This is a genomic window from Mesorhizobium sp. WSM4823 (assembly GCF_055811195.1).
This window is the reverse complement of sequence record NZ_JBVVQL010000008.1, coordinates 57,672-102,752: the sequence shown is the minus strand read 5'-3', so window position 1 is coordinate 102,752 and position 45,081 is coordinate 57,672. Positions and strand designations below refer to the sequence as shown.

Below are 45,081 nucleotides of genomic sequence, written 5' to 3'. Positions count from 1 at the left end.
CCTCCGTGTGGCGGCTGGCTTGGGCGTGGGCCCGTCCGCCCGGTTTTTTTTTTTTTTTTTTTTGGGGGGGGGGGGGGGGGCCGCCCCCCCCCCCCCCCCCCCCCAGGGCGGTTGTTAGCGACCGATCTCGCGGTTCCAGCGATCGACCCACTCATTGCGGACCAGGGCAATCTGTTCGTAAGGGGGAAAGGCCGTCTTTTCCCACGGTGTCACGCGCGGCTTCAGCTTTTCGCTGTAGACCACGTCGGTATTGGTCACGCCGTAATTCATGATCTCTGCGAATTTGGTCTGGTTGGCGGCGTCCAGAACCTCGTTGATGTAAACCCAGGCGAGCGGGTTTGCGTTCTTGGGCTTCTGAACCGCGACACCGTTCAGAGAGCCGCCTTCTGTCGGATTGATAAAGTCGATCCAGGTCGCGCCGCTATCATAATGGTTCCAGGTGCGGCCGTCGAAATAGATGCCGAGTTCGGCCTCGCCGGACGACAGATGGTTGAAGAAATCGTTGGGCCCCGCCCAGAAGACGAGATTGTCCTTCATTTTCTCCATGGCTTTGAAGAATGGATCGACATTGTCGACGCCGCCGCCAAGTGCCTTTGCCATGGCCCAGATCAGCATGATGGGCGTGACCGCATAGCTGATCGAGGGGAGGGAGGCGACGAACTCGCCCGCGGCAACGCGATCGACAAATTCAGCAAAGGACTTCGGAGGGCTTTTGACGCGTTCCTTGTGGAATGTGATCCCGCCGACGCCGTAGTCGAAGAGCGTACCCTTGCCCATGATGGAATCGGTCAGTTGCTGCGGAATCTTGGCCAAATTGGGCAGATTGGCGACGGTAAAGTCATCGACAAGGTCGGCCTTCGCAGCGGTCAATGCCAGGTCCGGCGTCATGATCAGAACATCGAGCGGCGGCTTTGCCGGATTGGCCTCAACCTGGGCCAGCCATTGCGGCGGGCCGCCGAGCGAAACATTGGCCTTGGCCTTGCTCTTCGCTTCGAACGGCGCCACGAAGCAGGTTCGTACCGCTTCTTCCCACACGCCGCCAAATGCGGTGACCGTTATTTCGCTGGATTGCGCGTTCGCAAACCGCGGCATGCCGCCGGTCATCAGGCCGGCGCCGATCGCGGCGGCACCGCTAAGAAAATTGCGTCTTTTCAAAAGGATCATAGCAGTTCTCCAAAGGGGTTGGAACGAAGGGGCATGCAGGTGGTCTGGTAAGGTTCAGAGGTTCTGCGCGATCGCCTCCAGCTTTTCGCGTGCATTGGAGATGGCTTGTTCATTGGCGGCAGCGCGGGGGAAGGTCTCGGGCAGATCGGTCAACACGGCGTCGAAAATCTCGCGTCGGCGGCGTTGGCGCGCTGCACCCGGCAAGGCGATCAGCCTCTGGTTCAGCCGGTCCATGACGGGTGCTGTGAAGATGCTTTCCCAGCGTTCGCGCTCAGGACCTTGAGCATTCGATGCATTGCTGGGTGCAAGCGTCTGGCGCAGCGTTGCGGTTTCGGCTTCATCCACGGCGCCGTCGCGGATCACCACCCCGTAATCCGCAGCTGCGCCCTCGGGACTGATGAAACCGTTCTTGACGTCCTGGAGCACCGCTTCCAGGTCGCGACGGGCCGGGTCGCCCCAGCCACCGGCGCCCGGCGTCAAGAACGTCACAGTATCATCGGCGTTGAGATTCAGCACATCGATCTTGCCAAGGTGCCGCTCGCTGGGCTTGCCACGGTTGACGATCAGCGCGCCGGGAAGTCCTGGCTTGCCGCCATTCGATCCCCAGGGGCGGAACACCAGACGCTCCATGCCGCGCCCCAGCACATTGGAATCGTCGGTGAGGATACGAAAGGTCAGTTCCATGCCGCAGCCGCCACGCCATTGACCGGCGCCGCCGGAATCCGGACGCAGGGCGTATGTCTGGATATCAATGCCGAGTTCCGCCTCGACCGTCTCGACCGGATTGTTCGCCAGATTGGAAATCCCGCTGTCGCGGCAATCGACGCCGTCACTGCCGAAACGACCACCGGTACCGCCGATCATCGGCTCCACGACCTGAACACGTCGGCCGCCGCGGCCATCGGGTTCGGCCAGGACGACCGGTATCACCGTGCCGGACGATGCTGCCGGCATCACGTCCGGCAGGGCTTTGCCGAACGCACCGTTCAGAACGTCATTCACGCGGATCGCTGCCGCATGACGCACGCCCGTCGCCGCCGGCTCCTGCGGATTGACCAGGCTTCCCTCCGGCGCGGTAATGCGCACCGGATCGAGCAGCCCGACATTGAGCGGCGCCGTTGAATCGAGCGTGTTGACCAGCGCCAGAACGCGCAAGGTCAGCCAGGCATGCGGCCGGCCCCGGGAGGGGATGTTCATCGCAGTAGCGACCTGAGGATCGGTGCCGGTGAAATCGAGATGGACCTCGCCGTTTTCGAAGGTGGCAGCCAGCGCTATTCGCACTGGAATGCGCGTCGCGGCATCGTCGTCCAGATAGTCGGAAAAGGCGTATGTGCCGGCTGGTACACGCTTCAGAACGGTCCGGGCCTTCTCAGCCGCATAGGCGACCAGATCGATTGCCGCATTGGACACTGCCGCGACGCCATGCTGCGCGATGGTCTGCTCGAGACGACGGCGGCCGGCGGAAAGCGCTGCGAGCATGGCGCGGATGTCGCCCATATTGGCATCGGGCGTCCTGCTGTTGGCATCCAGGAACAGGCGCACTTCCGCTGTCATCTCGCCGCGCTTCATCAGCTTGACGGGCGGGATGCGCAGACCTTCCTGGAATATCTCGGTGTTGATCGGAGAGATGCTGGAAGGCACGCGGCCGCCGACATCCGAGCAATGGACGAAGCACCAGCCATAGGCGACTATCTTGCCGTCGTGAAAGTAAGGCTGGATCATGTGAAGGTCGGGAAGATGCGTCGCAAGCCCTTCCGACCGGTAGGGATCGTTGGTTAAAATGACGTCGCCCGGCTCCAGAGGACCGACAGCCGCGATCGTCGGGCCGCACTCGAGGCCGACGAAACCCGAAACCCCGATGGAGCGCGGATAGGCAAAGAAGCGCCCGTCGAGTCCCGCCAGCGCGCAGGCAAAATCAGCCGTTTCCTTGACATACAATGTGCGGCCGGTGCGCTGAAGCGTCAGGCACATTTCCTCGCTGACGGCAGCCAGCTTGTTGCCAAGGATGGCGAGCGTGATGGGATCGAGCTTCATGACGAATGTCTTTCCAGATGAAGATTACCAGTGGCATCCACCTTGGCTGCCCAGCCGGGAAGAAGCACCGTCGTGGTGTCGTCCTGCTCGATGATGGCCGGTCCCTGAATTGTGTCTCCGGCGCCGAAATCGCTCCGTGCGTAAACACCGGCTTCGATCCAGGCGCCTTTTCTGAACAGACGACGCTGCGCTTTCAGCTTGGGCGTGCCTGTACCGGCCGCGATGACCGGTTCGGAAATCTTCGAGGTGACGCCGACGACGGCAAGCCGCGCCGTTCCGAGTTCGATCTCGCTCTCCGTGTCGCGAAACCCGTAAATGCGCTCATGCTCGCGATGAAATGCCTCCGCCACGCAGAGTGCGTCTTTGCAGTCGTCGGCAATTTCCACCCGCAATTCATAAGCCTGTCCTGCGTAACGCATGTCGGCTGCACGTTCGTACCGGCGCTGTGTGCTCTGCTCGCCTTCCCGGTTCAGCCAGGCGCTACCCTCGGCCGAGAGCTCATCGAATACGCCCTGCAGCAACCCAGCGCTCCGCGCGTCGAGAGGCCAACGCAGGCTGCGCACGAAATCGCGCCGCAAATCCGCAGCGGCAGCGCCCAATGCGCAAAAGGTCCCCGCCGTCGGCGGAATGACGATACGTCCAATCCCCGTCTCCTCGGCCAGCAGGTTGGCATGGGTCGGCCCCGCACCGCCAAACGGGACGAGCGCGAACGTCGCCGGATCGAGACCGCGCGAGGCCAGCGTCTTGTAAAGCTCGGTCGCCATGCCCGCCGTCGTGACCGCCAATGCGCCTTCTGCCGCGCGCTGTGCGGCATCCTCCCCATCGAGGCCGATCCGTACCCCGACTTTGGCAAGCGCCGCAGCCGCCGCTTTCTCATCGAGCCGCATGCGGCCTCCGAGAAAGCCGCCCGGATCGATATAGCCTAGCGTAAGGTAGCAATCGGTCACTGCCGGTTCGGTGCCGCCTCTTCCATAGGAGACCGGCCCCGGCATAGCGCCTGCACTGCGTGGACCGACCTTCAGCACTCCGTAATCGTCGACCCACACGATCGAGCCGCCGCCTGCACCGATCGCCGAGACATCGACGACCGGAAGGACCAGCGGAAGCCCGCCGACATCGGTTCGGGTCGCAAGCTGCGCCGAACCGGCGCTTGCTACCGCGATATCCGAAGAGGTGCCGCCCATATCGAAAGTGATGATCGATTGAACGCCCGCGGTCTCGGCAAGGCGCGCCGCGGCCATCACGCCTGATGCCGGCCCAGACAGGATGGTTTCGACCGGCCGCTCTCCAGCCGAAGACAAGCTCAGCGAACCTCCGTTCGAGGCTTAACAAGGATGGGAGCGACGACGCCGTCGCGCTCGAGGCCGCTCTTCAATCCGCTGAAATAGCGGTGCATTAGCGGCTGGATATAGGCATTCAGGCAGGCGACCAAGGTCCGTTCATATTCACGGATCTCGGGCCAGATCGCCGCAGCGGAGCTGATTGCAAGGCCGCCGGCTTTCGCCGATAGGCGGGAAGCAAGATCAATCTCTACCGCCGGCTTCGTATATCCATTGATGAGCATCAGGGCGGCGGCATCAACCCCGAGCGCCTTGATCTTTGCCGCGACGCGATCGAGTTCCGCGTCGTCCGGCGTCATGGTCATTTCGCCGCTCGCGGAGAGACGCGCATTGATTTCGACAATCCGGAAGCGTGGCACCAGCGGCTCTTCCTTGCTGCCGTGGAAATCGAACGACGACGGCATCCGGCTTCGGGCGATCTCAAGGATGTCACGAAATCCGCGGCTGACCACAAGCGCGATCGTGGCGCCGCGCCGCTGGATGATCGCGTTCAGCCCGATTGTCGTGCCATGCATGATGGTCGCGATGTCGCTCGACCGCAGACCTGCCTTGTCGAGCAGGGACTGCAGCCCTTCAATCAGAGCCCGCGACGGTTCGTCGGGTGTCGAAGGTTCCTTATAGTGCGTGAGACTTCCGTTGCGCGGATCGGAAAGCACGAAATCCGTGAATGTGCCACCGACATCGATGCCGATGCGCGCGCCGGCATTTTCCGTATTTGTCATTCCAACATTACTCCGGCCGTACGATGACGGCATCTTCAGGCGCCCAGCCGAGCGTCGTTACTTCACCAAGTCGAAACGAAACCGACCCCAAAGGCCCATCCGCCTGCCTGTAGACGAAGAGCTCGCGTCTCAAGGACGGAACGTCGACCTGATAGGCAGCGTAGTTGCCGCGGAAGACGGCGCCCGTGATCCGCGCCTCGAATTGCGGGCCGTTCACCGGTATCGCCCCGAGTGTCATGCGCTCTGGACGTATTGAAACCATGAGAGCCGAACCGGGTTCCTGCGGACGATCGAGAAGAACATCGACCGGCGCTAAACGACCAGGCAGCATCAATGCCGAGCCGCCCGGCGCCACCGTGCCTTCGAAAATATTCGAAGCCCCGAGAAATTCCGCGACGAACCGCGTTTGCGGCCGATCATAGACCTCGGTCGGAGTCCCGGTCTGCAGGATGCGGCCGTTGCTCATGACGGCCACCCGATCCGACATGGAGAGCGCTTCCTCCTGATCATGGGTGACGAGCAAGGTCGTGATGCCGAGACGCTGCTGCATTGCGCGGATTTCGAACTGCATGCTCTCGCGCAGCGATTTGTCCAGAGCGCCGAGCGGCTCGTCCAGCAACAGCACTTTGGGATTGACCACGAGCGAACGGGCCAGCGCCACGCGCTGCTGCTGGCCGCCGGAAAGCTGTGAAGGATACATGTCGCCGCGCGACTGCAATTGGATCAGGTCCAGCATTTCCGCGACGCGGCGGTCCCTTTCGGCAGCGCCGACTTTTGCCATGCGCAAGCCAAAACCGATATTCTCAGCAACAGTGCGGTGCGGAAACAGACTGTAGTTCTGAAAGACCATCCCGAGATTGCGACGATGGGGCGGCAAATGAGTAATGTCCGTTGCGCCGATCTTGATCGAACCCACATCGGGCCGTTCGAAACCTGCGACCATGCGCAACGTCGTTGTCTTGCCGCAACCGGAAGGACCCAGAAGGGCCACGAGGTGTCCCCCTTCGATCTCCAGGTCTAGATCGCGGACGGCCAGCGCCTTTCCATACGACTTGGAAACGCCGGCAAGTTGCAGGTCCGCTGCCTTTTCCAGCCCAGAACTCATGCTGCGCAGTGGCCCCGGCCCAGGATTTTTGCCTGCAAGATTTCCGTCAAAGGCCTGTTCCCATTTGCATTTTGTAGCGCTACAATTCATGGAAAGCCAAAACGAGTCAACAGGTATGGCTTTTTTGCTTCCTTTAAAGGGACAGGATGGTTTGTCGTCACCCAGCCCGAACAGCAAACGGTAATTTATGACCAAGCGACGCGAGCAGGTCAGTCTGGTCACCATGCACTCGATTGCCAGTGCCGCGGGCGTCTCGCCCATGACTGTTTCGAACACCTTCCGCTACCCGGAGCGCGTTCAGGACGAGACACGTCAGCGGGTCATGCGGATCGCTGCTGAACTTGGCTATGTGCCCAATCATGCAGCCGGAAATCTCGCATCGGGACAAAGCCGCGTCATCGGTGCGATCATACCTTCGATCAAGAACTCGAGCTTCTACAAATATGTCCGTGGCATGCAAGATACGGCTGCCGAGCATGGCTACGAACTCGTGTTGAAACTGGCCGATACGATTTGCCACGAGCGCGCAGCCATTCAAACGTTCATCGGGCTGCGCGTTGCCGGCATTGCCCTAGTCGGCAATGAGCACGAGCCGGCAGCCATAGATATTCTCCAAAAGACAGCGCTCCCCGTGGTGGAATCCTGGGTTCTGGGAAATCCTATCGACATGGCCGTTGGCTATTCCACCACTGCGGCGACCGAGGCGATCCTCGACGTGCTCCTTTCTCAAGGATACCGCAATATCGGCTTCATCGGGTACGAGCGTGCTGCGTCTCACCGGTTCACAGAGCGACTGCCGATCTTCAGGTCTGTTCTTGCGCAAGCCGGTTTGTCATCTGATCTGGTTCATCTGGCGGATGAAGCGGACGGTTTCGGTGCAGGCCCGAAGGCGCTCGAAGAGCTTTGCCGTATCGGTCCTCGGATCGATGCCGTCATCTGCCCGACGGACATCGTGGCGGCGGGTGTGCTGTTCGAATGCGGACGGCGCGGATGGAAGGTCCCAGACCGGATCGCCGTAGCCGGTTGGGGTGACTATGAAATCGCATCCGAAATCACCCCCGGCCTCACTACGGTCCAGCCCAATGCCTACGAAATGGGGCAGCAATCCGTTACAATGATCGTGGAACGCGCCAGGGGTAATCGAAATCAAGGTCGGGTCGTCGATACCGGCTTCCAGATCATCGAACGCGCGAGCACTTAGAACGGGCGCAGCGGCCTCATTGCGGCAGCTGTCGTTTCGTGGAGGCATGGGGGCCGCTGGCCTCTTCGAGGTTTTCTAAACCCTCTTGATCGACGGCGCCGCCCCACCGCGACTGCACGCGCACTACCGGAACCCCGACGACCTCGTCCCTCAGCCCGCCATCCAGCCGCCGTCCACCATCAGATTGATGCCGGTGACGTAACTTGCCATGTCGCTGGCGAGGAACAACGCGGCTCCCGCTACGTCATTCGGGGTGCCGAGCCGCGGCCAAGGCGTCCGGTGGCGTGAATAGTCGAGCGCGTCGGGATCGTTGGCCACGCCCGGCTTGCCGGTGATGATCTTGCCAGGTGCAATGGCGTTGCAGACGATCAGATCGGCGGCGTGGTCGACCGCGATCTGCCGCGTCATCTGCACGATGCCGCCCTTGCTCACCGAATAGGGAAAATCACCCGGGCAGGCGACCATGCCGTGCTGGGAGGAGATGTTGATGATGCGGCCACGCACCTCGTTGACCGGGGGCTGGGCGATCATCTGCATGACGGCGCGTTTGGAGCAGTAGAAGAACCCTGTCAGGTTGATTCCGATCACTCGGCTCCATTGCTCGGGCGTTGTCTGCAGCAGGTTGGTGCTGGTGTAGACGGCCGCATTGTTGACCATTACGTCGAGTCGCCCGAACCGGGCGACGGTCGCGCCGACTAGTGCATCGACAGCATTCCAGTCCGAAATGTCGGTTGCGATATACGTGGCCGCCCCACCGGTCGACGCGATCAGAGCGACCGTGCTCCGGCCACCCTCGATCGGCGCTTCGACAGTGTCGGCGATAATCACGGCGGCGCCTTCCGCCGCAAAGCTGAGAGCGATCGCGCGGCCGATGCCGGAGCTTCCTCCGGTGACGATCGCGACCTTGTCCTTGAGCAGGGGCATGCGGTTCCTTCAGCTTTCCCGACGAACGGGCTTTCCTCGCCCGGGACCGATCAACAGTTGATCGCGCACGATCTCCTGGCCGCGCAGAAAGACGTTGGTCAGTCGCGCTTTCACGGTCCAGCCGTCGAAGGGCGTATAGCCCGCGCGCGATACCTGCCCGGCATTGGTGATGACGCTGGATTTGCGCGGGTCGACGATCAGCATGTCGGCATCGTAGCCGGGAGCGATTTGCCCCTTGCGCCGGCCAAGCCCGAAGCGCTCCGCCGGATTGCGTGCGCACATGCGCACGACATCGGGAAGTTCGACAACCCTTTCATCGACGAGTTTCAGCATGGCCTGAAGCAGTGTCTGCAATCCCGGCATGCCACCTGGAATGTCGGCGAAACCTGTATAGTTGGCAGCCTTTTCGGCCGGCGCATGCGGCGCGTGGTCAGTGGCGACGATGTCGATCAGCCCGGTCTTTAGCGCAGCGCGCAGTGCATCGACGTCCCGCCGTGATCGCAACGGCGGCGAGCCCTTCAGATTGGCGCCGTGCGTTGCGTAGTCGTCGGCGCTGAAGAACAAATTCTGCGGCGTTGTCTCGACGCTGGCGTCCGCCATGTCGCGCAGTCGCTTCCAGACCTTTACGCCCAATTCGGAGTTGATCTGCCGGACATGGATACGGGCGTTGGTGGAGGCAGCCGCAAGGATGGCCCGCGCGATGCCGCCGGCTTCCGCCAGGGGCGGCCGGCTGTCGAGAAACGCCGCGACGGTTCCCGCCTGGTTGCGTTCGTTGCTTGAGGTCAGGATCGACTGATCGCCCGGCGAAATGCCGATCAGCGTGTCGGCCCCGGCGAAATTCTTCAGAGCCGAGGAAACAGCGTCGAATGTCGGGAACAGAAAGGTCTCGGGCACATCGGCGGTGAACAGCTCGAACGAGGCCGGCGCCAGATCGAGCAGGCCAGCGATGAGCGACAGGTCGCGGCTGACCACCGCCTGGAAGCCGACATCGACATGGATGCGGCCTTCGGCCATTGCCATCTTGTCGGCAAGCTCATCGGCTCTGGTCGTCCACGGCTCGTCGGTTGGCATGTCGAGCACCGTCGTCACGCCGCCAAGTGCTGCGGCATGCGTGCCGGAGGAAAAGTCTTCCTTGTGGGTCAGGCCCGGCTCGCGCAGATGCGAATGCGCGTCGACCAAGCCGGGCAGCAGGAAGCAGCCGGAAGCGTCCAGCACCGTCTCGGCCACCGCCGTTTCGCCGGGCGCGACGAGTGCCGCGATCCGGCCGCCGGCGATGCCGACGTCGCGCCGCTCGAGCCTGTCGGCGTTCACCACAGTGGCTCCCCTGATCAGCGTCTCGAACATGCCGCCACTCTTCTTGCTTCCGTTACTCGCGCCGCTCGAAGCGGTCGTGGTTCTCCAGCCAGAAACGCGCGATGTCTTCGCGCCGCATGAAAGCGGCGGCCGGTTTCGTCCTCACGTGCTCGATCACCTCGCGCAGCCCGGATGCCCGGTTGGGCTGGCCCATCCACCGCGCATGGATGCCGATCGTCAGCATGCGGCCGCCGGTCTCGTCCACCTCGTCGAGCATGTAGTCGATGGCCGCGCGGCAGTCCTCGGCGAAGTCGCGCGGATTGCTGTAACCCGGCGCCACCAGATAGCGGCTGTCGTTGAGCGTCTTGGAATAGGGCACGACCAGAACCTTCGTACCTTGATGGTCGAGGAAGTAGGGCAGGTCGTCGTTGCAGGGATCGGAATGGTAGAGGAAGCCGCCCTCCCGCACCAGCAGGTCGCGCGTGTTCACGCTGGGAAACGAGCGGCAGTTCCAGCCGGCCGGGCGCTTGCCCGTCAGCTTTTCGTAGAGGGCGACCGCCTCATGCAATTGGCGCTCTTCCTCGCTGCGTTCCATCGTCGCGTAGTCGACCCAGCGCAGGCCATGACCGAGCAGATCGTGGCCACGAGCATTCATCCATTCGACGACGGCCGGATTGCGTTCCAGCGCGACGGCGCAGGCGGAGATGGTGATCGGAATCCGATAATGGTCGAATAGCCGCGCCAGCCGCCACACGCCGGCGCGGCTGCCATATTCGAAATGGGTCTCGGTGCCGAGGTCGCGCACCGGCGGACTGTTCGGGATGTTGTATTCGCCCCAATTGTCGTTGCGGCCATCCTCCAGCCACGAATATTCCGACCCTTCCTCGTAGTTGAGCACGAGGTTGATGGCGAGTTTGACCCCGCCTGGCCACGTTATGAAAGGCGGACGCGGGCCGTAGCCGACGAAGTCGCGCGGCTGCTGTGGCGCGGGCGGCAAATCGGTCGGCATCGGCTTGCTCCTCAAGAATCCGCGTTGGCGGCGATCCAGTCCATGTATTCGTGGAAGGCCTGCTTGCCCGGCGTAGGCCGCCAGTCTGTGTCCCGCTCGATGCGGGCAATGTCATAGACGCCCCACATGCCCGTTTTCAGCGCCGGATTCATAACGATGTTCGCCGTCTCCGCCGCGCTGACTTCGACCTTCAGGCCGGGAGTGCGCTCGGCGGCCCAGGCGATGAAGTCGCCGACCGTCGTCGTCGTGCCGCTGCCGATATTGTAGTGTCGGTAGCGCAGGCTATCCGCATCGAGCAGGGCCATGATGGCGCGGGCAACGTCGCTCGACAGCACATAGTCGCCGAGCGGCTCCAGACTGTTTGGCCGGATCGTCTCGCCGGCAAGCGCCATATGCGCGATCCGGTTTGGAAGATGACGGACGTTCCGGCTGGCGGTCACCCGGTCCATCGGGCCGTAAACCGACGACAGCCGGACCGAGATGGCGGACAGACCGAACAGGTCGGCGTAACGGTTGGTGACCATTTCAGCCGCAAATTTCGAGATGCCGTAAAGCGTCAGCGGCGCCACGTAACCCTCTTCGGGCAGCGGTTCCCCGCTCCAGTCAGGCCCGTTATGACGGTAGACCGAACCCGAGCTGACATAGATGAAGCGCCTGATCTCAGGCCGGTTGCGTGCCCATTCCAGCATGCGCACCGTGCCCATAAGGTTGACGTCGACGATCGTGTCGGGGTTCTCGGCCTCGGGTTGTTGTTTCGGGTCGCTTGGACGCGAATTGGGCGTGACGGTCGCGCCGTGGACGATGGCGCCGATGTCGTGTCGTTCAAGCGCGGCCGCCCAGCTGGAAGGATCGGTGATGTCGCCAAGGATGACCGTGAGACGGTCGCGCACGGGCGCGAAGAATGCCTCGGCGGTCGCATCTAGTGCCGATTTGTCCAGAATCACGGCGCGGGCTTGCGGATCGCGGTCCAGCCATTCGCGTGCCACTACGCTCATGACAAAGCCGGTGCCGCCGGTGACGAGCAATGTCATATGACCTCCTGTATCGGTCCGAGGATTTCAAATTCAGCGCGTCGCATAGCCGCCGTCCACGAGCATATCGGTGCCGGTCACGAATGACGCATCCGACGACAGCAGGAAAGCCGCTGCCGCCGCGATCTCCTCCGGCCTGGCGATCCTGCCGAGCAAATGGGCGGACCCAAGGCCGGCATCGGCAGCATCAAGATCAGGCCACCGGTGAAGCAGCCGCGCCGTCGCCACCGCGCCCGGCGACAGGCTGTTGACGCGCACCTTGTCGGCCGCATGGTCGACCGCCATCGCCTTGGCGAGATGGATGAGCCCTGCCTTGGCGGCGCAGTAGGCGACCGCCTTGGCCGTGGCGACGCGTCCGAACTGCGACCCGATCAGCACCACCGAACCGCCGCCGCTTGCTGCGATCAGCGGCACCGCGAACTTGCTCATCAGGAACGCCCCCGTCAGGCTGACATCGATCTCGCGCCGCCACGAGCTCTCGTCGAGATCGGCGACAGTGCCGTCCTTCGATGGCGCGGCAGCATTGTGCACCAGGCCATCGAGCCGGCCGAAGCGTTCCCTGGCGATTTCGACGACGCTCCTGGCGGAGCTGCTTTCGGTCACGTCGCAGCCGCATGCGATCGCCAAAAGGCCGAGCCCTTCGGCGAGTTCGTTCGCCGCCCCGGCATCGTGGTCTGCGCAGACGACCCTGGCGCCTTCCGCAACGCAGCGCCGGGCAATGGCCGCGCCGATGCCGCTCGCCGCACCGGCGATCAGAATGACCGTGCCTTGCAGGCGGTTCACCGCGGGATTGCTCGTCATGGCGTCAAACCTGTTCCTCGACCGTTTGCACCGCCGGTCTCGCGACCGGCCGCCGCAGAAGATTGTAGCAGGCGGCAAGCGTGACCAGCACCGCGCCGCCCCCGAGCAGCAGGAACATGGCCGGCGGCCCGATATGGTCCATCAATCCGGCAGCGACGCCCGGCGTCGCCACATTGCCGATCGAGTAGAGCAGGAGGAGCGTGCCGGACGCCGCGACCATATACCGGCCGGGAAGTTGCGAGGCGCCGAATGCCATGGCGACCGGATAGATCGTCAGCGCCGTGGCGCCGTAGGAGAAGAACAGCACGAATAGCAGCACTTGCGAGGAATTGCCGACCCAGGCGATCATGGCGCAAAAGGTGCCGGAGAGAATGCCCTGCACCAGGAGCATCAAACGCCTGTCAACCCTGTCTGACAGCCAGCCCACCGGCGTTTGCGCGAGCATTCCGGCGATGCTGACGGTGGTCACCAGCCAGACGGTTGCCGCAGCCGACAACCCAATCTGCGTACCGTAGATCGGTGTCAGCACGAATATGTTCATGTTGGTAATGCCGGCCTGGAAAATGGCCACTACCGTCACCGGCGCCAATCGGAAGAGTGTCAAGGGGCCGAGAGGCTTCACAGGTTTTGAGCCTGGCGGATGGTCCGGGTCGGCAACGGCCGAGGGCAGTGCCGGCCAGCGCTTGCCGAGGGCTTTGGGAATGAGCGCCAGCAGGGTGATCACCGCCGCGACCGAGAACAGATGCGGCGACTGCGGCCCTACCAGCGCGACCAGTACTTGCCCCAACAACACGGCGATCGCCGTCGTCAGCATGTAGATCGAGAACATCGCGCCGCGATTATGTTGCTCGGCATAAAGATTGATCCAACTTTCGCAGACAACGAATATCGATGCCATCGACAGGCCGCCGAGTAGCCGGAAGCAGAACCAGCTGGGCACGAAATCGGTAAGGACGAATCCCGAGGCCGACAGCAGCGCCAGGACCAGGATCAGCACGAATGTTCGCTCATGGCCGTAGCGCGCAACCAGCGGCCGCGTGACGAGGCATCCGATCAGAAAGCCGACCGGATAGGCGGTCAGCACAATCTGGACGACGTCGGGGGCGATGCCGGGTTTGCCGAGGGTGAGCGACACGGCGGTCATCAGCATGGCGCTGCCTGTGCAAGCAAGGCAGATGCTGACCATGATCGACAGCAGCGCGCGTGAGCGCTCCGCGTTTCGCCAGACGTGGATCGCGTATCGGGCGAGCGAACTCATAGGGCGGCTATCAGCCGAGTCCGACGCAAGTCGGCGATCGGAAACGAGCCTTCCCGACGGCCGGCGCGGTGCTATTATACATTGCGGCGGTTCCCCTCGCGGCGCCGTTGGCTCACGGCTGCTCGTTCCCAGCAAAAGCTACACGTCGCCTAGGCGACGACAAGCGAAGATTGACATGGCTATGGCCCTAATTTTTTTGGCCATACTTCCTAAGGAAAGCGGCATCTCCACGTCTGTCAGGCTTTACAGTGGTTTTGTGTACTCCCTACCATAGCCAATCCGCCGAACCCGAAATCCAGCCAAGGGCAAACGCATGACGATTGAACGCCTTGAGAACGGCCAACGCTTCTGCCGCGCACTAAGCTACAACGGTACGGTCTATCTGGCTGGCATGACCGCGGATGATCTGTCCGGCGACACCGCCGCGCAGACGCGCGAGATTCTTGCCAAGATCGACACCTATCTGGCCAAAGCCGGAAGTGACAAGACCAGGCTGCTCAGTGCCCAGATCTGGCTGCGGGACATTGCCGATTTCGACATGATGAATACGGCATGGGACGCTTGGATCGACCGCAGTGCGATGCCGGTACGAGCGACGGTGGAGGCACGCCTTGCCGGGGACCAGTATCGGGTTGAGATCATGGTGACGGCGGCTGTCACCTAGACGCTACAGGTGGGCGGGCAAAGCGAATGCATGATCTGGTGATCAAAGGCGGGCGCGTTGCGCTCGACGACGGGTGGGCCGAATGCGACGTCGGCATCGATGGCGGCCGTATCGCCGCCATCGGCAATGGCTTGTCCGGCAAGACGCTTCTGGATGGCGGCGGCCGCTGGGTCATGCCGGGAGGCATCGACGCCCACTGCCATCTCGATCAGCCGGTCTGGGGCGGGGCAGGCAATGCCGACGACTTCGAGTCCGGCACCATATCGGCGGCTTTCGGTGGAACGACATGCATCATCCCGTTCGGCATGCCGGGTCCGGACATGACGACGATCGATGCCGTGGACCGTGCGCTCGATCGCGCTGCGGGACGCGCGGTAATCGACTACGGACTGCATGCCGTAGTGACCATGGGCACGGGCTCCGATGTCGAGGGTCAGCTGCTTCGACTGGCTGGGCGAGGCATCGCTTCGGTCAAGCTGTTCATGACCTATCAGGGCTTCGCGGTCGACGATGATCTCTTCTTCAGGATCCTCGACACGGCGCGCGGCCTCGGCTGGATCGTCATGGTCCATGCCGAGAACGACGCCGCCATCCGGCGCACGCGCCAGCGCCTGATCGATCTCGGCCGCACCGACATCCGCTATCACGTCGTTGCCCATAGCGAGACCATGGAGCGTGAGGCAACGCACCGCGCCCTCGCCTTCGCGGAAATGACCGGCGCGCGCATGACCATCGTCCACGTCTCCTCCTGGCAATCGGCCGAAGAGGTGGAGCGGGCGCGGGCGCGGGGGGTGGACGCCATCGCCGAGACCTGCCCGCAATATCTGTTCATCGGCTCCGCCGATCTCGACCGCCCCGCCATGGACGCCGCGCGCTTTGTCTTTTCGCCGCCGCCACGTTCGCCGCGCAGCCAACAGCATCTATGGCAGGCATTGATCGATGGCGGCATCGATCAATGGTCGTCCGACCATTCTCCCTATTGGTTCGCCGACAAGATCGGCGGCTCCGAGACGCCTGGCTTCAACACCACGCTGAGCGGTATTCCCGGCATCGAGACTCGTCTGCCCCTGCTGTTCTCGGAAGGGCTTTTGACCGGCCGCCTGACGCTTGGCCGCTATCTGGATCTCACCTCACGCAATGCCGCATCGGTCTATGGGCTTGCGGATCGCAAGGGCCGCATCGCCGTTGGGCTGGATGCCGACCTGGCCTTGTGGGATCCCGCGGCGCGATGGACGCTCGGGCACGCTGCCTTGCATTCCCGCGTCGACTTCACGCCCTATGAGGGCCGGACCGTGACTGGCAAGCCGACCACCGTCCTGGTGCGCGGCGAGCCGGTGATCGCCGAAGGCGTGCTTCAGGCAACGCCAGGGTTCGGGCGCTTCGTGCCGCGAACCGCCGCCGACCCCTCCCATTCCAGAAAACCCGTCGAGGACACGACCCCATGGCTAGATGCCTGACCATCGCGGTTTGCCAGACCGGGCCTATCCAACGCAGCGCTTCGCGTGCCGAGACGGTCGACCGCCTCGTCCACTTGCTGGAGCGTGCGGCCGCCGGCGGGGCGGAGATCGCGGTGTTCCCCGAGATGGCATTGACGACCTTCTTTCCACGCTGGCGTATCGACGATCCGGCCGAGATCGAGTCCTTCTTCGAGCGCTCGATGCCGGGACCGGAAACGCAGCGGCTGCATGACTGCGCCGCTCGCCTCAAGATCGGCTTCGCACTCGGCTATTCCGAACTTCTGCACGAGGACGGCCGGACGCGCCGTTTCAACACCATGGACCTTGTCGGACCGGATGGCGCCTTCGTCGGCCGTTATCGCAAGATGCATGTGCCGGGCTCGAGCGAACCGGAAGAGGGCACGACCACCCATCTGGAGCGCCGATACTTCGAGCCGGGCAATCTCGGCTTTCCGGTTTTCGACTATCGCGGCGTCCGCATTGGCATGGCGATCTGCAACGACCGCCGCTGGCCGGAAACCTACCGCATGCTGTGCCTGAACGGCGCCGAGGTGGCCCTGATCGGCTACAACACACCGCTGCTGCTCGACGAGGCGCCGGCGCTGGCGCATTTGCGCATGTTCCACAACCATCTGCCCATGCAGGCCGGCGCCTACCAGAACACGCTGTGGGTCGCGGCAGCTGCCAAGGCCGGTCTCGAAGACGGTCAGGCGCTGATCGGCGGGTCCTGCATCATCGCGCCCACCGGTGAGATCGCCGCGCAGGCGCTTTCGCTCGGCGACGAGGTCATTGTCCATCGCGCCGATCTCGATCTCATCGCGACCTGCCGGAAGGTGAATTTCGACTTCGCGCTCTATCGCCGGCCGGATCAATATCGTCTCATCTGCGAGGCCGCCGCGACATCCCGTTCGGATGTCTGACATGGGCCGCGACCGATCCTTTGGGCGTGCGGCATGACACCATCCGCGGCCGATTCACTATTCCTCGATGAAATCGTCGAGAACGGGCTTTGCATCGGCTGTGGGCTCTGCCGCTCGGTCGCCGGCCCGGATGCGATCGAGATGATCATGACGCCGGAGGGGCGTATCCGTCCGGTCGCCCGCAAGGCGCTAAGCCACTCGACCCTGACGGGGATCAACGCGGTTTGCCCGGGAACCCGTATCGCCGGCCCGGATCCGGCGCAGGCAAGCAAAGCCGCGTTAACGGACACGGTCTGGGGGCCCGCCGAGCGGCTGGTCCTCGGCCATGCCGCCGACCCGCGGGTGCGGTTTGAAGCGTCGAGCGGCGGAGTGTTGACGGCGCTTGGTCAATTCCTGCTCGGCTCCGGCCGCGTCAAGTTCGTCCTGCACGTGGGGGCTTCCCGCTCGGCTCCGATGCGCAGCGAGCAACGCCTGAGCTTCGATGCGGCCTCGGTTCTGCGAGCTGCAGGGTCGCGCTACGGCCCGGTCGCACCGCTGGCTGACTTCCGCGAGATCCTCGATCGCGGCGAGCCCTTTGCGCTGATCGCCAAGCCCTGCGACATATCAGCGGTACGAAATCTGGCGCGGCTCGATCCGCGCGTCGACGATCTCATGCGCTATGCCCTGGCATTCGTCTGCGGAGGAGCCTCGGATCTTTCGAAATCCGAACAGGTGTTGCAGCGTCTCGGGTTAAGCGAGGATGAGCTCTCCCTCTTCAGGTATCGAGGCCATGGCAATCCCGGGCTCAACCGGATCGAGGCCAGGGATGGACGCACCTTCCACCTGACCTACCGGCAGATGTGGGAAGATGAGGACAAATGGATGATTCAGCCGCGCTGCAAGATCTGCCCGGATGCGATCGGTCAGGTGGCCGATATCGTCGCCTCGGATGCCTGGCTGAACGGCGGGCCGGCGGTCGACGACGAAGCCCTCAACGGCATCGTCGTTCGCACCCGGCGTGGGCTCGAGCTGTTTGAAGCGGCCGTCGCCGCCGGGGTGCTGGCGATCAAACGCGAGACCAGCTTTGCCGAACTCAGCGAGCTGCAATCGCATCAGCTGCGCAAGCGCCGCGCCGTCTGGGCGCGGCTGAAAGGCATGGCGATAGCTGGCAAACCGGTGCCTGCCGTCACCGGCCTGGCACTGCGCGACTGTGCCTTGCAGAATTCTTTGGCCGACAATCTCGCCGAAGGGCGCGGGGCTCGCGATCGCGCAAGGCGCGGTCGTCTGGGCGAACCGCCTCCTGTGTCGCGGAGCCAGGCCGGCGCAGTCATATCCAGGGACGAGTGTTTATGAGTACCGCCGAGGAAACCGAAGTGATCATCATTGGCGGCGGCATTGCCGGCGCCGGCGCCGCCTTCGCGATCAGCCGGTCGGCCAAGCTGGTGCTGCTCGAACGGGAAAGCCAATGCGGGTATCACACCACCGGCCGGTCGGCGGCAAGCTTCACCGAAAACTACGGCAACGGCATTATTCGCAGGCTGGTTTTGGCAAGTCGCGCATTCCTTACCGAACCGCCGGCCGGTTTCTCGGAATATCCGCTTCTCAGCAAGCGCGGCATGATCACGGTCGCGCGTGCCGACCAGCTCCATCTGTTGGATCAGGAACTGGAGACAGCGCGGGCGCTGGTCCCGTCGATTGTCGCGATGACGCCCGCCGAGGCGGTTGCACGCGTGCCGGTGCTGCGTCCGGACTATCTCGCCGGCGCTTACATCGAGCCGCATTCGATGGATATCGACGTCAACGGCCTGCACCAGGGATACTTGCGCGGCGCCCGCGCACGCGGCGCCCGCATCGTCACCGATGCCGGGGTCCAGGCAATCGACCGGCAAGGCGGCCTATGGCGGGTCCAGACGCGGGCAGGCACGTTCCTTGGGCGGCGGATCGTCAATGCTGCCGGAGCCTGGGGCGACGAGATCGCTGTGATGGCCGGCGTGCGCCCGATTGGCCTCCAGCCCAAGCGCCGCACCGCCTTCAACATTCCGGCGCCCGCCGGCGTGGACATCCAGCACTGGCCGCTGGTCAATGATGTCGGCGCCGAATTTTATTTCAAGCCGGATGCCGGCCAACTGCTGGTCTCGCCGGCCGACGCGACGCCGTCGGCGCCGATGGATGCCTATCCCGAGGACCTCGATGTCGCGATCGGTGCCGAGCGGCTCGGGCAGGCGACGACGATCGAGGTGCATCGCGTGTCGCGTTCATGGGCAGGGCTCAGGACCTTCGTCGCGGACGGATCGCCGGTCGTCGGACCCGATGACGAGATGCAGGATTTCGTCTGGCTGGTGGGTCAGGGCGGCTACGGCATCAAAACGTCGCCCGCGCTGTCGCGCATCTGCGCCAGTCTGATCGCAGGTGGCGGCCTTCCGGACGACGTCGCGAGGCAAGGAGTGACACTGGCGGATCTGACGCCGCAACGGCTGCGGGGTAAAAGCCCCGAGCAAGGTTCCGCATCATGACCGGCGATGGCCTGACGGCGGGCGGAAGGCTGGCCGGGCGCGTGCTGGAAAGGCTGGCGGAGGCCACAACCGATCCGCCGGGCATATCCCGCGTGGCCTACGGTCCGGGCGAGCGCCTTGCCCACGCAATAATCCGCGAAGAAGCCGAAAAGCTTGGCGCGGCGGCACGCGTCGATGCCGCCGGCAACCTCTACCTGACGCTCGCCGGCCGCAACCCGGACCTGTCTCCGATCGTCGTCGCCTCACACCTGGACAGCGTGCCTCATGGCGGCAATTTCGATGGTGCTGCCGGCGTCGTGGCCGGGCTGGGTGTCATGGCCGAACTGGTCGGGCAAGATATGCGGCTTTCGCGCGATCTTATTCTGCTGGCGACGCGTGCCGAGGAAGCGGTCTGGTTTCCCTTGTCTTATCCTGGCAGCCTAGCGGCACTGGGCCTGCTGGAACCGGAATCGCTCGAAGCCAGGCGGTCCGACAGCGGCCGGACCCTTGCCGAGCATATGCGCGAGGAGGGGTTCGATCCCGATGCGGTGCGGCGTGGTGTGCCAGGAATTGATGCCAGCCGTACCGCCGCTTTCATCGAGGTGCATATCGAGCAAGGACCGCGCCTGGTTGCCGCCGACGTGCCGCTCGGCATCGTCACCGGTATCGCTGGGGGCTTTCGCTATGTCAGTGCGTCTTGCATCGGAAGCTATGCTCATTCGGGCGCCGAGCCGCGCTTCGCCCGGCATGACAGCGTTCTGGGCTTCGCCGATCTGGTCGCCGGTCTCGAAGCCGAATGGGACGCGCTCGAGCGCGAGGGGCATGAGGCCACCATCACGTTTGGGCGGGTCCAGTCGGATCCGAGCCAGCATGGCGGCAGCCGCGTGCTGGGCGAACTCGGCTTTACCCTGGACGTACGCAGCGCGGATGCCGCCGTGCTGGAGCGGATCGAAGCACGGCTGCACGCACTCTTCGCAGAAACCGGTGCCAAGCGTGGCGTGATTTTCGAGCCCGGACCTCGCTTCGCCTGGGAACCGGCCACCATGTCCTCAGCACTGATCGCCGGGCTGGACCGCGCGGCCAGCGACTTGCAGATGAAGGTGCCACACATGCCGAGCGGCGCTGGGCATGACGCCGCCGCCTTTGCCGGCGCGAAGGTGCCCAGCGTGATGATCTTCGTGCGCAACCGCAACGGCAGCCACAATCCGCACGAAAGCATGGAGATCGCAGATCTCGATCGGGCGATCCGGCTGCTTTTCCATTTCATCGCTGGTTTCGACGATCCCCGGGAGCATCCATGAATCTAGCTGCATCGGCACTGCTCGTCATCGACCTGCAGAACGAATACCGCCCCGGCGCCGCTTGGCCGGTCATCGGCTACGACACGATCCTCGAAAATGCCGCTTCCTTGATCGAAACGGCCCGCGCGGCAGGCATGCCGGTGATCCACGCCCAAGCCTGGGTGAAGCCGGAGGAACGAAAGACCTATACCCGGCAAGAGGAGATCCTGACCGAGGAATTCCGCTCGGCCGTGGCGGGCAGCCATGATGCCGAGATCTGTGCCGAGGTGGCTCCGCTGCCCGGCGATATCGTCATCCACAAGCACTGGCCGAGTGTCTTTCGCCGTACCGATCTTGCGCAACGGCTTGCCGCGCTCGGCATCGAGAACCTGATGGTTGCCGGTGTGCTGACCGACAGCTGCGTGACCGAAAGCGTCTTCGATGCGGTTTATCAGGGGTTTCGGGTCTGGCTGGTCAAGGATGCCTGCGGCAGCATGAGCGAGGCCATGCATCGCACTGGCATGCTCGACATGGCCAATCGGCTGTATGGCGGGGGTATCTTGCGCATGCCCGAGGCATTGAAGGCTCTCGCCGGCCAGTCCTTTGATAGCTGGCGCTGCACACGGCCGGTGGAATTCGCTTATACGTTTGAAACCGTCGACCGGCTCTACGAGGCGCTGTGATGCGCGCCGACAGTCGCTGAACCGGCCGGCCTCACGACCGTGCCCGGAAGCGCTCCAGTCGAATGGCCGTCGCGCCAGACCGATATGCCGTTGACCAGCACGTGCTCGATACCGGCAGCGGGCTGGCGCGGCTCCTCGAAGGTCGCGCGATCGATGACCATATCCGCGTCGAAGACGACGAGATCGGCGAAGTTGCCTTCCACCAATACCCCCCGTTGCTGGATTCCGAACTCACGCGCTGGCAGGCCCGTCATCCGGAAGACGGCCTCCTCGAGACTGAACAGCCCGACATCGCGGGCATAGTGGCCAAGCACGCGCGGAAAGGTGCCCCACAGGCGCGGATGCGGGTGAATGTCATGCGGCAAGCCGTCCGAGCCGATCATGGTACGTGGGTGGACTATGATGTTGCGGACGTCCGCCTCGTCGAGCTGGAAATAAACGGCGCCTGCCGGCAGCAGTCTTTCGCCGGCGGCGCGTTCGCTGCAGTCCCATTCGCGCGCGATGTCGCTTAGCTCACGTCTTGCCATTTCGGGATGCGGATCGGACCAGGTGATGAGGATCTTCAACCCGGTGTCGCAGCGCTCCAGACGCAACACGGTCGAACTCGCCGCATAGGGATAGACATCCATGCCGATGTCCATCGTTTCTCGGGCGCGGTCGACCCGCGCCAGCGAGGGCCGGCTTTTGCCGAAATTGGCGTGGCCGGTGCATTGGTGATGCGAGATAACCAGTTTGCCACCGGCATGACAGGCGATGTCGATGGCTTCCTCGATCGCCTCGTCCATCGTCTCGAAATAATTTCGCGTATGGGTGACATAAGGCCCGCCGAGGCTTGCCGCCGTCGCGGCCAGCGCCTTGACCTCCGCGGTTGAGGAATTGACCGCCGGCGGATAATCGAGGCCGGTGCTCAGACCGAAGGCACCCTCGGCCATGGCCTGCGCCACGACGTCCTGCATCAGCGCCGTTTCTGTTGCATTGGCAGCGCGGTCGGTCACCGGCATGATGCGCTGTCGCAGGGTCGTGTGGCCGACGAGCAAGGCCGCATTTGTGGCGATGCCGCGCTGTCTGAGTTCGGCGACGTAGTCGGCGAAGCGGTCGAAGCGAAAATTCTCTTGGCCGCCGACCAGCGTGAAGGGTGGTGGCGGCGTCTTGTCGAGCAGCAGGGGCGCCAGGCTCACGCCGCAATTGCCGGCGATCACCGTAGTCACGCCCTGGCTGATCTTCGGGTCCATGCCGTGCGGTGCCAGCAGCGCCCCGTCATCATGGGTGTGAACGTCGATGAACCCCGGCGCCACGATCTTGCCCGAGGCATCGATCTCCTCGGCGCCGCGCGTGTCACCCAGCCTGCCGATGGCGGCGATCCTGTTGCCGGCAATAGCGAGATCAGCGTCGAAACGCTTTGAACCATCGCCTGAGATCAACGTCGCGTTGCGCAGCACGAGATCATAACGCATCCCCGGTATCCCCCTTCGGTGGTGACGTCAGGCTTTCACCTTAAGTGTCTGGATCAGCAGCAATTTCTTCGCGGCGACGCGCGACATAGGCGTCGAGCTCTTCCCTGATCGCGGCATCCATCACCGGCTCCTCGTAATCGCGCAACGCCTGTTGCCAGAGTTCCGTCGCGCGTTCGAGCGCGTCCTTGCCGCCGGCTTCCTGCCAGCTGCCATGATTCTGCCAGTTGGAAAGCATCGGCTGGTAGAAGGCGGTGGTGTATCTCGACATGGTGTGTTCGGCGCCGAAGAAGTGGCCGCCGGCCGGCACCGACTTGATAGCCTCAAAACCCAGATCGTCCTCCTGGAACGGCAGGGGGCGCAGAAACTCCATCATGTTCTGCAGGATCTCGACATCGAGGACGAGCTTCTCATAGGAGGCCGTCAGCCCACCCTCCAGCCAGCCTGCCGCATGGTAGATCAGATTCGCGCCGCCCAGCACGGCGCCCCACGTCGCCATTTCCGTTTCGTAGGCGGCCTGCAGGTCGACCACGTTGGACGCATTGGCATTGGAGGTGCGATAGGGAAGATTATAGCGCCGCGCCAATTGTCCGGCGACGATGTTTGCCTTGGCATTTTCCGGGGTGCCGAATGCCGGCGCGCCGGATTTCATGTCGACGTTGGATGTGAAGGCACCGTACATGACGGGCGTGCCCGGATTGACAAGCTGGGTGAGCACGATGCCGAACAGGGCTTCGGCATTCTGCTGGCAGAGTGCGGCGGCGAGCGTCACCGGCGTCATCGCTCCCATCAGTGTGAAGGGGGTGACCGTTACGGGTTGCCCGTGCTCGGCCATCGCGATCAGGCCTTCGGCCATGGCGTCGTCGAACAGGCGCGGCGAATTGATCGATATGATCGTAGTCACCCCCGGCGAGGCGCGCATTTCCTCGACGCTGATGCCGCGCGTGATTGCCATCATGTTGATGCCGTCCATCGCTCTTGCGCGGCCGATCGCGGTGCAGTGGAAGCTGAGATCGCTCAGCGTCAGGTTGGCATAGTAGGTGTCAAGGTGGCGTGAATTGGCCGGCAGCTCCATTGGCGCCACCACCTGGTTGCCGATGATGTGAATGGCGTTGAAGTGATGCGCGAGCCGAATGAAATTCTGGTAGTCCGGCAGGTTTCCCTGACGACGGCCATTGATCCTGTCATGGACGTTGGGAGGACCGGCCACCAGGCCGAAAACCAGCGAATTGCCGCCGAGGCGAACCTGCTTTGCCGGGTTTCGGCTGGTCAGCGTGAAGGATGACGGAACCGCCCGCAGCGCTTCGGCCACCAGGCTTTCGTCGATCCTTATGGTGCTGTTCTCGCGATCGACAATGGCGCCCGCCTTCGCAAACAGGTCCATCACCTTTTCGCTCATGACGCGGATGCCGAGCTCCGAGAGGATACGCATCGAGGTGTCGTGAAGTCTCTCCATCCGCTCCTCGTCCAGAAGCTGCATGGGGGGGTAGGGGTTCTCAACATGTTGCCAGGGCAGCTGCGAGATGCCGCCACCGCCGCGTTCCATCCTCGATCTGCGGCCGCCGCCGCGCCTGTCCTGTGTCATGAGATCGCATTCCCTTCCGGCTTAGTAGCCGCGCTCCGGATTGACCACGTTGTTGAGCGGCTCGCCGCTGCGGTAGCGCGCCAGATTGTCCGCAAACATCTCAACCGATTTGACGTCCCAACCCTCGTAGACCGCCGCGCAGTGCGGGGTGACGATGACACTGTCATAGCCCCACAGAGGATGATCTGCCGGCAGCGGCTCGGTCGTGAAGACATCAAGCGCTGCCCCTTTGAGCCGGTTGCCATCGAGCGCTGCCAGGAGTGCGGCTTCCTCGATCACGCCGCCGCGCGAGATATCGACAAGGACGGCGGACGGCTTCATCGCGGAGAAGGCTGCATGATCGAGCAGCCCGCGTGTACTGGACAGCAAGGGAACGCAACACACGATGAAGTCGGCACGTCCAAGTAGTGCGTGAAGGGCATCCGGGCCGTGCACCTCGTCCAGGTAAGCCATGGCTTTGGGACGCGCGCGTATGCCAAGCGTGTTCATGCCCATTGCATGGGCGCGGCGTGCGACCGCCGTGCCCGTCTTGCCAAGGCCGATGATGAGAACCGTCTTTCCCTCGATCGGTTCGACGCGGCCTCCTGTCCAACTGCGCGCCTGCTGACGACGCGCAAAGCCGCGCAGGTCCAGCGAGAAGGAAAGCATCGCGCCGAGTGCATATTCGGCGAGCATGCCGGCTGCCACGCCCGCTGCATTGGTCACCATAAGTCGCTTCGGATCCCAGTATCCCAGATGGTCCGTGCCGGAGCCGCCGACCGACACCCATTTCACGGTCCGGCTTTCGACCAGTGCCTGGCGGGGGAACCGTGGCGTTCCGTCGAAGCGGACGGAGTAGACGACCTCGGCGGCCGTGCGCTCGATCAGGTCGGGAAGGGCGGCATAGGTTTCGCAACTGCTGACGGCTAGGTCCGGATGGGTCTCCTTCATCACCGCCAGCGCCGATGCCGGTCGGTCGGTGTGCAGGATGACGGAGGGGTGAGTGGACATGGTACTGCGTCAGGCCCGGCGACCAATGTGGTCGGCCGACTTGCCGAGAACGGCGAGCAATGCCTCTCCTGCGGCGTGCGTGGCATTTTCGTGCGGCGCACGCAGGTTCAGCCAGCGACTGTCGCCGGACCGCACCGCCAGCACGGCCTTCATCGCCGGGATGAGACCAGCGTCCTGGACGGCTTTGCGGAACGCCTTCACTGCGGCATCGGCCTCGGCAACGTCCTTCTCCGCCAGCGTCGCATCATAGAGGGCCCGGATAGCCGCCGCGTTCAGATTTACGGTTGCCGAGATGCATCCCGCAGCGCCACTGGCCAGTCCCTTGGTCAGCTGTGCTTCCGAGCTGGGGAAGACCGCGACATCAGGCGCCGCGGCGATCACCGCCGCCGTGTTGTTCCAGTCGCCGGCGCTGTCCTTGTAGGCCACCACCGTATCGGGAAATGCCTCGTTCAATCGCGCGGTCAGGGCGGGGCTCACCGGCACGCCGGAGTTCTGCGGGATGTGGTAGAGGATCATCTTCATAGCTGGGTTCGCCACCCGCTCGATCAGTTCGCTATAGTAGCGGGCCTGGCCATCGTCGCCGGCGGCCCTGTAGAAGAACGACGGCAGCACCATCACCCCGGCGCAGCCGAGACCGACCGCATGGGCCGTCAGTTCGACTGTGTCGGGCAGGGCCGTAACGCCCGTGCCGGGCATCAGGCGGCCAGGCGAAATACCGGCGTCGACCAACCATTCCAGCGCCTCCATGCGTTCGCGCAGCGAAAGCGACAGAGCCTCGCCCGTCGTGCCGAAGGGCGACAGGAAATGCGCCCCCTGATCCAGCACCCACTTCGCATGTGATATCAAGAGATCTCTTGCGATGCCGCCGTCGTTTTCGAACGGTGTCAGGATCGGCGCGATGGTTCCTTGCGGGCGGGTCATGTCAATCCTTCTACTCATGAGGCGAATTCGTGCAGTGCTTCGCCACCGCCTCTACGATGCGGGCGAAGAAGGCCGATGCGGTAATATCAAAAAGCACGTCGAAGCCTGCTTGAGAACGAAAAGTGACGGCTTCGATGTGGCCGACACGCGTCTGCGCAAGCTCTTCGGCGCTGAAACGTCCGGCTCTCAGATCAACCGCGCATAACCGGCTCATCGCTTCGGAAGCCTTGGCGCCAGAGAGGCGCATCCACGCCCAGCCCTCCCCGCGCCACGAGGAATATCCCTTTGGCACGGCAGCACCATGCCAGCTGTGGCTGAGTTCGGCGAGTGCATCGTCGGCCCCTTCGGCAAGCAGCAGGATATCCTCGCCGCCGAGGCGCAGCACGCGCATGCCGCCATAGGCGCCGACCCGATTGACGGAGGGCAAAGGCACCCCATTCGCGGCGAGCCAGTCGGCGCTGCCGCCGCCCTTCAGGCCGAAGCGCGGGCTGGCCGTGAGATCGGTCAGCACGACCGCGCCGGAGGGTAGCGGCGTATCAGCCGCCGAGCCACCGGGCATGAATGGAAACACAGGCGCCAGGTTGGGACCGGACGTCGCCATCTACATCTCCTGCCGGGCGTTGGCGGGATCGAAGAAGGCGTGAGCGACCACCGGCACGTCGACCAGACGGCCGTTCCGGCACTTCACGGTCACCTGGCTTCCTTCAGCCTGGTCATCGATATGGACGTAGGCGAGTGCGATATGACAGCCGAGCGTCGGCGAGAAGCCGATCGACGTGATCTGGCCAACCGGCGCACCGCCGCGCAACACCAGGCAGCTCTCCCCGGGGATGTCCTTTGCGCCGGCTGGAAATTGCAGACCGACCAGCTTGCGGGCCTGTCCTAGCCGCGCGCGCATTTCAATGGAGCGCTTGCCGACGAAGAACGGTTTCTTCTTCGAAACCGCCCAGCCGAAGCCGAGTTCGTCCGGCGTGGTGATCGCATCGGTATCCTGGCCGATCAAGATATGGCCCTTCTCCATTCGAAGAATGCGCGACGCCTCCAAACCGTAGGGCCGCAAGCCGTGCGGCCTACCGGCGGTCATCACCGCATCCCAAAGTGTTGGCGCAAGGCTGGAAGGGCAGTGCAGCTCGTAACTGAGTTCGCCGGTGAAACCGATCCGCATGATGCGCACCGGCACCCCGGCGACGAGACCGTCTCGGCCGCTGAGATACGGAAATGCCTCGCGTGAGAAATCAATGTCGCCCTCCAGGGCCTGAAGGACATCCCGGGCCTTGGGTCCAGTGACGTTCAATCCCGAAAACGCACCGGTCAGATTGAGGACATCGACCTGCAAGCGCCATTGCGCGTTCCAGAACAGCATGTCGGCATAGACGCGCGCGACGGCACCGGTCGTGGCCGTCACGTAGAACTGGTCCCGCGCCATGCGATAGGCGACACCGTCGTCGACCACGGAGCCCATCTCGTTCAGCATCAGGCAATAGCGGACGCGCCCAACCGGCTGATTGGAATGCGCCATCGTGTAGAGCCGGTCGAGGAACATGCCGGCATCGGGTCCACGCACCTCGAGCTTGCCGAGCGTCGAGACGTCGAGCAGGCCAACACCTTGCCGCACGGCCATGATCTCTTCGCGGATCGCCTTTTCCGCATCGCTGCGATCGCCATAGAAATACGGCCGCCACCATGCGCCGACCGGTTTCATCGCCGCGTTGAGCGCAAGGTGCCGTGCATGCAGCGCGGTGCGCCGCTCGAGAGGCTGGTGTTGGCCGGCAAGGACACCCAGCGTCTCCGGTCCGACCGGTGGACGCGCGGTGGTGATGCCAACCTCAGCAACCGTTCGGCCCGTCGCTTCAGCGACGATCCTCGCTGTCGCCAGAGCGGAATGGCGGCCCTGGCTGGGGCCCATGCCCACGGTGGTGAAGCGTTTGACGAGCTCGATCTCGCGATAGCCTTCTTTGATGGCGTTCTGCAGATCCTTGACCTGCAAGTCCTCATCGAAATCGACGAAGTCGCGGCCTTTGGCATCTGCAAAAATTGGCTGCACGTAACCCGAACGGATCTCTGCAGGCTTGGTGACGATTGGCTCGATGACATGGCCCAGCCGTGAGAGCGCCGCCGCCGCGGCGCGACGACCGTCGGCGATCGCGGCCTCGATGTCATCGCAGCCGGCGAGACCGCCGGCAAGCTCGACCGGCCCTTTCGGCATGGCCAGCGTCATCGAGGCGATAGTGGCGTCATATCCGACCTTCGCGCCAGCCTGACACGGAAGTTGCCAGGCGGGCACCTGGCCAACCGAGACCGTCAGCAGATCGCACTCGACCCAGCATCCGCCTGTGCGAACACGCGCAAGGTGCCGATTGCCGGCGGACCCTGCCGCGGCCTCGACTGTTGCGCCTTTCTGGATGGCAACCCCCTTGTCGCGCAGCATGGCTTCGAGCGGTCCGGCATCGCCAGCGAGGCGCGGATCGACGACCAATGCGATCGAGACTCCGGCCTCGACCAGATCCAGCCCGACCTTGTAGCCGTCGTCGCTGGTGGTCAGCACAACGGCTCTTCGCCCAGGACGCACCCCATAGTGTCGGATCAGGCGCTGCGCTGCGCTGCCGAGCACAACTCCCGGCAGATCGTTGTTGCGGAAAACTGCAGGCTGCTCGATCGAGCCGGTGGCAAGCACCACGTCGCGGGCACGCGCGCGGTAGAGCCGATTGCCCTGGATCAACGGCAGCCAGTTGTCTTCGTACCACCCATTGCAGACCGTTTCGGTCAGCACGCGCAGATTGGGAAAGCCCCGAAGACGCGACGACAGAGCCGAAAGCGTCTCCGGATCATACCGGCCATAGGTCAGCGATCCGCCGATCTCCGGATTGTCGTCGCACAACACGACATCCGCACCGGCTTCCGCAGCAGTAGTGGCCGCACTCAGCCCGGCAGGACCGGCGCCAACCACAAGCAGATCGCAGTGAAGATGCGTCTTGTCGAAGGGCCGATGAGGGGCTTTCGTATCGACGACGCCCAGTCCGGCCTTGCGACGGATCATCGGTTCCCAGAGTTTGAGCCAGCTGTCGCGGCGTGGGCCCATGAAGGTCCGATAGTAGAAGCCGACCGGCAGAAAGCGTCCGAGCCTGTCGATGATCGCATCGCGGTCCCGCTCGAGCGAGCCGTTGACGTTCTGGGCGCTGACCCGCAAGCCTTCGCTGATCGGTGTGCGGTCCGCGGCGACATTGGGCTCCGACGGCAGCTGCACGAGCGTGTTGGCCTCGGCTCCCGTCATGCTGAGGATGCCGCGCGGACGATGGTATTTGAAGGAGCGAGACAGCACCCATTGCCCCGAGGCGGCAAGCGCGCTCGCGATGCTGTCGCCCTCGTAGCCTTCGAACGCATTGCCCTCGAAGGTAAAGCGCACAGGGCGCGTTCGGTCGATCCGGCTTCCCCAGGGTTCGGGCAGTCGGTTCATCATGGTTCCAGTCCGGATGCCGTGAAAGTGCGGATGACTTCGTTGCTGACGAGGTCACGTTCGGCGAGGAAGAAAGTGTTGCTTGGCACGTGGCGCCACCACTCAATGATGATGCCTTTCCGGTTCTCGGTACGAAACAACCGCCGCGACCATTCCGCGTCGGGGGTCTGGTCCGGATCCGGCGTGGCGCGGACAGGTCCGAAGGACTGGAATTCGTCTATGTTGCGCGGGCCGTTCATCGGGCAGGTCAGCAGTTTCATGGTCAGTGACTCGCCGCCGTCGCGCCCATTTCGTTGAGCAATCGAAAAGTCTCGAACCGCTCCAGCGCAAAGGGCTTCAGAATGTCCGGTACACGACCGGCCGCGATGGTTTCCGCCATACGTTTGCCGGCGACGGGTGTTGCCTTGAACCCCCAGGTGCCCCATCCGCAATCGAGCCATAGGTTGGCGAGGGGGCTGGCGCCCATGATCGGGCTGTAGTCCGGCGTCATGTCGGTAATCCCGGCCCATTGCCTGAGCAGCCGCACGCCTTGCAGGAACGGGAAGAGGTGCACGGCGCCTTCGGCGAGATGCTCCTTCATGTCGAGCGTCGAGCGCGTGGAGTAGAGCTGATACGGATCGGAACCGCCGCCGATGACGACCTCTCCGCGCGAGGATTGCACGAGATAAGTGTGCAGCGAAACCGAGGACACCAACGTGTGCAGCCAGGGCTTGAGCGGCTGCGTCACCATGGCCTGAAGAGGATAGCAGCGGATGGGAAGCTCGACGCCCGCCATCAGCGCCACGTCGTAATTCATTCCGCCTGTCGCGATCAATACCTGCCCGCAAGCGACACGGCCCCGGTTCGTCTTTACGGCCTGAATTTGATCGCCGACAATCTCGAAGCCCGTCACTTCGGTTCGCTGGTGGATCTCGACGCCGCGCCGTGCCGCCTGGGCGGCATAGCCCCAGGCGACGGCATCATGCCGCGCGGTTCCGCCATCGGCATGCCAGAGACCGCCGAGGATTTCGAGTGAACCGCCATAGTCCATGTTGAGGAGCGGCGCGAGTTCCTCGACACCCTTCTGGTCGACCACCTCGGTCCGTGTCCCCATGTGCTTGCCCATCTCGGCACGGGCGTGGAAGCTGCGAAGCGTCGCTTCCGTGTGGGCGAGCGTGAGTTGGCCGCGCTGGGAAAACATGACGTTGAAGTCGAGTTCTTGCGACAGGCGTTCGAAGAGTTCGACGCCCTCCTTGTAGAAGGCGATGCCTTCCGGCGTGATGTAGTTCGACCGGATCGTCGCCGTGTTGCGCGCCGTGTTGCCGCCGGCGAGATAGCCCCTTTCGAGAACCGCGACACTGCGGATGCCGTGATATTTCGAGAGGTGATGCGCGCACGACAGCCCATGACCGCCGCCGCCGACGATTACGACGTCGTAGGACTGTTGCAGGTCAGGCGTCGAGGGGATATCGCCGCTGACCGGATAGCCTCTGCTGAGGCCGTATTTCAGGAGCCTGAGCGGCATCTTAGGCTACCACGCTGGCCGCCGGACGACCTTGCTGATCGCTGGAGGATCGTAGAGCAATGCCGAGAGGTCGCAGAAATGGCTGTCGCGGTCGGTAAGCGACAGAGTGGCATTACGGATTGCTGCCGCGCGGTGCTGCCCGAGCACCGGTGCTGCGAATTCCATGTATTTGGCCTCGATCTCATTCGGCGTCAGAGGTGCTTCCGGTCCACCGCGGGCATGGACGTCGCCTGAGATCAAGGCCCGCCCGTCGGTCGTCGAGATCACGACATCGGCCCAGCGGCCCGCGGGAAAACGGGCGCTGTGGCGCTCCGACTCCGACACGGTGATGCGGCTTAACAGGTCCGCGACGGCAGCATCCTCGAGCCCGGCGCCGGAAATGTGCTCCAACCCGATGCGTCCGTGGACAATGAACGCAGCGACGGCAAAACGCAGGCTGTATTGCGCTTTCGAAGTCGTGTCCGGCATGCCGTCGAAGAGCGACGCGGCGTAGTGGAAGCTGTTGACCTGAATGTGCTTGATGTCGGCTGGCGAGAGACAATGCTTGCTGCACAGCCCGCGCGTCGCGTCTATGGCTGCATGGGCCCAGCGGCAGATCGGATAAGGCTTCAGATACTGGTGCAGCACCTGCCAGAATCCGCCGAGATCCCGCCAATGCAGGTCGACCTCGGGCGCCTCGATCGTTATGGCCGGCGCGCCGGTAAAACCACGCTCGGCCAGCACGGCGGCAGATATCCCGACCATTGCGCCAAGGCCCGAGCCGTCATGAAGCATGGTCGGATTGGCAATCTCGCGCATCATCTGGCTGCGCGGGCCGTGGTACTCGGCAATGCCAAGGGCGTGCCGGAACTGATCGTCCCGAAGCCGCCGCAAGCGCGCGGCCACCGCAACCGTTCCCAGAGCGTTCCAGGCACCTGACGTGTGGTAGTCCGACACCGTTGCATGCAAGGAGATGCCGGCGCGGCCGGCGACTTCATAGCCGACGACCAGCGATGCGAGTGCCTCCGGGCCGGTCAGCGCAGGCAGTCCCTCCGCAAGCGCTGTCAGCGCCGGCACGACCGCAACGCCGATGTGCCCCTTTGTCGGACTGTATCCGTCGTGGCCGTCGAGATTATCGATCTGTGTCGCACCCGCATAAGCGGCGCCGGCGATGCTGACGCGACGGCCGTCGAAAAGCATGCGCGCCGAATGCCATGGGTCGGTCGATCCGTAGAGCAGGGTCGCCACATCGCGGGCGATCACGCCTGCTTCCATGGGGCCTGCGGCGATGGCAATTCCAAGTGTGTCCAGCAGGAGGTAACACGCCCGTTCCAGCACCGCTGCGGGGAAGACGGATGCTGGCCGCCGCAACACGAAGTCAGTCAGGCGCACGGCAACGTCGTCACTCGCGTCAGGCCCTTCATGCCGATGGGGCGACACAGCCACTTGCTTCACTCCATTTGTAGGCACGACATCATTAATTTGGGTCCATGGCGCTTTCACGCAATTAGTTTGGCGGCTTTGGCCAAAAATATCTATGCCTTGTCACTGTACGCGATTGAACGGCGCCGCCGCTGTGGTCTACCTATCGCTTGCACGCCGCAGGGAGCCGGAGATGAAGCCACCACCGCCTTTAAACTACATCAGGTCCTTTGAGAGTTCGGCCCGTCATCTCAGTTTCACCATGGCAGCCAAGGAACTCGGATATACGCAGGCTGCGGTCAGCACGCATGTTCGTGCGCTTGAGCATTATATCGGCCGGCAGCTGTTCATACGGTACCCACGCAGCCTCAAGCTGACCGAAATGGGCGAGGCGTTTCTGCCGACGCTGCGTCAGGCGCTCGATCAGATCGACCAGGCGACGGAGGCTATCGTGACCTCGTCGCGCAACCGGACGGTGGTGGTCTCCTGCCCAATGAGTCTCGCCGAGAACTGGCTGGCCGGCTGCATGGCCGCCTTTCGAAAGAAACACCCTGAAATCGAGATCGTGCTTCACGGCACGATCTGGGAGGACCTCAGCGAGCAGATCGCCGACATAACGATTTCCACGCGGCGTTTCGACGATCGCCCGCCGACGGGCATTCCGCTCTGGAACGACGAATTGGTCCTGCTGTGCGCGCCGGCATTGCTTGACGGCGAGAACGCCGTGAAGGCACCGGAGGATATTCTCAAAGTGGACTGGATATTCGTGCACGGCCGCCAGGAATATTGGCAGTGCGTCACCACGGCACTGGGGATAGACATGGCGGATTACGACAAGGGCTTGACCACCAACGCATCCAACATCGCGCTAGAACTTGCCGCCATGGGGGCAGGCCTTGTCGCAACCCAGCGGTCGCTTGCCCACGCCTATTTGCGTCGTAGGCTGCTCGTTGAGCCTTTCCCGATCCGCCCCGCAAGCCCTTGGAATTACTACCTCACCGAAAATCAGCTTTCGAAGGGAACCATCGCGCGCACGGTGCGGGAATGGATTCTTTTGCGAGCCCAGGAAGATAGTGCCTGAGGGCGTTGCTCTTCCGGCGTCGCCTCGGCACGCAAAAATTTGAGACGCCAATGGCATTGTTTTTTTTGGCCTGAACAGGCAGGTTTCCGCGGTTTGTTCAAGCTCAAGCCCTTCCGGGATTTTTGCATCGCCCCTAACATGCCGGCCGCAATTGGGGAATGTAACGGGCGGAAAGCCCAAACCGGAGAATCAACAATGACGATTTTCAGCAGCAATGGCGACCGCGTCCCGGCAGCCATCGAGAGCTACGCAAACGAAGTCAGAAACGGCACGATGGACCGCCGTGAATTCCTTGCCCTGGCGAGCGCGATGGGCGCCTCGACGGCGCTCGCATACTCGATGGCCGGCATTGCCCCGGCACAGGCCGCCGCCGAGGAGCCGGGCAAGAAGGGCGGTATCCTGAAGATGCAGATGATCATCAAGGACATGAAGGACCCACGTACATGGGATTGGTCGGAAATGGCCAATGTGATGCGCCAGTGCAACGACTACATGGTGCGCTACACCCGCGACTTCACCTTCGAGGGCCATCTGATCGAGAGCTGGGACGTCAGTGACGACGCCACAGAGTACACGCTGCATGTTCGCAAGGGTGTGAAGTGGTCGAATGGCGACGACCTCACGGCAGAAGACATCGTCTACAATATCGAGCGCTGGTGCGACAAGGCTGCCGAGGGCAACTCGATGGCTGGCCGCATGAGCACGCTGATCGACCCTGCCACCAACAAGGCCGCCGCAGGCGCCGTCACCAAGGTCGACGACTATACCGTGAAGCTGAAATGCGGTCAGTCCGACGTCACCATCATCCCAGGCATGGCGGATTATCCGGCGATCGTCGTCCACCGCAATTTCGATAAGGATGGCGCGGACATGATGAAGACGCCTGGTACCGGCCCGTATGAGCTCATCTCGTACAAGGTCGGCGAGTCGGCCTCGGTCAGGCGGCGCAAGGACTTCACCTGGTTCGGCGGCGAGACCTATCTCGATGGCGTCGACTGGACCGACTATGGGACGGACGCTTCCAACCCGGCCATCGCCAGCGCCTTCGAGGCCGGCGAGATCGACTGCAATTATCAGACGGTCGGCGGCACAGTGGATCTGTATGACAGCATGGATCTGGTCAAGGAATCGGTCGTCACCGCGGGAACGATCGTGCTGCGAACCAATGTGAAGAACAAACCATATGACGACAAAAGGGTACGCAATGCCATCCAGCTCGCGGTGGACAACGAGACCGTGCTGAAGCTCGGTTACAGTGGCCTCGGGCAAATCGCCGAGAACCACCATGTCTGCCCCATCCACCCGGAATATTACGAACTGCCGAAAGTGCCGCGCGATCTGGAAAAGGCCAAGGCGCTGATGACAGAAGCCGGTCAGATGGATCATGAGTTCGAGCTCATCTCCTACGATTCCGACTATGTGAAGGATCCTGCCGATGTCGTCGCCGCGCAAATGCGCGAGGCCGGTTTCAAAGTGAAGCGGACCATCATTCCCGGAACCTCATTCTGGAATGACTGGACGAAATATCCATGGTCGACCACCGAGTGGGGCATGCGTCCGCTGGGCGTGCAGGTGCTGGCACTTGCCTATCGCAGCGGCGAAGCCTGGAACGAGTCGGGCTATACCAATCCGGAATTCGACAAGAAGCTCAATGCCGCGCTGGCCGTCGCGGATCCAGACAAGCGCAAGGAGTTGATGAAGGAAGTCCAGTTCATCCTTCAGGACTCTGGCGTCCTCGTGCAGTCGTTCTGGCGGTCGCTCTACCGTCACCATGCCACCTACGTGAAAAACCTCTTTATGCATCAGACGTTCGAGTTGCAGCTGGAGAAGGTGTGGCTCGACAAGGCCTGACCACCGTCGCAGCACAAATCCAGGGGCGCAGTTTCCAGGCCCCCTGGGTTTCGCCGGGCGCCACACCGTCCGAGCTGCTATCGTTTTGCTCGGTAAACTCCGACTGTAAAGATCCACCCGGTTGACCAAGACAACAGACCCGGAAAGGCGCTGATCAAAGCGCTGAAGCCGAACAAAGGGAAGAATTCTGGATATGCGTACTCATGCACAAGCCGTGGTCATCGGTGGCGGCCTGATCGGTTGCTCGATCCTCTATCACCTCGCCAAATACGGCTGGTCCGATGTCGTCCTGCTCGAGCGTGATGAGCTGACTTCCGGGTCCACATGGCATGCGGCCGCCAATATCCACGGCCTGCACGATTCAACCAACATCAGCCGCCTGCAACATTACACAATGGCCTTGTACAAGGAACTGGAGACCGAGACCGGCCAGGGCTGCGGCATCTTCCAGCCGGGTTCGCTTTACCTTGCGCAGACCGAAGCGCGCGAACACCAACTCAGGCTGCAGGAAGCCAAGGCACGGCGCTACAAGATGAATTTCTACGAAGTCGGCCGCGACGAGGCGGAGCGGCTGCACCCGCTGGTCGATTTCGATGGCATACGCTGCATCATGTATGAGCCCGAAGGCGGCAATGTCGATCCGTCCGGCGTGACGGCGGCCTATGCAGCTGGCGCTCGCCAGCGCGGAGCCGAGATCCATCGCTTCACACCTGTCACAGCAACTGAAGCGGAGCCTGACGGCAGCTGGATCGTTCGTACGCCGAAGGGCGACATCCGCACGCAATGGGTGGTCAATGCCGCCGGCCTTTGGGGTCGTGAGGTCGCCGCGATGGCCGGCCTCCAACTGCCGCTGATACCCACCGAGCACCAGTATTTCGTCACCGAGACGATCCCGGAAATCGCCGCCATGGGTCGCCGTCTGCCGTCGGTCGCCGACCGCGACGGCGAATATTATCTGCGCCAGGAAGGGCTCGGCCTGCTCATCGGGGCGTATGAACGCAACATGAAATTCTGGGCCGAAGATGCAACGCCGCTGGACTTCGGCCACGAATTGTTTCCCGACGATCTCGATCGCATCGAGGACAACATGATGTGCGCCATTGCCCGTGTTCCCGCGGTCGGCGCGGCGGGCGTCAAGCGCGTGATCAACGGTCCGATGATCTGGTCGCCCGACAGCGCCGTGCTGTTTGGCCCGGTGCCGGAGTTGCACAATTACTTCTGCTGCAACGGCATCATTCCCGGGTTTTCGCAATCCGGCGGCATGGGCAAACTGGCGGCCGAGTGGATGATCGAGGGCGAGCCTTCGCTCGACATGTTCGCTTGGGACATGGCGCGCTTCGGCCACTGGGCCGGCAAGGCTTTCACCAAGGCCCGTGTGCAGGATCAGTACAGCCACCGTTTCAAGATCCATTTCCCCAACGAGGAACGTGCCGCCGGGCGGCCGGTCCGCACCCGTCCCGCCTATGAAATGCAAAAGCGGATGGGCGCCGTGTTCGGCCTCAATTTCGGCTGGGAGCATCCGCTCTGGTTCGCCGCCGAAGGCGAGCCGCGCGAGGAGACTATCGGCTTCACGCGCCAGAATTGGTGGGAACCGGTAGGACGCGAGGCGCGCATGCTGCGTGAGCATGCCGGCATCATCGACGTTTCGAACTTTGCCAAATACGAGGTTGAAGGGCCTGGTGCGGAGGCATGGCTCAACGCGCTGTTCGCCAACCGCATGCCGACCGATGTCGGCCGCTCCTGTCTCACCCCGCTGATCGGCAAACGCGGCGGCATTGCCGGCGACTTCACAGTGACAAAGCTCGCGGACGACCAGTTCATGGTGTTCGGTTCGGGCATGGCCGAGCGCTTCCATCAAAGGTTCTTCAAGGCCGTCCCCTTGCCGGATGGCACCACTTTCCGATCGCGCACCGAGGAGCTGGCCGGCTTTAACGTCGCCGGCCCGAAGTCACGCGAATTGCTGCAGCGCCTGACCAATGCCGATCTCTCGACGGAGGCGTTTCCATTCATGCGGTCGCGGCAGATCACGGTGGCTGGCGTCGACGTGGTGGCGCTGCGGGTCTCGTTCACTGGTGATCTTGGCTGGGAACTCTATTGCGCGGCCGCCAACCAGGTCGAGCTCTACGGCGCTCTGCTCAAGGCTGGCGGCGAAGTCGGTGCCGGGCCGGTGGGATCGCGCGCTTTGATGTCGCTGCGCGTCGAAAAGGGCTATGGCAGCTGGAGCCGCGAATATTCGCCCGAATACTGGCCGCAGGAGGTCAAGTTCGATCGCCTTGTCAAAATGGACAAGGGCGAATTCCTCAATAGAGACTCCTACGCCGCCATCGCCGACAAACCGGCGCGCGATCAGCTCATCATGCTGTCGATCGACGCCAAGGATGCCGACGCGACCGGTGGCGAGCCGATCTTCCTGCCGGACGGCACGCCGATCGGCCAGGTGTCGTCAGGCGCCTATGGCTACTTTGTCGAGCAGTCCCTGGCACTTGGCTATGTCAAGGCCGGCTCGGCCAAACCTGGCGATACCGTTACGGTCGCCATATTGGGGAGGCCTCATGACGCGGTGCTCTTGAAGCAGCCGCCGTTCGACCCCGAAGGCAAGCGGCTGAGGGCATAGAGCCGGCGATTCTGATGCCGGCGATCCTGACGATTGTCCAGCGGGCGACTTTAGAGGTGCCGCGCACGATACGTCAGCCGCCGAAACGTTCGAGCCAATGCGCGGCAAGGTCGGAACGGCGGCAGATCCAGATATCCGGATTGGCCTTGATCTTGTCGAGAAAGCGAGCCAATCCAACCATGCGGCCAGGCCGTGCCGCCAACCGGCAGTGCAGCGAAACCGTCATCATGCGTGGCGTCCTTTCGCCCTCCGCCAGAAGCCAGTCGACGGCATCGCCGACATATTCGAAGAACTGGCTGCCGGTCTCCAGTCCCGAACCGCGCGAGAACCGGCTGTCATTGTTGTCGAAGCTGTGCGGAACGACCAGATGCCGCTTCGAACCGACCTCGACAAAATAGGGCAGGTCGTCATTGTAGTCGTCGCAATCGAACAGGAAGCCGCCATGCTCCACCACCAGCCGCCTTGTGTTGAGGCTGGGCCGGCCGGTGTACCAGCCGAGCGGGCGAATGCCGGTGATCTGCTGCACGGCGTCTACCGTCAGCGCGATGTGCTTGCGCTCCTCGACCTCGCTCAGCGGCGCGTAGTCGATCCAGCGCCAGCCATGGCAGACGATGTCGCTGCCGAGCGCCGCGATCGCCTTGCCGGCGGCCGGATTGAGCTCCAGCGCCCGTCCCACCACGTAGAAGGTTGGAATGACGTCCTTGTCCCTGAACAGCGACAGCAGCCGCCATACGCCGACGCGTGAGCCGTACTCGTAGAGTGATTCCATGTTGCGGTTGCGCAGGCCGGGCACCGCAGGGGATACGGCAAGATCCGACAGGATCGCCTCGGAAACATCGTCGCCCTCGCCGATGCTGTATTCGGCACCTTCCTCGTAGTTGACGACGATGTTGAGCGCCAGTTTGGCGCCGCCAGGCCATTCCGCGGAAGGTGGCTTGTCGCCGTAGCCGATGAAATCCCGGACAGGCAGATATGGCATTTCGAACTCCCAGGCTAAGTCGCCAAGACTATGCGTTGCGGATACCGATCAGGATGCTGAATGCCCGATCCATGACATCTTCCGGTCCCACCGTCGCGCGCAAGCAGTCAGTGAGGCCGTAACCGCCCAGGCTCCGCACGATGATGTCGGCGCCGCGCAAGCTCCTTTCGGCGGCCTCGGCGGCAGCGGCGTCCGAGAAGCGGATCAGCACGAAATTCGTCCGGCTTTCGGGAACATGGTATCCGGCAGCCCTCAGGCGATGCGCGAACCGGTCGCGGATCGCGGCAGTGCTCGCCACCGTCTCCCGCATATAGACTTGGTCCTCCAAGGCCGCGACGGCCATTGCCAAGCTCGGCGTCGTGACCTGGTTCGAGTTCTGCATCTTGCGCACTTCAGCGGCGACTGAAGGCGGAAACAATCCCCAGCCGACACGAGCGCCGGCCAGGCCATAGGCTTTGGAGAGGGTGCGCAACACCACGGTATCGCCGCGCCCGACCAGCGCAAAGATGGGCCGTGGGTCCTGGCCGTCGAACTCTCCATACGCCTGATCGATCAGCAGAAGCACATTGCCCGGCAAGGCGGCGCGCAAGCGCAGCAGTTCGGCATTGAGGATGCACGTGCCGGTCGGATTGCCGGGGTTGCAGACGAAGACGATCCGTGTTGCCGGCGTAACAGCGGCGAGGATCCCGTCGACCGAAACCGCGAAATCCCGTTCCGCCGCCCTGACATAGATTGCATCGACGCGCGCCGCGGCGGACGCCGCGAAATTATAGGCGTAGGAGGTGCCCAGCACCTCGTCGCCGGAACCCGCAAACGCCGCGATGGTGCAGCTGATCAGGTCCATCGAACCGGCGCCGCACAAGATCAGATTAGGCTCGACCCCATAGGTTTGCCCGATTGCATCGCGGAGCGCCGTCCAGTCCGGATCGGGATAGAGATGGCTGCGGGCAATCGCGTGCTGACCGGCGGCGATCGCCCTGGGGCTGGGCGCAACGGCGCTCTCATTCTGGGCGAGGGTCGGCCGGTCATAGCCGCCGAAATTCGCCAACGCAAAGGCGGACATGGCCTCGATATGAGCGGCAGCTTTCAGGGGCATGGTGTATCCGTGGGGATTTCGATGGCGGCCATCTCGCGAACTGCCTCTGTCGGATCGGCCCACCGCCAAGCTACAATCCGCCAGCGCATTCACAAGCAAAAACTAACCTCGCAATGGCTCCGGGATTCTGGCCCTTTCCAAGCTTGCGGCATGATTGCATTTGCCCAGTGCTCCGACGTCCGGCCGGCGAGCATCCAATTCGGTGCGCTGGCAAGAATCCGGCACATAACTTGCTTTTCGGTCAGGGGAGGCACATCAGGGGAATTTCGTCATGCAAGACGCAACTGCTACTCACTCTGAGGGTAATACCCTCTTCCCGATCGTGCTGTCGATCGTCGCTGCCGCAGCAACCGGAGTGCTCTGGGCCTATGCGAATCCGATCCAGCTCGTTCCCGGCGTCATCCAGTGGCGCATCTTCGCCTTTCTGCCCCCGCTTGTGGGTATCTTGCTCGGCTGGAAAAGCGGCTTCATCTGCGGTTATCTCGGCACCATAGTCTGGTCGCTGCTGGCCGGTACATTCATCCCTGCCCATTCGCTCATCGTCGACGGCATCATGGTGGGCCTCACCGGCCTCGTGCCTGGCTTGATATTCGACCCGGCCAGAACGAAATTCGATCGCAACACACTGATCAAAATTGCAGCAGTGTGCCTAATTGTTGGCCTCGTGATGGTTGCCGCCGTCTCGGCCAGTCTCGCTTATCTCGGCATTTTCCCCTTCTGGTGGGCTGTGATGTATCTGGGCCTGTCGGACATTGTGCCGATGATCATAGGCACGCCGCTTCTTGTCGTCCCAGCGCTGAAGATTCTCAAGAGCGCGCATCCTGCCGGTTTCACGCGCTTCTGAGCGCAAGGTAAGATTTGAAAAGTGCTTGAACTGAACAATGTGACGGTGGGCTTCGGCGATGCGCCGCCGGCGATCACCGAAGCGACGATGACCATTGCACGTGGCGAGCGCCTGCTCGTATGCGGGGCGGCAGGCGGGGCCAAGAGCACGTTGCTCAACGTGGCGGGAGGAATCATCCCCCGCCTCGTTGCGCCCCGTCACTTCTCCGGCTCGGTTTCATTCGATGGCCAGCCGCTTTCGAGCCTGTCGAAGGATGCCCTTTTTACCAGGATCGGCATCGTTACGCAGAATGTCGAAGACCAGCTCTGGGACCTGGGTGTCGAGGACCTGATCGCATTCCCGCTGGAAAACCGGGGCGTGGAAAAGAAACTTATCCGCCGCAGGCTGCAGGTTCTGCTCGATGAGCTTGAGCTCAATCCGCTGCGGGGGAGGCGAGTACTTACTCTCTCCGGCGGCGAACGGCGGATGGTGGCAATCGCGGCTGCCCTTGCGGCTGCGCCCGTGCTGCTTGTACTCGACGAGCCCACGACGGGGCTCGATCCAGCCGCCCGTGCACGGCTGGTTCGAATTCTCGCGAAGCTGGCCGACGAGGTGCCCTCGTTGCTCGTCGCCGAACAGGATCCGGGCGCATTCAAATCTGTCGCTGACAATGTGCGCCTGCTCGTGTCGGGTAGGCTTTCGGAGGCCGTCGCCGCGCGCGGGATAATGACACAACAAGAGCCATGGCTGGAAGCTGGCATCCTGCCGCCCAACCATCGGGCGACCGGCACACCGTCCTTCCCTGTCGGCGATGTGCTGCTTTCGGTTTCCGGCATCCGCACCCGGCTTGCGCGCCCCGATGGCGCCCCGGTCTTGCGTGATGTTTCGCTCCAGATCCGTGCCGGGGAGCACGTGGCGCTGATAGGGCGCAACGGCGCAGGCAAGACGACGCTGTTCCAGTCGATCCTAGGCTTGGCGAAGCTCGCCGCAGGATCAGTCCGTATTGGTGGCGAACCGGCCGACGGCTGGACCGTTGCGCGCCGCGCCCGCGCGATAGCGTATCTTCCGCAGAACATGCGCCGCATCCTGTTCAACATGACTGTGCTCGAGGAAGTCGTGTTCTCCATCACCGCAGGCGCGGCAGCCGACGATTCGGTAAGGAGGGAGGCACATGCAGCGCTGGAGAAATACGGAATCAAAGGGTTGGCCGAAGCCAATCCCTTCGCGCTGTCGACGAGGCAGCAGGCACTGCTTGGACTTGCCTGCGCCGATGCGGCTCAGGCATCGGTAGCGATCCTGGACGAACCGCTGCTTGCGCGCGACCTGCAGGGCAGACGCATGCTGGACCTGTTTGTAGGGTCCATGCTGTCGTCGGGAAGCGCGATCATGCTCATCTCGCATGATCTCGACCTCGTCCAAGATGTCGCCTCGCGCACGCTGATATTGGATGAAGGGCAGATCGTCTTCGACGGCGCGCCGCAGGAAGCCTGGGCGTCGAGTGCTTTCTCCCAGCTCGGTTGGTCCGCACCGACCGTTCTATCGACGGGAGCAGCGGCATGAAACGGATCTATGAACTCAACTTTTTCGTGAAATTGACGGCTGCATTCGCGATCATGCTGCTGGCTTGGCTTGCGCCGGACTGGCGCTTCGGCGTGTCGCTGGCTCTACTTTCTCTCGTTTTCCTGAGTGTGATGCAGGTGCCTGGCTTGCGCGGCTATCTCAAAGGTGCCGCGCTTCTCGTGCTTTTGGTCATGGCGAGCTGGATCGGCAACCTCCTGCTGCAGGGGCTTTCGGCTGCCGATGCCCTGCCGATCGCCGCTGGGATGGCGGCACGTCTCGTCACGACGACCGCGGCCTTCTATTTTGTCATGGAGACGAGTACGCCAGGCTCTATCCTGGCCGCGGCCAGTGCGGCCCGTCTCCCGCCCATTGTCACTCTGGTCCTGTCGCTCACCTTCGGTATCATCCCGATGCTGCGCGAGGATTTCGAGCGCATCGCCGATGCGCAGCGCGCACGTGGCATGGAGATCGACGACGTCTCGCTGCCAACTCGGTTGCGCTTTGCGCTGGCACGTGGTGTGCCGCTTCTGGTGCAGGCCATCCGCTTGGCGCACGCCATCTCGCTTTCGCTTTCCATCTACGGGTTCGACATGAACCGCAAGCGCACAACGTGGCGTAATGTCGGCCTGCTGGTCGAACCGCGGCTCGCTCATCAAGGACAAACAAAATGACCCAGGAAACCGCCCTTGCGCCGATAACCGGGCAACACTGGCCGGTCGACGTCGCCGGCTTGCAGGTCGATTTGCCGATCGTTGCGATCAAGCCGGATTTTGCCATCTCGCTGATGATGGTCATCGATCTCGGCGTACGGTTTGGCGAGCATGTCGGCCGCAAATTGGCCGAGAAGTTGCGGCCGCTCAAACCCGAGGTGATTGTGGGCGCGGCCACGCTCGGCATTCCCGTCGCCATCGAAGTGAGCCGCGCCTTGGGACTCGACGATTACGTGATCTTGCAGAAATCGCCCAAGATCCATCTGGGCGACGCGCTTGTCCAGCGCATCTCCTCCATCACCTCGAAGGGCGAGCAGCGCCTGCTTCTCGACCGCCGCGCGATACCGCTCCTCGCAGGCAAGCGCGTCGTGGTGGTCGACGATGTCGTGGCGTCCGGCTCAAGCCTGAAGGGCTCGGTCGAGCTGGCGCGAAACGCTGGCGCGGAAGTGGTTGGCATCGGCGTGATCCTCACCGAGGCGCGGGATTGGCAAGAAACGCTTGGACCGGACCGGGCGCTGATCCACAGCCTCGCACATATCCCGCAATTCGCACCTGACGGGGACCGCTGGAAGCCGATTCCGGAAACCTTCCTCTAGTCCAAGATGAGCGAACCGGCTCAGCTACGCTGTCTCGGGGGCCGACACTCGAGCGCCAGCATCAACTTGCGACTGACTTGAAGCTGCGTACGAAGCGCTCCATCACATCGTCGACGTCCGACATCGACAGGCAAAGCGGCGGGCACATCCTGATCACGTTCCTGTAGGGACCGGACCGGCTCGCAACCAGGCCGTTGCGGCGCGTTTCCTCGAAAATCGCCAGGGTCGCCTCCGGCGCCGGCTCCTTCGTGGCACGATCCTTCACAAGTTCGATCGCCAGCATCAGGCCACGGCCTCTAATATCGCCGATAAGGGGGAAGTGGTTCTTGAGGTCTTCCAGTCTTGCCTTAAGTGCGGCGCCGACCGTTCGCGCATTCTCTTGGAGCCGCTCTTCACGGATGACCTTGAGCACCGCGCGCCCTGCAGCGCAGGCCACGGGATTGGCGCCGTATGTGTGAAACAGAAATTTGTCCGCCATGGATTCGGCGACGTTTCGTTTGGCGATGACGGCGCCGAGCGGGATGCCGTTGCCGACCCCCTTGGCGACAACGACGATGTCGGGAACGACCCCGTGGGATTCGAACGCCCAGAAGGCGTCGCCCGTTCGTGCGACACCGGACTGCACTTCATCGACGATGCAAACACCACCGGCTGCGCGGACGCGCTCGAAAGCGCCCGAGATGTAACCGTCAGGCATGGGCACGATACCGCCGTAACCCTGGACCGGTTCCACGATCATTCCGGCGATGCGGCCGCTGGTCGAACTGTCGATCGCACGCTGCACCTCTGCGAGGTAAGGTTCAACGCCCTCGCCATGGATGCCGCGATACTGGTTCGGCTCGGCAACGAACGCCACGCCTCCAAGCTGCGGGACGGGGTGGCGAAATCCTGAAATCCCAGTCACCGACTGGGCTCCGAAAGTCGCACCGTGATAGCTCGATGCGAGCGCCAGCGTATCGATGTTGCCGGTATGCGAGCGCGCCATCAGCAAGGCGAGATCGATCGCTTCGGCGCCGCTGTTGGTGAAATGCACGACCCAATCATGACCGGCAGGCATCGTCGCGGCCAGCTCTTCGGCATATTGGGCCGGAACCGGATGGTAGAACAT

General features: G+C 63.1%; 38 protein-coding genes (1 of these 38 cut by a window edge). 15 read left to right on the top strand and 23 right to left on the bottom strand.

Annotation, left to right across the window (positions count from 1 at the left end):
* Positions 1 to 114: 114 nt before the first annotated feature.
* The 5 genes from AC0L26_RS20525 to AC0L26_RS20505 are packed head-to-tail and all read right to left on the bottom strand — an operon-like array spanning position 115 to position 6,626.
* The gene (locus AC0L26_RS20525) at positions 115 to 1,164 is read right to left on the bottom strand and encodes an extracellular solute-binding protein (RefSeq protein WP_354491664.1); all 1,050 of its coding nucleotides are present in this window, start codon (positions 1,162 to 1,164) and stop codon (positions 115 to 117) included.
* 54 nt (positions 1,165 to 1,218) lie between these two features.
* Positions 1,219 to 3,198, bottom strand: coding sequence for a hydantoinase B/oxoprolinase family protein (locus AC0L26_RS20520; protein ID WP_473634216.1), 1,980 nt, complete (start codon positions 3,196 to 3,198; stop codon positions 1,219 to 1,221).
* On the bottom strand, positions 3,195 to 4,499 hold the full coding sequence (locus tag AC0L26_RS20515; protein ID WP_473634215.1) for a hydantoinase/oxoprolinase family protein: 1,305 nt from the start codon (positions 4,497 to 4,499) through the stop codon (positions 3,195 to 3,197). Before AC0L26_RS20515 ends, AC0L26_RS20520 begins: the two co-directional genes overlap by 4 nt.
* Before the next feature lie 2 nt (positions 4,500 to 4,501).
* Complete coding sequence (locus AC0L26_RS20510; protein WP_473634214.1) at positions 4,502 to 5,260, bottom strand: hydantoinase/oxoprolinase N-terminal domain-containing protein; 759 nt, start codon at positions 5,258 to 5,260, stop codon at positions 4,502 to 4,504.
* Between the two features lie 7 nt (positions 5,261 to 5,267).
* Positions 5,268 to 6,626: an ABC transporter ATP-binding protein gene (locus AC0L26_RS20505; protein ID WP_473634213.1), complete on the bottom strand. Its 1,359-nt coding sequence runs from the start codon at positions 6,624 to 6,626 to the stop codon at positions 5,268 to 5,270.
* On the opposite strand from AC0L26_RS20505, the gene AC0L26_RS20500 reads away from it, so the two are divergent.
* Entirely contained in the window at positions 6,625 to 7,566 is a 942-nt protein-coding gene (locus AC0L26_RS20500; protein ID WP_473634212.1) for a LacI family DNA-binding transcriptional regulator, read from the top strand. The two genes, AC0L26_RS20505 and AC0L26_RS20500, sit on opposite strands and share 2 nt — an antisense overlap.
* 150 nt (positions 7,567 to 7,716) lie before the next feature.
* Here AC0L26_RS20500 and AC0L26_RS20495 read toward each other — a convergent pair whose 3' ends face one another.
* From AC0L26_RS20495 to AC0L26_RS20470, 6 genes are read right to left on the bottom strand one after another with little or no spacing between them, the layout of a single operon-like run.
* Positions 7,717 to 8,490, bottom strand: a complete 774-nt coding sequence (locus AC0L26_RS20495; protein WP_473634211.1) for an SDR family NAD(P)-dependent oxidoreductase — start codon at positions 8,488 to 8,490, stop codon at positions 7,717 to 7,719.
* Between the two features lie 9 nt (positions 8,491 to 8,499).
* Entirely contained in the window at positions 8,500 to 9,834 is a 1,335-nt protein-coding gene (locus AC0L26_RS20490) for a dihydroorotase (protein ID WP_473634210.1), read from the bottom strand.
* A gap of 22 nt (positions 9,835 to 9,856) precedes the next feature.
* A complete protein-coding gene (locus AC0L26_RS20485; RefSeq protein ID WP_473634209.1) occupies positions 9,857 to 10,792 on the bottom strand; it encodes an allantoinase PuuE in 936 nt (311 codons plus the stop codon).
* Between the two features lie 11 nt (positions 10,793 to 10,803).
* The gene (locus AC0L26_RS20480; protein ID WP_473634208.1) at positions 10,804 to 11,823 is read right to left on the bottom strand and encodes an NAD-dependent epimerase/dehydratase family protein; all 1,020 of its coding nucleotides are present in this window, start codon (positions 11,821 to 11,823) and stop codon (positions 10,804 to 10,806) included.
* A gap of 33 nt (positions 11,824 to 11,856) precedes the next feature.
* Complete coding sequence (locus tag AC0L26_RS20475) at positions 11,857 to 12,624, bottom strand: SDR family NAD(P)-dependent oxidoreductase (RefSeq protein WP_473634207.1); 768 nt, start codon at positions 12,622 to 12,624, stop codon at positions 11,857 to 11,859.
* Between the two features lie 4 nt (positions 12,625 to 12,628).
* Positions 12,629 to 13,882, bottom strand: a complete 1,254-nt coding sequence (locus AC0L26_RS20470; RefSeq protein ID WP_473634206.1) for an MFS transporter — start codon at positions 13,880 to 13,882, stop codon at positions 12,629 to 12,631.
* 313 nt (positions 13,883 to 14,195) lie between these two features.
* Between AC0L26_RS20470 and AC0L26_RS20465 the strand changes: the two genes are divergently transcribed.
* From AC0L26_RS20465 to AC0L26_RS20435, 7 genes are read left to right on the top strand one after another with little or no spacing between them, the layout of a single operon-like run.
* Positions 14,196 to 14,546, top strand: a complete 351-nt coding sequence (locus AC0L26_RS20465) for a RidA family protein (protein WP_473634205.1) — start codon at positions 14,196 to 14,198, stop codon at positions 14,544 to 14,546.
* Between the two features lie 26 nt (positions 14,547 to 14,572).
* The gene (hydA, locus tag AC0L26_RS20460; RefSeq protein ID WP_473634204.1) at positions 14,573 to 16,003 is read left to right on the top strand and encodes a dihydropyrimidinase; all 1,431 of its coding nucleotides are present in this window, start codon (positions 14,573 to 14,575) and stop codon (positions 16,001 to 16,003) included.
* Complete coding sequence (locus tag AC0L26_RS20455; protein ID WP_473634203.1) at positions 15,988 to 16,923, top strand: nitrilase-related carbon-nitrogen hydrolase; 936 nt, start codon at positions 15,988 to 15,990, stop codon at positions 16,921 to 16,923. Before hydA ends, AC0L26_RS20455 begins: the two co-directional genes overlap by 16 nt.
* Before the next feature lie 33 nt (positions 16,924 to 16,956).
* Complete coding sequence (locus tag AC0L26_RS20450; protein WP_473634201.1) at positions 16,957 to 18,255, top strand: Coenzyme F420 hydrogenase/dehydrogenase, beta subunit C-terminal domain; 1,299 nt, start codon at positions 16,957 to 16,959, stop codon at positions 18,253 to 18,255.
* Positions 18,252 to 19,415, top strand: a complete 1,164-nt coding sequence (locus tag AC0L26_RS20445) for an NAD(P)/FAD-dependent oxidoreductase (protein WP_473634200.1) — start codon at positions 18,252 to 18,254, stop codon at positions 19,413 to 19,415. The genes AC0L26_RS20450 and AC0L26_RS20445 overlap by 4 nt, the downstream gene beginning before the upstream one ends.
* Positions 19,412 to 20,695 carry a hydantoinase/carbamoylase family amidase gene (locus AC0L26_RS20440; RefSeq protein ID WP_473634199.1) on the top strand — a complete coding sequence of 428 codons (1,284 nt, stop codon included), beginning with the start codon at positions 19,412 to 19,414 and terminating at the stop codon, positions 20,693 to 20,695. Before AC0L26_RS20445 ends, AC0L26_RS20440 begins: the two co-directional genes overlap by 4 nt.
* Positions 20,692 to 21,357 (top strand): cysteine hydrolase family protein, encoded by a 666-nt coding sequence (locus AC0L26_RS20435; RefSeq protein ID WP_473634198.1) that lies wholly within the window; start codon positions 20,692 to 20,694, stop codon positions 21,355 to 21,357. Before AC0L26_RS20440 ends, AC0L26_RS20435 begins: the two co-directional genes overlap by 4 nt.
* Here the strand turns inward: AC0L26_RS20435 and AC0L26_RS20430 are convergent.
* The 9 genes from AC0L26_RS20430 to AC0L26_RS20390 are packed head-to-tail and all read right to left on the bottom strand — an operon-like array spanning position 21,342 to position 32,687.
* Complete coding sequence (locus tag AC0L26_RS20430; protein WP_473634197.1) at positions 21,342 to 22,811, bottom strand: N-acyl-D-amino-acid deacylase family protein; 1,470 nt, start codon at positions 22,809 to 22,811, stop codon at positions 21,342 to 21,344. The two genes, AC0L26_RS20435 and AC0L26_RS20430, sit on opposite strands and share 16 nt — an antisense overlap.
* A 40-nt stretch (positions 22,812 to 22,851) precedes the next feature.
* Positions 22,852 to 24,393 carry a trimethylamine methyltransferase family protein gene (locus AC0L26_RS20425; protein ID WP_473634196.1) on the bottom strand — a complete coding sequence of 514 codons (1,542 nt, stop codon included), beginning with the start codon at positions 24,391 to 24,393 and terminating at the stop codon, positions 22,852 to 22,854.
* Positions 24,394 to 24,414: 21 nt separating this feature from the next.
* Complete coding sequence (locus AC0L26_RS20420; RefSeq protein ID WP_473634195.1) at positions 24,415 to 25,383, bottom strand: D-2-hydroxyacid dehydrogenase; 969 nt, start codon at positions 25,381 to 25,383, stop codon at positions 24,415 to 24,417.
* A 9-nt stretch (positions 25,384 to 25,392) separates the two neighbouring features.
* Positions 25,393 to 26,304 (bottom strand): dihydrodipicolinate synthase family protein, encoded by a 912-nt coding sequence (locus AC0L26_RS20415; RefSeq protein ID WP_473634194.1) that lies wholly within the window; start codon positions 26,302 to 26,304, stop codon positions 25,393 to 25,395.
* A gap of 10 nt (positions 26,305 to 26,314) precedes the next feature.
* Positions 26,315 to 26,905 carry a hypothetical protein gene (locus AC0L26_RS20410; RefSeq protein ID WP_473634193.1) on the bottom strand — a complete coding sequence of 197 codons (591 nt, stop codon included), beginning with the start codon at positions 26,903 to 26,905 and terminating at the stop codon, positions 26,315 to 26,317.
* A complete protein-coding gene (locus tag AC0L26_RS20405) occupies positions 26,906 to 29,761 on the bottom strand; it encodes a 2Fe-2S iron-sulfur cluster-binding protein (protein WP_473634192.1) in 2,856 nt (951 codons plus the stop codon).
* Positions 29,758 to 30,018, bottom strand: a complete 261-nt coding sequence (locus AC0L26_RS20400) for a sarcosine oxidase subunit delta (protein ID WP_473634191.1) — start codon at positions 30,016 to 30,018, stop codon at positions 29,758 to 29,760. Before AC0L26_RS20400 ends, AC0L26_RS20405 begins: the two co-directional genes overlap by 4 nt.
* A 2-nt stretch (positions 30,019 to 30,020) precedes the next feature.
* Positions 30,021 to 31,262: an FAD-dependent oxidoreductase gene (locus AC0L26_RS20395; protein WP_473634190.1), complete on the bottom strand. Its 1,242-nt coding sequence runs from the start codon at positions 31,260 to 31,262 to the stop codon at positions 30,021 to 30,023.
* A 6-nt stretch (positions 31,263 to 31,268) separates the two neighbouring features.
* Positions 31,269 to 32,687 carry an MmgE/PrpD family protein gene (locus AC0L26_RS20390; RefSeq protein WP_473634189.1) on the bottom strand — a complete coding sequence of 473 codons (1,419 nt, stop codon included), beginning with the start codon at positions 32,685 to 32,687 and terminating at the stop codon, positions 31,269 to 31,271.
* A 169-nt stretch (positions 32,688 to 32,856) separates the two neighbouring features.
* Here AC0L26_RS20390 and AC0L26_RS20385 point away from each other — a divergent pair, with 169 nt between their 5' ends.
* From AC0L26_RS20385 to AC0L26_RS20375, 3 genes are all read left to right on the top strand, one after another.
* Positions 32,857 to 33,744, top strand: coding sequence for a LysR substrate-binding domain-containing protein (locus tag AC0L26_RS20385; protein ID WP_473634188.1), 888 nt, complete (start codon positions 32,857 to 32,859; stop codon positions 33,742 to 33,744).
* 195 nt (positions 33,745 to 33,939) lie between these two features.
* Positions 33,940 to 35,595, top strand: coding sequence for an ABC transporter substrate-binding protein (locus AC0L26_RS20380; RefSeq protein WP_473634187.1), 1,656 nt, complete (start codon positions 33,940 to 33,942; stop codon positions 35,593 to 35,595).
* A gap of 193 nt (positions 35,596 to 35,788) precedes the next feature.
* A complete protein-coding gene (locus AC0L26_RS20375; RefSeq protein ID WP_473634186.1) occupies positions 35,789 to 38,209 on the top strand; it encodes a GcvT family protein in 2,421 nt (806 codons plus the stop codon).
* A gap of 73 nt (positions 38,210 to 38,282) precedes the next feature.
* Here the strand turns inward: AC0L26_RS20375 and AC0L26_RS20370 are convergent, their stop codons facing one another.
* Positions 38,283 to 39,188: an allantoinase PuuE gene (locus AC0L26_RS20370; protein WP_473634185.1), complete on the bottom strand. Its 906-nt coding sequence runs from the start codon at positions 39,186 to 39,188 to the stop codon at positions 38,283 to 38,285.
* A 28-nt stretch (positions 39,189 to 39,216) separates the two neighbouring features.
* On the bottom strand, positions 39,217 to 40,284 hold the full coding sequence (locus AC0L26_RS20365) for a pyridoxal phosphate-dependent aminotransferase (protein WP_473634184.1): 1,068 nt from the start codon (positions 40,282 to 40,284) through the stop codon (positions 39,217 to 39,219).
* A 271-nt stretch (positions 40,285 to 40,555) separates the two neighbouring features.
* Between AC0L26_RS20365 and AC0L26_RS20360 the strand changes: the two genes are divergently transcribed.
* Genes AC0L26_RS20360 through AC0L26_RS20345 form a run of 4 tightly spaced genes read left to right on the top strand, consistent with a single transcriptional unit; the run spans position 40,556 to position 43,973 of the window.
* Positions 40,556 to 41,128 (top strand): aminotriazole resistance protein, encoded by a 573-nt coding sequence (locus AC0L26_RS20360; RefSeq protein WP_473634183.1) that lies wholly within the window; start codon positions 40,556 to 40,558, stop codon positions 41,126 to 41,128.
* 21 nt (positions 41,129 to 41,149) lie between these two features.
* Positions 41,150 to 42,667 (top strand): ABC transporter ATP-binding protein, encoded by a 1,518-nt coding sequence (locus AC0L26_RS20355; RefSeq protein ID WP_473634182.1) that lies wholly within the window; start codon positions 41,150 to 41,152, stop codon positions 42,665 to 42,667.
* A complete protein-coding gene (locus AC0L26_RS20350; protein ID WP_473634181.1) occupies positions 42,625 to 43,338 on the top strand; it encodes an energy-coupling factor transporter transmembrane component T family protein in 714 nt (237 codons plus the stop codon). Before AC0L26_RS20355 ends, AC0L26_RS20350 begins: the two co-directional genes overlap by 43 nt.
* Positions 43,335 to 43,973: a phosphoribosyltransferase family protein gene (locus AC0L26_RS20345; protein WP_473634180.1), complete on the top strand. Its 639-nt coding sequence runs from the start codon at positions 43,335 to 43,337 to the stop codon at positions 43,971 to 43,973. Before AC0L26_RS20350 ends, AC0L26_RS20345 begins: the two co-directional genes overlap by 4 nt.
* Before the next feature lie 61 nt (positions 43,974 to 44,034).
* On the opposite strand, the gene AC0L26_RS20340 is transcribed toward AC0L26_RS20345, so the two are convergent.
* On the bottom strand, positions 44,035 to 45,081 hold the 3' portion of the coding sequence (locus AC0L26_RS20340) for an aspartate aminotransferase family protein (RefSeq protein WP_473634179.1). Its footprint extends 282 nt past the window's final position; the window shows 1,047 of its 1,329 coding nt (coding positions 283-1,329); its start codon lies beyond the right edge, outside the window; it ends in the stop codon at positions 44,035 to 44,037.

Bases quoted from the DNA above. Each gene is read 5' to 3' on its own strand.
- AC0L26_RS20525 (WP_354491664.1), bottom strand. From the start codon at position 1,164: ATGATCCTTTTGAAAAGACGCAATTTTCTTAGCGGTGCCGCCGCGATC.
- AC0L26_RS20520 (WP_473634216.1), bottom strand. From the start codon at position 3,198: ATGAAGCTCGATCCCATCACGCTCGCCATCCTTGGCAACAAGCTGGCT.
- AC0L26_RS20510 (WP_473634214.1), bottom strand. From the start codon at position 5,260: ATGACAAATACGGAAAATGCCGGCGCGCGCATCGGCATCGATGTCGGT.
- AC0L26_RS20500 (WP_473634212.1), top strand. From the start codon at position 6,625: ATGACTGTTTCGAACACCTTCCGCTACCCGGAGCGCGTTCAGGACGAG.
- AC0L26_RS20505 (WP_473634213.1), bottom strand. From the start codon at position 6,626: ATGGGCGAGACGCCCGCGGCACTGGCAATCGAGTGCATGGTGACCAGA.
- AC0L26_RS20495 (WP_473634211.1), bottom strand. From the start codon at position 8,490: ATGCCCCTGCTCAAGGACAAGGTCGCGATCGTCACCGGAGGAAGCTCC.
- AC0L26_RS20490 (WP_473634210.1), bottom strand. From the start codon at position 9,834: ATGTTCGAGACGCTGATCAGGGGAGCCACTGTGGTGAACGCCGACAGG.
- AC0L26_RS20485 (WP_473634209.1), bottom strand. From the start codon at position 10,792: ATGCCGACCGATTTGCCGCCCGCGCCACAGCAGCCGCGCGACTTCGTC.
- AC0L26_RS20480 (WP_473634208.1), bottom strand. From the start codon at position 11,823: ATGACATTGCTCGTCACCGGCGGCACCGGCTTTGTCATGAGCGTAGTG.
- AC0L26_RS20475 (WP_473634207.1), bottom strand. From the start codon at position 12,624: ATGACGAGCAATCCCGCGGTGAACCGCCTGCAAGGCACGGTCATTCTG.
- AC0L26_RS20470 (WP_473634206.1), bottom strand. From the start codon at position 13,882: ATGAGTTCGCTCGCCCGATACGCGATCCACGTCTGGCGAAACGCGGAG.
- AC0L26_RS20465 (WP_473634205.1), top strand. From the start codon at position 14,196: ATGACGATTGAACGCCTTGAGAACGGCCAACGCTTCTGCCGCGCACTA.
- hydA (WP_473634204.1), top strand. From the start codon at position 14,573: ATGCATGATCTGGTGATCAAAGGCGGGCGCGTTGCGCTCGACGACGGG.
- AC0L26_RS20455 (WP_473634203.1), top strand. From the start codon at position 15,988: ATGGCTAGATGCCTGACCATCGCGGTTTGCCAGACCGGGCCTATCCAA.
- AC0L26_RS20450 (WP_473634201.1), top strand. From the start codon at position 16,957: ATGACACCATCCGCGGCCGATTCACTATTCCTCGATGAAATCGTCGAG.
- AC0L26_RS20445 (WP_473634200.1), top strand. From the start codon at position 18,252: ATGAGTACCGCCGAGGAAACCGAAGTGATCATCATTGGCGGCGGCATT.
- AC0L26_RS20440 (WP_473634199.1), top strand. From the start codon at position 19,412: ATGACCGGCGATGGCCTGACGGCGGGCGGAAGGCTGGCCGGGCGCGTG.
- AC0L26_RS20435 (WP_473634198.1), top strand. From the start codon at position 20,692: ATGAATCTAGCTGCATCGGCACTGCTCGTCATCGACCTGCAGAACGAA.
- AC0L26_RS20430 (WP_473634197.1), bottom strand. From the start codon at position 22,811: ATGCGTTATGATCTCGTGCTGCGCAACGCGACGTTGATCTCAGGCGAT.
- AC0L26_RS20425 (WP_473634196.1), bottom strand. From the start codon at position 24,393: ATGACACAGGACAGGCGCGGCGGCGGCCGCAGATCGAGGATGGAACGC.
- AC0L26_RS20420 (WP_473634195.1), bottom strand. From the start codon at position 25,383: ATGTCCACTCACCCCTCCGTCATCCTGCACACCGACCGACCGGCATCG.
- AC0L26_RS20415 (WP_473634194.1), bottom strand. From the start codon at position 26,304: ATGACCCGCCCGCAAGGAACCATCGCGCCGATCCTGACACCGTTCGAA.
- AC0L26_RS20410 (WP_473634193.1), bottom strand. From the start codon at position 26,905: ATGGCGACGTCCGGTCCCAACCTGGCGCCTGTGTTTCCATTCATGCCC.
- AC0L26_RS20405 (WP_473634192.1), bottom strand. From the start codon at position 29,761: ATGATGAACCGACTGCCCGAACCCTGGGGAAGCCGGATCGACCGAACG.
- AC0L26_RS20400 (WP_473634191.1), bottom strand. From the start codon at position 30,018: ATGAAACTGCTGACCTGCCCGATGAACGGCCCGCGCAACATAGACGAA.
- AC0L26_RS20395 (WP_473634190.1), bottom strand. From the start codon at position 31,262: ATGCCGCTCAGGCTCCTGAAATACGGCCTCAGCAGAGGCTATCCGGTC.
- AC0L26_RS20385 (WP_473634188.1), top strand. From the start codon at position 32,857: ATGAAGCCACCACCGCCTTTAAACTACATCAGGTCCTTTGAGAGTTCG.
- AC0L26_RS20380 (WP_473634187.1), top strand. From the start codon at position 33,940: ATGACGATTTTCAGCAGCAATGGCGACCGCGTCCCGGCAGCCATCGAG.
- AC0L26_RS20375 (WP_473634186.1), top strand. From the start codon at position 35,789: ATGCGTACTCATGCACAAGCCGTGGTCATCGGTGGCGGCCTGATCGGT.
- AC0L26_RS20370 (WP_473634185.1), bottom strand. From the start codon at position 39,188: ATGCCATATCTGCCTGTCCGGGATTTCATCGGCTACGGCGACAAGCCA.
- AC0L26_RS20365 (WP_473634184.1), bottom strand. From the start codon at position 40,284: ATGCCCCTGAAAGCTGCCGCTCATATCGAGGCCATGTCCGCCTTTGCG.
- AC0L26_RS20360 (WP_473634183.1), top strand. From the start codon at position 40,556: ATGCAAGACGCAACTGCTACTCACTCTGAGGGTAATACCCTCTTCCCG.
- AC0L26_RS20345 (WP_473634180.1), top strand. From the start codon at position 43,335: ATGACCCAGGAAACCGCCCTTGCGCCGATAACCGGGCAACACTGGCCG.